The sequence below is a fragment of the Streptococcus sp. 596553 genome (genome assembly GCF_900411395.1).
GTDB classification, from domain to species: domain Bacteria; phylum Bacillota; class Bacilli; order Lactobacillales; family Streptococcaceae; genus Streptococcus; species Streptococcus mitis_BA.
Map to the genome: position 1 here is coordinate 57672 of NZ_OXCQ01000007.1, position 50765 is coordinate 108436.

Annotated in this window: 50 protein-coding genes and 1 pseudogene (1 of these 51 only partly in view); 5 read left to right on the plus strand and 46 right to left on the minus strand. The window is 40.9% G+C overall.

The genetic code is table 11. The features are described 5' to 3' along the window. Positions 1 to 753, minus strand: the beginning of a protein-coding gene (locus DSY56_RS07780; protein ID WP_112444884.1) for a hypothetical protein. It extends 1251 nt beyond the left edge of the window; the window shows 753 of its 2004 coding nt (coding positions 1-753); it begins with the start codon at positions 751 to 753; the stop codon falls past the left edge of the window. 254 nt (positions 754 to 1007) lie between these two features. Between DSY56_RS07780 and DSY56_RS12585 the strand changes: the two genes are divergently transcribed. Next, positions 1008 to 1133 carry a hypothetical protein gene (locus DSY56_RS12585; RefSeq protein WP_261805030.1) on the plus strand — a complete coding sequence of 42 codons (126 nt, stop codon included), beginning with the start codon at positions 1008 to 1010 and terminating at the stop codon, positions 1131 to 1133. A gap of 241 nt (positions 1134 to 1374) precedes the next feature. On the opposite strand, the gene DSY56_RS07785 is transcribed toward DSY56_RS12585, so the two are convergent. The 8 genes from DSY56_RS07785 to DSY56_RS07825 form a co-directional block, all read right to left on the minus strand. Next, positions 1375 to 2562, minus strand: a complete 1188-nt coding sequence (locus tag DSY56_RS07785; protein ID WP_112444886.1) for a CAP domain-containing protein — start codon at positions 2560 to 2562, stop codon at positions 1375 to 1377. 129 nt (positions 2563 to 2691) lie between these two features. Beyond that, on the minus strand, positions 2692 to 3729 hold the full coding sequence (locus DSY56_RS07790) for an aldose epimerase family protein (RefSeq protein ID WP_112444891.1): 1038 nt from the start codon (positions 3727 to 3729) through the stop codon (positions 2692 to 2694). Between the two features lie 116 nt (positions 3730 to 3845). Then, complete coding sequence (locus tag DSY56_RS07795) at positions 3846 to 5012, minus strand: SIS domain-containing protein (RefSeq protein ID WP_112444893.1); 1167 nt, start codon at positions 5010 to 5012, stop codon at positions 3846 to 3848. A 251-nt stretch (positions 5013 to 5263) separates the two neighbouring features. Further along, a complete protein-coding gene (locus DSY56_RS07805) occupies positions 5264 to 5668 on the minus strand; it encodes a PTS sugar transporter subunit IIA (protein WP_078706327.1) in 405 nt (134 codons plus the stop codon). 6 nt (positions 5669 to 5674) lie between these two features. Further along, positions 5675 to 6490 carry a PTS system mannose/fructose/sorbose family transporter subunit IID gene (locus DSY56_RS07810; protein WP_050235419.1) on the minus strand — a complete coding sequence of 272 codons (816 nt, stop codon included), beginning with the start codon at positions 6488 to 6490 and terminating at the stop codon, positions 5675 to 5677. Further along, on the minus strand, positions 6477 to 7382 hold the full coding sequence (locus DSY56_RS07815; RefSeq protein ID WP_000617004.1) for a PTS mannose/fructose/sorbose/N-acetylgalactosamine transporter subunit IIC: 906 nt from the start codon (positions 7380 to 7382) through the stop codon (positions 6477 to 6479). The genes DSY56_RS07810 and DSY56_RS07815 overlap by 14 nt, the downstream gene beginning before the upstream one ends. Before the next feature lie 27 nt (positions 7383 to 7409). Continuing rightward, positions 7410 to 7886, minus strand: coding sequence for a PTS sugar transporter subunit IIB (locus tag DSY56_RS07820; protein ID WP_112444897.1), 477 nt, complete (start codon positions 7884 to 7886; stop codon positions 7410 to 7412). Beyond that, positions 7883 to 9670 (minus strand): glycoside hydrolase family 35 protein, encoded by a 1788-nt coding sequence (locus DSY56_RS07825; RefSeq protein ID WP_112444899.1) that lies wholly within the window; start codon positions 9668 to 9670, stop codon positions 7883 to 7885. The genes DSY56_RS07820 and DSY56_RS07825 overlap by 4 nt, the downstream gene beginning before the upstream one ends. Positions 9671 to 10016: 346 nt before the next feature. Here DSY56_RS07825 and DSY56_RS07830 point away from each other — a divergent pair, with 346 nt between their 5' ends. After that, on the plus strand, positions 10017 to 10733 hold the full coding sequence (locus tag DSY56_RS07830) for a GntR family transcriptional regulator (RefSeq protein WP_049512623.1): 717 nt from the start codon (positions 10017 to 10019) through the stop codon (positions 10731 to 10733). A gap of 258 nt (positions 10734 to 10991) precedes the next feature. On the opposite strand, the gene purB is transcribed toward DSY56_RS07830, so the two are convergent. The 34 genes from purB to DSY56_RS08005 all read right to left on the minus strand — a co-directional run bounded on the left by purB (position 10992) and on the right by DSY56_RS08005 (position 43241). After that, entirely contained in the window at positions 10992 to 12287 is a 1296-nt protein-coding gene (purB, locus tag DSY56_RS07835) for an adenylosuccinate lyase (protein ID WP_112444901.1), read from the minus strand. A 124-nt stretch (positions 12288 to 12411) separates the two neighbouring features. Beyond that, positions 12412 to 13203: a hypothetical protein gene (locus DSY56_RS07840; RefSeq protein WP_112444903.1), complete on the minus strand. Its 792-nt coding sequence runs from the start codon at positions 13201 to 13203 to the stop codon at positions 12412 to 12414. Next, positions 13178 to 14113 (minus strand): hypothetical protein, encoded by a 936-nt coding sequence (locus DSY56_RS07845; protein ID WP_112444905.1) that lies wholly within the window; start codon positions 14111 to 14113, stop codon positions 13178 to 13180. The genes DSY56_RS07840 and DSY56_RS07845 overlap by 26 nt, the downstream gene beginning before the upstream one ends. A gap of 82 nt (positions 14114 to 14195) precedes the next feature. After that, a complete protein-coding gene (locus DSY56_RS07850; RefSeq protein ID WP_112444983.1) occupies positions 14196 to 14423 on the minus strand; it encodes a phosphoribosylaminoimidazole carboxylase in 228 nt (75 codons plus the stop codon). Between the two features lie 69 nt (positions 14424 to 14492). Further along, positions 14493 to 15371: an NYN domain-containing protein gene (locus DSY56_RS07855; RefSeq protein ID WP_112444907.1), complete on the minus strand. Its 879-nt coding sequence runs from the start codon at positions 15369 to 15371 to the stop codon at positions 14493 to 14495. A gap of 31 nt (positions 15372 to 15402) precedes the next feature. After that, a complete protein-coding gene (gene purK, locus DSY56_RS07860) occupies positions 15403 to 16494 on the minus strand; it encodes a 5-(carboxyamino)imidazole ribonucleotide synthase (RefSeq protein WP_112444909.1) in 1092 nt (363 codons plus the stop codon). Further along, the gene (purE, locus tag DSY56_RS07865) at positions 16481 to 16969 is read right to left on the minus strand and encodes a 5-(carboxyamino)imidazole ribonucleotide mutase (RefSeq protein ID WP_112444911.1); all 489 of its coding nucleotides are present in this window, start codon (positions 16967 to 16969) and stop codon (positions 16481 to 16483) included. Before purE ends, purK begins: the two co-directional genes overlap by 14 nt. 191 nt (positions 16970 to 17160) lie before the next feature. Further along, entirely contained in the window at positions 17161 to 18423 is a 1263-nt protein-coding gene (gene purD / locus DSY56_RS07870; RefSeq protein ID WP_112444913.1) for a phosphoribosylamine--glycine ligase, read from the minus strand. A 121-nt stretch (positions 18424 to 18544) separates the two neighbouring features. Further along, positions 18545 to 20092 carry a bifunctional phosphoribosylaminoimidazolecarboxamide formyltransferase/IMP cyclohydrolase gene (gene purH, locus DSY56_RS07875; protein WP_112444915.1) on the minus strand — a complete coding sequence of 516 codons (1548 nt, stop codon included), beginning with the start codon at positions 20090 to 20092 and terminating at the stop codon, positions 18545 to 18547. Positions 20093 to 20116: 24 nt separating this feature from the next. Beyond that, entirely contained in the window at positions 20117 to 20626 is a 510-nt protein-coding gene (locus DSY56_RS07880) for a VanZ family protein (RefSeq protein WP_112444917.1), read from the minus strand. Between the two features lie 83 nt (positions 20627 to 20709). Continuing rightward, complete coding sequence (gene purN / locus DSY56_RS07885) at positions 20710 to 21255, minus strand: phosphoribosylglycinamide formyltransferase (protein WP_112444919.1); 546 nt, start codon at positions 21253 to 21255, stop codon at positions 20710 to 20712. Next, positions 21252 to 22274, minus strand: coding sequence for a phosphoribosylformylglycinamidine cyclo-ligase (purM, locus tag DSY56_RS07890; RefSeq protein WP_112444921.1), 1023 nt, complete (start codon positions 22272 to 22274; stop codon positions 21252 to 21254). Before purM ends, purN begins: the two co-directional genes overlap by 4 nt. 220 nt (positions 22275 to 22494) lie before the next feature. Further along, positions 22495 to 23937, minus strand: a complete 1443-nt coding sequence (gene purF / locus DSY56_RS07895) for an amidophosphoribosyltransferase (RefSeq protein WP_057488099.1) — start codon at positions 23935 to 23937, stop codon at positions 22495 to 22497. Positions 23938 to 24030: 93 nt separating this feature from the next. Then, positions 24031 to 27756, minus strand: coding sequence for a phosphoribosylformylglycinamidine synthase (locus DSY56_RS07900; protein ID WP_112444923.1), 3726 nt, complete (start codon positions 27754 to 27756; stop codon positions 24031 to 24033). A 65-nt stretch (positions 27757 to 27821) separates the two neighbouring features. Continuing rightward, on the minus strand, positions 27822 to 28529 hold the full coding sequence (gene purC / locus DSY56_RS07905) for a phosphoribosylaminoimidazolesuccinocarboxamide synthase (RefSeq protein ID WP_200832401.1): 708 nt from the start codon (positions 28527 to 28529) through the stop codon (positions 27822 to 27824). Positions 28530 to 28804: 275 nt separating this feature from the next. Continuing rightward, complete coding sequence (gene comB, locus DSY56_RS07910) at positions 28805 to 30154, minus strand: competence pheromone export protein ComB (RefSeq protein WP_112444927.1); 1350 nt, start codon at positions 30152 to 30154, stop codon at positions 28805 to 28807. A 12-nt stretch (positions 30155 to 30166) separates the two neighbouring features. Continuing rightward, positions 30167 to 32320: a peptide cleavage/export ABC transporter ComA gene (gene comA / locus DSY56_RS07915; RefSeq protein WP_112444929.1), complete on the minus strand. Its 2154-nt coding sequence runs from the start codon at positions 32318 to 32320 to the stop codon at positions 30167 to 30169. A 309-nt stretch (positions 32321 to 32629) separates the two neighbouring features. Then, positions 32630 to 32818 carry a hypothetical protein gene (locus tag DSY56_RS12415; RefSeq protein WP_033680983.1) on the minus strand — a complete coding sequence of 63 codons (189 nt, stop codon included), beginning with the start codon at positions 32816 to 32818 and terminating at the stop codon, positions 32630 to 32632. A 494-nt stretch (positions 32819 to 33312) separates the two neighbouring features. Further along, positions 33313 to 33519, minus strand: coding sequence for a bacteriocin immunity protein (locus DSY56_RS07930; RefSeq protein WP_112444933.1), 207 nt, complete (start codon positions 33517 to 33519; stop codon positions 33313 to 33315). Between the two features lie 78 nt (positions 33520 to 33597). Next, positions 33598 to 33777: a hypothetical protein gene (locus DSY56_RS07935; RefSeq protein WP_112444935.1), complete on the minus strand. Its 180-nt coding sequence runs from the start codon at positions 33775 to 33777 to the stop codon at positions 33598 to 33600. Positions 33778 to 33816: 39 nt separating this feature from the next. Then, entirely contained in the window at positions 33817 to 33987 is a 171-nt protein-coding gene (locus DSY56_RS07940; RefSeq protein WP_000067699.1) for a H354_08695 family bacteriocin-like peptide, read from the minus strand. 27 nt (positions 33988 to 34014) lie between these two features. Then, the gene (locus DSY56_RS12420; protein ID WP_004236903.1) at positions 34015 to 34206 is read right to left on the minus strand and encodes a hypothetical protein; all 192 of its coding nucleotides are present in this window, start codon (positions 34204 to 34206) and stop codon (positions 34015 to 34017) included. Between the two features lie 12 nt (positions 34207 to 34218). Further along, the gene (locus DSY56_RS07950; RefSeq protein WP_112444937.1) at positions 34219 to 34395 is read right to left on the minus strand and encodes a class IIb bacteriocin, lactobin A/cerein 7B family; all 177 of its coding nucleotides are present in this window, start codon (positions 34393 to 34395) and stop codon (positions 34219 to 34221) included. Positions 34396 to 34428: 33 nt separating this feature from the next. Continuing rightward, on the minus strand, positions 34429 to 34584 hold the full coding sequence (locus tag DSY56_RS07955) for a hypothetical protein (protein WP_001004584.1): 156 nt from the start codon (positions 34582 to 34584) through the stop codon (positions 34429 to 34431). 11 nt (positions 34585 to 34595) lie between these two features. Then, positions 34596 to 34724: a smi_0059.1 family bacteriocin-like peptide gene (locus DSY56_RS07960; protein WP_000658224.1), complete on the minus strand. Its 129-nt coding sequence runs from the start codon at positions 34722 to 34724 to the stop codon at positions 34596 to 34598. A 618-nt stretch (positions 34725 to 35342) separates the two neighbouring features. Then, positions 35343 to 36074 (minus strand): response regulator transcription factor, encoded by a 732-nt coding sequence (locus DSY56_RS07965; RefSeq protein WP_112444939.1) that lies wholly within the window; start codon positions 36072 to 36074, stop codon positions 35343 to 35345. Continuing rightward, the gene (locus DSY56_RS07970; RefSeq protein ID WP_234990565.1) at positions 36071 to 37003 is read right to left on the minus strand and encodes a GHKL domain-containing protein; all 933 of its coding nucleotides are present in this window, start codon (positions 37001 to 37003) and stop codon (positions 36071 to 36073) included. Before DSY56_RS07970 ends, DSY56_RS07965 begins: the two co-directional genes overlap by 4 nt. A gap of 447 nt (positions 37004 to 37450) precedes the next feature. After that, complete coding sequence (locus tag DSY56_RS07975; RefSeq protein ID WP_000425304.1) at positions 37451 to 37597, minus strand: smi_0057.1 family bacteriocin-like peptide; 147 nt, start codon at positions 37595 to 37597, stop codon at positions 37451 to 37453. A 152-nt stretch (positions 37598 to 37749) separates the two neighbouring features. Then, on the minus strand, positions 37750 to 38943 hold the full coding sequence (locus DSY56_RS07980; protein ID WP_112444943.1) for an N-acetylmuramoyl-L-alanine amidase family protein: 1194 nt from the start codon (positions 38941 to 38943) through the stop codon (positions 37750 to 37752). Positions 38944 to 39055: 112 nt separating this feature from the next. Beyond that, positions 39056 to 39907 (minus strand): C40 family peptidase, encoded by an 852-nt coding sequence (locus tag DSY56_RS07985; protein WP_025169676.1) that lies wholly within the window; start codon positions 39905 to 39907, stop codon positions 39056 to 39058. Positions 39908 to 40076: 169 nt separating this feature from the next. Then, positions 40077 to 40310, minus strand: a complete 234-nt coding sequence (locus DSY56_RS07990) for an acyl carrier protein (protein ID WP_000136445.1) — start codon at positions 40308 to 40310, stop codon at positions 40077 to 40079. 5 nt (positions 40311 to 40315) lie between these two features. Next, a complete protein-coding gene (gene plsX, locus DSY56_RS07995; protein ID WP_112444945.1) occupies positions 40316 to 41308 on the minus strand; it encodes a phosphate acyltransferase PlsX in 993 nt (330 codons plus the stop codon). Beyond that, complete coding sequence (recO, locus tag DSY56_RS08000; RefSeq protein WP_112444947.1) at positions 41305 to 42075, minus strand: DNA repair protein RecO; 771 nt, start codon at positions 42073 to 42075, stop codon at positions 41305 to 41307. The genes plsX and recO overlap by 4 nt, the downstream gene beginning before the upstream one ends. Further along, positions 42072 to 43241, minus strand: coding sequence for a pyridoxal phosphate-dependent aminotransferase (locus DSY56_RS08005; protein WP_112444949.1), 1170 nt, complete (start codon positions 43239 to 43241; stop codon positions 42072 to 42074). Before DSY56_RS08005 ends, recO begins: the two co-directional genes overlap by 4 nt. A gap of 148 nt (positions 43242 to 43389) precedes the next feature. On the opposite strand from DSY56_RS08005, the gene DSY56_RS08010 reads away from it, so the two are divergent. Beyond that, on the plus strand, positions 43390 to 44400 hold the full coding sequence (locus DSY56_RS08010) for a YeiH family protein (protein ID WP_112444951.1): 1011 nt from the start codon (positions 43390 to 43392) through the stop codon (positions 44398 to 44400). 174 nt (positions 44401 to 44574) lie between these two features. Here DSY56_RS08010 and DSY56_RS08020 read toward each other — a convergent pair whose 3' ends face one another. Both DSY56_RS08020 and polA read right to left on the minus strand, forming a co-directional pair. After that, positions 44575 to 45012 carry a CoA-binding protein gene (locus tag DSY56_RS08020; protein WP_000076477.1) on the minus strand — a complete coding sequence of 146 codons (438 nt, stop codon included), beginning with the start codon at positions 45010 to 45012 and terminating at the stop codon, positions 44575 to 44577. A gap of 84 nt (positions 45013 to 45096) precedes the next feature. Continuing rightward, positions 45097 to 47730 (minus strand): DNA polymerase I, encoded by a 2634-nt coding sequence (polA, locus tag DSY56_RS08025; RefSeq protein ID WP_112444985.1) that lies wholly within the window; start codon positions 47728 to 47730, stop codon positions 45097 to 45099. A gap of 148 nt (positions 47731 to 47878) precedes the next feature. On the opposite strand from polA, the gene DSY56_RS08030 reads away from it, so the two are divergent. Continuing rightward, positions 47879 to 48817, plus strand: coding sequence for an Rpn family recombination-promoting nuclease/putative transposase (locus DSY56_RS08030; RefSeq protein WP_112444953.1), 939 nt, complete (start codon positions 47879 to 47881; stop codon positions 48815 to 48817). After that, positions 48818 to 49195, plus strand: a pseudogene (locus DSY56_RS08035) (Rpn family recombination-promoting nuclease/putative transposase); the annotation flags it as partial. 257 nt (positions 49196 to 49452) lie between these two features. Here the strand turns inward: DSY56_RS08035 and DSY56_RS08040 are convergent. Then, positions 49453 to 50765, minus strand: a 1313-nt coding sequence (locus DSY56_RS08040) for a choline-binding protein A (RefSeq protein ID WP_112444957.1), incomplete at its 5' end; no start/stop codon positions are given.

Genomic DNA, 50765 nt, shown 5'->3' on the forward strand with positions numbered 1-50765 from the left:
ATCTTCTTCTAATTTTGCAACCGTATCCTTTAATGCCTTGTCAAAATTAGCTAAAAATTCTTGTTGAGCAGCTTCTTCTTCCTTAGCTTCTTGTTCCTCTGCTACTTCCTCTTCTTTAGCTTTTTCTTCTACTTCTTTTTCAGCGTCTTCTGCAGTTAGACCTTTTTTGAAGCGTTCTTCATAGTCAGCTTTCTGAGCTTTAGTTCGTTTTTCAAATTCATCAATAAACCCTTGAATTTGATTTTCTAATTCTGAATCTCCTTTTGCATTGTCTAAATATTCTTTTAATTCTTTAACTGTAGCTTCTGCAGCTTTATCAAAATTAGATAAGAATTCTTTTTGAGCAGCTGCTTCTTCCTTAGCTTCTTGTTCTTCTGCTACTTCCTCTTCTTTAGCTTTTTCTTCTACTTCTTTTTCAGCGTCTTCTGCAGTTAGACCTTTTTTGAAGCGTTCTTCATAGTCAGCTTTCTGAGCTTCAGTTCGTTTTTTAAATTCATCAATAAACCCTTGAATTTGGTTTTCTAATTCTGAATCTCCTTTTGCATTGTCTAAATATTCTTTTAATTCTTTAACTATAGCTTCTGCAGCTTTATTAAAATTAGATAAGAATTCTTGTTGCTTCTCTGATAAAGATTGTTCAACAGCTTGTGGAGCGTCTTCTGCTTTTACAACAGTAGGCTGAGACGCAACAAAACCAGCCCCTAAGATAGCGACGCTGGCTAAACTTGTTAAAATCATTTTTTTCTTATTCATCATTTACCTCTTTTCTGATAATCATTTTCAGACTATACTATATTAAGTATACCCCCCCCCACAAATCTTTGTCAAGTGTTTTATATTAAATTTTTGTTACATTTTTGTTCGGAATTTTATTTGTTTTATCAAAGTTTTTGTGAAAATCGTTTTGAAAACTTTGATATTTCTTTACATTTTCTTTCCTAGAGTTTCTCTTTTATTCTGGTGTGTATTTGCTTCTCACACTGCTTTTCTATTACAGATGAGACTCAATGAAAATCAAAAAGCAAACTAGGAAGCGAATCGTAGGTTGCTCAAAACACTGTTTTGAGGTTGCAGATAGAACTGGCGAAGTCAGTAACATATACCTACACCAAGGCGAAGCTGACGTGGTTTGAAGAGATTTTCGAAGAGTATAAAGCTCACATTCCAGAAATAAACAGATACCAAAAGCAAATGTTCAAACTTGATTTTTGAATTAGGAATACTCCAGCGATGACTCGTCCTTATTTTCAGTGAATAGCAACTGACTCGAGACACTCCAAAAAAGAGGTCAATGTTCGCCATCAACCTCTTTCTTATCGTTCATTCTTGTTGCTAGTGAGACGGATAACTTACCTCTCAGTCGGCATGTTCAGCCTAGTTTACCCATTCACCATTACCATTTACACGGTAACCATCTGGTGTTGTTGTGCTCACAGCCAAAGCTCCAGAACCGTAGGCATAGTACCAGTGTGGTCCAACTTTAAACCAACCCGTCTTCATGATACCTGATTCATCAAGGTAATACCAGGTACCATTTTCCTTGTACCAGCCTGTTTTCATAGCTCCTGAGCCATCAAAGTAGAACCATCTGCTACCATCTGTTCCCCAGCCTGTAAACATAGCACCTGAATTGCTCAAATAATACCAGCTACCAGAAACTTTTACAAATCCAGTCTGCATAATACCTAAGTCATTCAAATAGTACCATTTACCATCTGTTTTCACCCAGCCTGTCTTCACATCACCAGACTCATAAAAATACCACTTGCCATTAGACTGCACCCAGCCAGACTGATCAGATGTGGATTTTCTGAAATCTTTCAGCGGTGTTTCTACAACTATAGCTTTACTTTTAACTGTTGAAAGGTTTGAGGCAGTCACTTCTGTGTACTGAACAGCAGAACCATATCCACCAGCCAATTCCTCTGAAGAAGCATCATCACCTAGAGTTTGAGCGATTGTAATAGCTTTGTATTGATTGTTAGGATTTTTAAAAGCTGCCATTCCCATGTGTGTAAATTTAGGGTTAATTAGCGACTCATAGTGACCAGATTTCCCGTTGTCTGAACCACTATTTTTTTTCTTCACATAATCTGCTTTTTCAGAACGCCATTGTTCAATAGCTTTTAGAAAACCGTCATGATTCCATGCCAAATTTTCTCCCATCATGCTGTTACCAGTTGGAAAGGCGCTCCAGATTTCTTTATTAGAAAGACGCTCATGTTTCATAGTCACAGATGCTTCTGTAGCTCTAACAAAAGCTGCCTTTTCTAGGTCAGTTGACCATTTGATAGGGACATACTTATCTACCAAACCTTCGTCAGCTGCTTCTTTACGAATAGCATTAATGGCATCCAAAATAGATTGTTGATGAGGAGCTACAAATTCTCCCTTGATTCCAACCAAAACATTGCCACTAGAAGGTTTTAGCACCTCTGAGGTCAATACATTACCATCAGCAGATTGCGTTGCCACCAATCTGTCATTGGCAAAAACATCATTTGTCAAAACTGCTCCTGCCAAGGTCAAAGCCAAGGCACTAGCAAATACAATTTTCTTCATTGTTTACTCCTTATATCTTTTGAATCGTATCTTGATAAATACTTTTTAACACCTAATTATATCATATTTTCCTACTATTTGTCTTTGCTTACCTATTCCTAAATCCCAAAAGTAGGCGCAATGATTCTTTTATTTCACAACAAGCTCATAACGTGTCTTACTTGTAAAGGTTTGACCGGCTTTGAGAATGACTTGGTCTTTAAGGTCACTGTGAATGGCATCTGGTAAAGACTGCGCTTCAAGGGCAATCCCATTGTGCTGTAGCATTGGCTGACCTCCTATGATGACACTTTCATCCACAAAGTTTGCTGTGTAGACCACAAAGCAAGGAGCCTCTGTCTTAAAGAGCAGGAAGCGACCTGAATTTTGGTCATAAAGGAAACCAGCATTATCATGACCCACAGGAAGAGCAAATGGGTGATCCAAACCTGATACCAGCTGGATTTGCTCATCTTCTTCTGCAAAGATGTCTTTCAATAAGGCACCATTGTAGATGTGTTTAACCACATCACGATTAGCATCTGGAGTTTTGGCCGGAACACCGTCCGGAGCGATTGGATAAATGCCCTCTGTGTTTAGTTGAAAGACATGGCGGTCAATGGTCTGCGTGAAATCACCAGACAAGTTGAAATAGCTATGGTTGGTTGGATTGACCAGCGTATCCTGATCTGTTGTTACCTTGTAGCTGATTTCGTAGGCACCAGTTTCTTCCAAGTAGTAACTGATCCAGATCTTGAGATTTCCTGGAAATCCCCCTGTCCCATCTGTCCGCTCTATGTAGAGGGTCAAGCCATGGTCGCTCACTTCAACCAATTCAAACAAGCTCGAATCCCAACCAGTTGAACCACTGTGGTTACAGTTGCTAGCATTATTAACCTCAAGATCATAGATCTTGCCATTGAGCTCAAAGGTCGCACCTGCAATACGGCCTGCCACAGGACCTACGCTCGCTCCATGCTTAGGACTATTGCCTACATAGCTATCAAAGTCATCAAATCCCAAGATAACATTGGCAAAATTTCCAGCCTTGTCAGGTGTGACATAGCGCAAGATGGTCGCACCATAAGTCATGACCTCAAGCTGGTAGCCACCGTCCGTCTCAAATCGATAGGCCAAAACATCTTGTCCCTCAACATTTCCAAATACACGCTCTGTGTATGCTTTCATTCTATTCTCCTTTTACTATTTCTCTCAAGCAAACAAACCATAGAAAGCGCCTTGACAATCTATGGTTTGCTTGTATGATTTACAAACTCCTTTATCAAGAATCTATAAACGCAGTATTACTTTTGATATTCGTGGATGATAACACCTTGTACCACACGGTTTACTGTACCTGTAGGAGACGGTGTATCTGGTTTATTTTCTACCTTGAGTGAAGTCAATAGGGCAAAGAGCTGGGCATAAACGATGTAAGGGAAGACACGGTAAATATCATTCAAGACACCGCCACAACCAAGCGTCACTTCTTTGACATTTTCAAGACCAAAGGATTGATCACTCAAAAGCACAACACGACGAGCAATCTGGTCACCAGCAACTTCACGAACCAAGTCCAAGTCGTACTTACGAGTGTAGTCTGTCATTGTACCAAAGACCAAAACAACTGTATCTTCGTTGATTAGTGATTTTGGACCGTGACGGAAGCCAACTGGACTTTCATACATGGTCGCAACTTGACCAGCAGTCAGTTCCAAAATCTTTAGCTGAGCTTCATGAGCAAGTCCAAAGAATGGACCAGCACCAAGGTAGATGACACGGTTAAAGTCTGAATCAACAAGCTCTTTGACATCTTCTGCCTTGTCTAAAACTTTACGGGCAAGACTAGTCACAACTTCAAAACGTTCAGCTTTCACAGCAAATTCTGTAGGATCAAAGACCAAGAGAGCTGTCAACATCATAGACGTAAAGCTAGAAGTCATGGCAAATCCAGCATCATTAGAAGCAGCTGGTTGCAAGAGCAAGAGATTGCGGTCATCGCCGTGGGCTTGAAGAGCCAATTTCCCATCCGCTGCGCAAGTAATCGTCACTTGGTAAAGCTCATCCACCAAGGCTTTGGCCAAATCAACAGTCGCCACACTTTCAGGCGAATTTCCACTACGAGCAAAAGACACAAGGACAGTTGCCACATCTTTTTTCAAATAAGTTTCTGGATTGGCAACAATATCTGTGGTCGCAATGGTATTGAAATTCCATTTGCGTTCGTCATAGACTTCCTTAAAGTAAGGCACCAAGGTCTCTCCCACATAAGCAGAAGTCCCAGCCCCTGTCAAGATAACCTTGATATAGTCATGTTTATCAGCAATCCCTTGCAGGAAGGATGCAATTTCTTCACGTTTTGCTTGATAAGATTCAAAAGCTTCTTTCCATACATCAGGCTGTTGGTAGATTTCACGTGTAGTGATTTCTGCACCCAATTCGAGCAAGTCTTCTTTTGTATAATGTAGCATTGAGTTCCTCTTTTTCTATTAAATATGGGAATGGGAGTAAGCCCCATTCCCATGTATATTCTATATAAAATGCTCTAACAATTTTCACGTTGTCACATCGTATACTCAATGAAAATCAAAGAGCAAACTAGGAAACTAGCCGCAGGCTGCTCAAAACACTGTTTTGAGGTTGTGGATAGAACTAACGAAGTCAGTAACCATACCTACGGCAAGGAGACACTAGTATGGTTTGAAGAGATTTTCGAAGAGTATTATTCATCTTCGTCATCATCGAAGCCCGCTAACAGGTCATTGACTTTCACAATGCTTTCTGCAGCACGGTTCTTATAGTCCGCATCTGCGCCTGTAAGGCTCGCATTGATAAATTCAATCACCATTGGAAGATTCATCCCTGCGTAAAGTTCGATGTCACGACCTTCCATAATCAAACGGCTTACCACGTTACATGGTGTTCCACCGAGAAGATCCGCAAAGACTAGAAAATCATCCAATCCTTCAATAGCAGCTTCAAATTTTGCAGTAAATTCTTCTGGCCCATCTTCTGGAAGAAGAGCTACTGTGTAAATGTTGTCTTGTGGGCCCATAATCATTTCTGTGCTACCTTTAAGCTCCTCACAGAAGCGACCATGGCTCACCAAAATTAATGATTTGGTCATAAGGAATTACATTCCAAATGCAAAGTGACCAAGGGCAGAAAGACCTACTGCAAGAGCGATAATGATACCGATAGCTTTAGTAGAAGTCATACCTTTCTTACCAAGCAACCAGAAGATAAAGGCAGTAAAGATTGCTGGAAGCAAACGTGGGAAGATTTGGTTCAAGATGTCTTGGAAATCAATCATCTTTTCACCGATTGGCAACTTGTAAGAAATTTCAAAGTTGATCATTGTTGCTACAAGAGCACCCATCATGAAGACACCAAGTACAGATGCAGCGTCAATCAAAGCTGTCAAGGTACTTTGCATGTTGTTGATAAGGTTAACCCCTTCTTTGTAGGCAAATTCCAACTGTTTCCAACGGAAGATGTCATACGCTACTGCAACTGCAATCCAAAGGAAGATACCCCAAGGTTGGCCAGCGATAGCCATAGTTGCTGCGACTGACCCCATGATAGCAGGTACAAGTGAACCAAAGATTGTATCTCCAAGAGGAGCAAATGGTCCCATCAAACCTGTCTTGATACCGTTAACGGCGTCTTTTGAACCCACACCATCTTTTTCTTCCATGGCAAGGTCAAAACCAGCGATAATGGTATGGAAGAATGGTGAAGTATTGAAGAATTGAGTATGAACTTTCATCATTTCTTTCAATTCAGGAGTTCCATCCCCATACATTTTACGCAATTGAGGCAAGATCATATAAAGGTAACCAGAAGCTTGCATACGTTCGTAGTTCCAACCTAATTGGAAAGTAAACAAGCTACGTTTGTTGATTTGATTAAAATCTTCTTTTGTTAGTTTGTAATTAGAATTCGTCATCTTCGATTTCCCCACTTTCTGATGGTGTAGAAGGTGCTGCTACAGCTACTTTTTGGCTATTTTTGAAGTGAAGCACTGCAAGGAAGATACCTACGATAGAAATACCAATCATAGACAAACCTTTGAAGTTGTTCACGAAACCAATTTTTTCAGCAACTTCAGCAGGAAGAGTACCTACGATACCAGCAACAGCGCCACCAAGACCTGTTACATATGAGTAAAGAACAGTCAACATAGCTGTCAAACCAAATCCCATAGCAAGGTAGTGAAGGTTACGTTTAACTGGAAGGTAACGAAGCAAGATTGCAAATCCAAGACCTGGAAGCATACGTCCTGCGAGTGTCAAACCATCTGCAATCCATTGGTATTCTGTCACTAAGTCTACTACATGTTGTACAAAGGCACCACCAAAAGCAAGCGCAAAGAAGACTGGAAGGGCACGAGATAGAGCCCAAGGAATCGCACCAAGCAGGTAGTTGCGTTCAATACCTTTATAGTCATAGCGTTCGATTGCAGCATCCACACGGTGAGCGAAGAAGGTAGTAGTCATACGACCAAGAACGTCGAAGTAAGTCAAGAGAGCTGCTACTGGTACAGCGATTGTAGTAATTGCAAGCGGTGCATCAATTCCTTGTGAAACAGAGAAGGCTGTCGCAAGAACCGCACCAGAAGTTGCGTCGATACGAGAAGCACCACCGAAGGTACCAACCCCAAGAACGAACAGTTGCAAGTTACCACCGATAAGCAAACCAGTAGTCACATCTCCCATGATTAAACCAGTAATGAAACCAGCAAATACAGGGGAACCTGCAGATGAAACGATCGTCAACTCATCACAGATTTGATAAGCTGAGTACAAAGTGAGAAGTAAAATTTGCCACCATTGTATCATAACAATGACCTCCTAAAAATTTTTTTCCTATTTTAATAAGCTCAAAAAGTCTGAAATTGGATCATTTGGAATCATTTGAGCAGTAAGTTTAACACCTTTTTCTGCTAGTTTGCGGAAGTCTTCCACATCCTTGTCTACTACGTTGATAGAACGTGTGATGGCGCGAGTTTCTGGTGTTTGAGACATATTCCCAACATTAAGGGTTTCAAGTGGTACACCTGCTTCTACCAAACCAAGGAAGCGGTCTGGTTTGCGAGCCACGATAAAGAGACGTTGGCTATCGTATTTTCCAGCAAGAATATTGGCTGCCGCTTTTTCAATTGGCAAGATACTGAGCTTCACACCTGGTGGTGTCGCAAGTTTCAAACCACTCTTTTCAATATCGTTGTTGACAACTTCGTCGTCTACAACCATAATGCGTGAAACATTTAGTTTTCCAGCCCAAAGATTGGCTACTTGTCCGTGGATCAAACGTCCATCGATACGGCATCCTACAATTGTCATAAGTTTTCCCCCTTTATATGTTTTAGTGTAGGTTTACGAGATAAATGAATCTCTTCTTTATATTGGCCCTCTGTTTCAAAGATGATGATACGGTTAGCACCTTCCTTGAGGTAGCTATGAGGAATATAAAGTGAGAGGGTTGGGCCGACGTTCCAAAAACGTCCTAGATTCTGCCCATTGACAAAGGCAACTCCCTTACCAAACTCAGATAAGTCTAGGTAAGTATCTTTTGGCTCTTGGACTGTAAAGTCATAAGCGTAAAAGGCTGGTTGTCCTTGAGTCCATCCTTTTGAAAAATCAATTTTCTCAGGATTGTCTAGTGGGAGTGGATAGTGTTTCCAGTTTAGTAAGAAGTGCAAATCCTTGCAAACTCCTGTCCGAATTCCCTTACGTTGCGTATCTGCTAAGAATTTATGTCCATAGTTGACACGCCCCATATTTTCTATCAATATATCAATCCTAGATAACGCTTTCTTTTCGCCTTGATAAAAAATATCTTCCCCAATCTCTGTCTGGTATTGGGTTTTGACCCACTGACCATCGACATAAAGCTGAGCCCTATCTCGACCGTCAATGATACGAAGTCTTTCTTCTTCTGCATCCCAGTTTGTTTCTGTTCGATAGAGTAGATAGCCATAGCTTTGTCCCAACTCCTCCATCTTTTTAGGATAGAGGCTTTCTACTGGACTTGACAAGCTATCCAAGGTTTCAAACAAGGAAACTTTTTCAACTAGTGGAATAGCATCCAACTCCATACTCTCTTTGTAGAGGGGTTCCAACTGCGGATACTCTGGAAAATGTGTTGCCATCATCTTCTTGACTGCCAAGTATTTGGCAGTTGGATTTCCTTCTTCATCCAGAAGCGCATCGTAATCATAAGATGTAACTTGTGGCAAGTCCAAAGTTCCTCGAGCCGAGCAACCATTCATGAAACCAAAGTTTGTACCACCATGGAACATGTAAAGATTGATGGAACCTTGCTCCAAAACCTCTCGAACTGCATCTGCCAATTCTTTTGGATCTCGTGTGATAATCGGTTCTTTCCAACGATTGAACCAGCCATCCCAGAACTCCATACACATGAGAGGCCATTTCTTACCATGTTCATCAAAGAATTCCTGCATCTGTGAAAAGTTGTAAGGTGCCTTAGAACCAAAGTTTCCTGTTACAAAGAGGTCATCTTCGATTAAGGTTCCAGCTTTCAGAGTTGCTCTCCAAGGACCATCTGATGTAAAGAGGGGACAGGTTACGCCACGCTCTTCCATCAGCTGTCGAATTGCTCTCAGATAAGCCTTATCTTCTCCATAAGAACCATACTCATTTTCAACCTGCATCATGAGGATATTGCCACCATTGTCCAACAAATGTGGAACCAATCGTGACAAGAGCTGGTCATAGTAGCGACCGACAGCCTCAATATAGGCTGGATCTGATGAACGAATCCTCATATCCTTGGTTAAGAGCCAGGCTGGTAAACCACCGAATTCCCACTCCGCACAGATAAAGGGAGACGGACGAACGATAGCGTAGAGACCCAAATCTTGTGCTGTCTGAAGAAATCGCTCCAAATCCAGAGCCCCTTCAAAATGAAACTCACCCTCACGAGGCTCGTGTAAATTCCAAGCAACATAAGTCTCTACCGTATTAAAACCAAGAGCCTTCAAGTTATAGAGCGAATGATACCAATCTTCTGGAGGAACCCTAAAATAATGAATGGCACCGGACAAAATCTTGAACGGTTTCCCATCTAAATAGAAATCGTCTCGTATCTCAAATCGTGTCATAAAACTACCTTTTGATTGCAAAGTTTGCGTTTTCACTCGTTGTTATAGTAATTATAAACCAATCTGTTTGAATTGTCAATAGAAATTGTCGGAATATTTACTGTAATTTTACCATTATACACACGTTCAATTAGTTTCAAACATTTTCAGACCTATTTCAAACGCTCTTTGCATTCAGAATATGGAACCTAAAATAATTTTGCATAAAATACATTTATAAAATATGAGTAATGCTTATGTACCTTAATTTTTCAAACTATTTTTCTAATTTTTTATTCAAAAGACTACTATTTTTTTCGCTTTTATGGTAAAATTTTCTGTGGAGAAGGAAAATAGAGGTAAAAATATGGCAATTCCCAAATATCAATACATAAAAGACGAATTAAAAAATAAAATCATCTCTGGGCAATTTAGCAGCGGAGATAAATTTTACACTGAAGCAGAGCTCATTTCAATGTACGATGTCAGTTCTATCACAGTTGTCCGCGCCTTAAACGACCTTGCTAAAGATGGCTATATTGTCCGCCAACAAGGAAAAGGAACCTTCGTTTCACGCGCACGCAAACACAAGCTTGTAGAGTTTTCGGATATTGAACTCTTTAATGCTAAAGATGATAAGGTAACTGTTCTTTCAATTGAACGCGGAAACAAGCTCGTTTACTTGGAAAAATTGGGTCTACGCGGCGATCAATTCTACTACAAGATTGAACGTATCCGCGAATCAAACGGTGTCGTTTATATCTACCATACATCCTACATCCCAGAACAATATATCAACGCAAATTATCCAAACCTTGAATACTATAGTTCTATCTATAACCGTTTCAAGTTAGACTACCACATTCACATGAATGATGAACACTTTGAAGAAATCAACGAAATAGTCTTTCCAACTCCAGAACATGCGGCTTCAGTCCTCGGAGTCGATGAACAATTCCCTACTGTCCTACAAACTAAAATCACCAAACTCGAATCAACTGGTCAAGTTTTAGGATACAGTGAAACTTACAAACGATCTGATTATTACAAGATTAAATTCATCTCATGTGATCGTGATCACTAAGAAGAAAGCCTGAGCCTAAGCGCTTGGGCTTTTTCTATGCTTATTATATGACATAGTAGATTGAAATAGAATATAGACAAATCGATTAGGAAATTCAAATCAATTTCTAGTAATATTTTAGAAGTCACAGTATACTATTCTATATTCAACATATTATAAAATATTGGTTATTTTTTTCAAAAGCACTTTAATAAAAAAGAAAAATCGAAGTTCTGCTACTCCTATAAATGGAGTAATAGAAATTCGATTTTATTTTAATTATCCTAAACCAAGACGTTCAAAAATATCATCCACTCGTTTGGTGTAGTAAAGAGGGTTAAAGATCTCATCGATTTCTTCTTGTGTGAGGCGTGATGTTATTTCTGGGTCTGCTTCCAACAGTGGTTTAAAGTCTACTTGATTATCCCAAGAGTAGGCTGTTTTTGGTTGTACCAAGTCATAGGCTTGCTCACGTGTCATCCCTTTTTCAATCAAAGTCAACATAGCCCGTTGGCTAAAGATAAGACCAAACGTAGAATTCATGTTGCGAATCATGTTTTCTGGGAAGACCGTCAAGTTCTTGACAATATTTCCAAAACGGTTAAGCATGTAATCAATCAAGATGGTCGTATCTGGTGTGATGATACGCTCAGCTGATGAGTGGGAAATGTCGCGTTCGTGCCAGAGAGCGACGTTCTCATAGGCTGTAAGCATGTGACCACGGATAACACGCGCCAGACCAGTCATATTTTCAGAACCGATTGGGTTGCGTTTGTGAGGCATTGCTGAAGACCCTTTTTGCCCTTTAGCAAAAAATTCTTCTACTTCGCGTTGTTCTGATTTTTGCAAGCCACGAATCTCAGTCGCCATACGCTCGATAGAAGTCGCGATGCTGGCAAGAACCGCAAAGTACTCAGCGTGAAGGTCACGAGGAAGGACCTGTGTTGAGATTTCTTGGGCACGGATACCCAATTTGTCGCAGACGTATTGCTCAACGAATGGTGGGATGTTGGCAAAGTTACCAACCGCACCAGAAATCTTACCAGCTTCCACTCCAGCAGCCGCATGCTCGAAACGCTCGATGTTGCGCTTCATTTCGCTGTACCACGTCGCCAATTTCAGACCAAAAGTTGTCGGCTCAGCGTGCACACCGTGGGTACGACCCATCATGATGGTAAACTTGTGCTCCTTAGCCTTATCAGCGATGATGTTGGTGAAGTTTTCGAGGTCACGACGGATGATGTCGTTGGCCTGCTTGTAAAGATAACCGTAGGCCGTATCCACCACGTCGGTAGACGTCAAACCATAGTGGACCCACTTGCGCTCTTCACCAAGAGTCTCAGAGACCGCACGCGTGAAAGCCACCACATCGTGACGAGTTTCCTGCTCAATCTCCAAAATACGGTCGATGTCAAAGTCCGCCTTCTCGCGGATCAAAGCCACATCTTCCTTAGGGATTTCCCCCAACTCAGCCCATGCCTCATCAGCCAAGATTTCCACCTCAAGCCAAGCACGGTATTTATTTTCTTCACTCCAAATGTTCGCCATCTCAGGGCGAGAGTAACGGTTGATCATGTTGTTTCTCCTTTTTATCATCTATTTTCTTCTTTTATCGAAATCGCAACTTCAAATAAAAAATTATTGGCCAAAGTAATCAAAGATCTCACCAACTATTAAAAAGGTATTCTAATATGTAAGGCTACTCTCCTTGCTTAGACATATTTTCATAAGATAAACCTTTTACAATAAAATTCTTTTGGTCAAACATTTCTTCAATTATACACTCATACGCTTCCTTATCTACGGTATGTTGTTCAAAATATCGATTTAGTGCTTCCTTAGCAGAGTTCTTATCAAAAAGCACAGGTTCCCCATCTTTGGTAAACGCCACTTTAATAGTATCACTATATTTTGTATCAAAGAAATCTTTATAGTGTACGACCAATTTTATTTTTTTAATTTCATCTTTAGATATATTTTTTATCTCCACATAAAAGACACTATCATCATCTTTTTTTATAATTTTCATTCTCTTCGATTTACTAGGTCCCTTTTCATCGATTCTTATATCTTCAATAAAAGCATGCCCCAATCCTATATTTTCTACATATAAGGGAAAAATAAGAGATTTATCTGGACTTTGCGAAAATTCTATTTTATAGTCTAAAATATCTGTTCTTTTAGATTGATCAATCTTTCTATACGGATAAATTCCAATTGAAATAAAATATCTTAAATAGGGCTTATGACTATTTATTAAATCCGCTTTATGTTTTTTATTTTCTACGCTGATAGTCCAATAAATACCGTATATAGTTACAATAGCCCCAATTATAGCACTAATCAAACTTGACCAAAATTCATTATTTAATCTACAGGTTTTCAAAATACAATCTTTGGTATCAATATGGAATAAACCTAATAACACCAATATTAGGATTAAGATTATAATCCAAAAAATTTTTTTACTCATTTTCACCCATAATCTCATCAATCAACCTTCTTCGTTCTTCCTGAAATATATACTTTTGATATAAACTACTTTCTTTCAGTTTTCGATAGAAAGCTATTTGATTAATTTCTACACCACTTTTTTTTAATGTCTTTATTAAGTCATCAAAAGAATCTGCCTTATCTATCATTTTCAATAAATTAGGATTTACAATAAATACTTCTTTGCCAGAACGACTTTTTTCTATCAATCCTAAAATATTATGTGGAAAAATACAATCTAAAAATATTACCTCATTATACTTATCTTTAAAGCCTTTCATTCCAATTTCATTACAAAATTGTTTAATCTTTTTTGTTTCAAGATACATACATTCTGGTGAGTTATTCGTAAAAGCAACTATTGTATATGAAACATCATCTTTTTCAGAAAATATTTTCTGTGCAATATCTTTATTTCTAGATGTTGATACACAAGGAATTTTCGATTGAAAAGGAGCTTTATCTTGTACAATATGTAAAATACTTAGTACTTTTAAATACATATCATAATAAGAATAATTGTATGTATCTTTATAATTTTTTATCTTCTCAATTATAGCATTAATATCACCAGATATACCATAAGTTGCAAAATTTTCAAAATTTTCTTTTAAATGTTTTAATACCAGCTTAAAATTCTCGTATTCCTTTTCATTCCACTCTTCCAGAGTATTATAACCCAAATCATTTTCTAAATCCTTAAATAAATTAAATCTTGCTTTTTCACCACCAATAAAAATAAAGTCCTTAAAGTTCTTATATATTTTTTTATCTATCCCTCGAAATACCAACCTTTTCCTTAATGAATAATAGATCGCTTCAACCAGCTTCTTTTTATTTCCAGTAATTTTTCTTTTTTTATTGTTATAACTTCCATCACTAGATAATTTGTATGTTACATACTTCATTTAACTATTAACACCCTTTCAAAAGTAATAGGTTTCCTAACAAAGATAAAACAGCAAATCTTATAATTTATGTCCTATTTTACTACTCAAATTCTTCTTTCCCAATCCAAACAGATGGGTAGTGATCGAGTGTATTCAAATCCGTATCCAACGGGATATCATAGATAGCTAGATAGTTTTCAGGATATTGGGCAACTAGCTCTTCATACTTAGCTTTCACCTTTTCGTGATTGCTACTAGCATACAAGACTTCGATGACTGCTCCAGTCTTATCTTTTTCAACAAAAGCGTTGACAATGAGTTGAATCATAGTCATACTCCCTTTCTATATAATATAATTGTGTCTACTGATACAATTATATTTGTTGATAAAAGTATATTATTTTTTTATTTTTTTAATAGTGTAAACAATAAATCCAGCAAATGTAACCGATCCATTCGCAATCAAGCTCCAATTTCGTCTCAACATTTCTTTTCGTGCTTGTCTTTTAGCTTCTTTAGCAAGTTTTTTATGTTCATTCTCTTTTTCTATTGCTTCGTTTTTCAGATTTAAATCTTCCGATTTGGCAGCGGAAACTATACTATCAATTTCTGAAATTTGTTCAAAATTAACTAATTCGTCAATTCGCTCCAAATAGATATTTTTATCTATATAACATAACCTAGAGATTTTATTTTTAGCACACTGCTTAGCCTGATTGAATTCTCGCTCCTGTTTTTCTCTTGCAAGACGTATTTCTCTTTCTCTAAAATATTCTTTTTCATAATATCCATCAATATCACGATTAAAATAAATTAAATCTTCTGCTACATCATCAAGATATTTAATTGTAATTTCCTTAACATCTAAGTATTCGTTACTTAAACTATCTTTCCAGGACCATAAAATAACTATCCAGTTCTTCTCCAAAGCTTCTTCAATAAGAGGAAACATGTCAAAATCTCCGCTTAAAAGGTTCAATGTTGCAGGATGGTCTTGTTGAACAATAAACGATACACCTTTAGCAATTATTTTTGAATCAACTGCTTTTTCTCCTTTTTGTTTACGCTCATAAGTATATACATCAAAACCTTTACTCTTCATAGTCGACCAAAACCCATCACTTTTCGGAGGAGTAGATCCTACTAATATATTTTTCTGATTTTTAAATTTTGTATAATTTTTTACAAATTTATCATAATCAAATCTTCCATCTTGACCTACAAGATTTTTTACTTCAATAAAAATATTCGAATTATCAATCAATAATAAATCCATAAACTTCCCCATTGTTCATTATTTTAACAACCTAAAAATCAATCCCTTTCCCAAATTCCTCAACATTATCTGGTACATCACTAAACAAAGTCACATGTCCCATTTTGCGGTTGTGCTTCGCTTCTATTTTACCATACATGTGGAGGTGGGCGCTTGGATTTTCTGTGACATATTTTTCAGCGGCCTCGACATGCTGGCCGAGGACATTAAGCATGACAGCTGGCGCATGGAGTTTGATGGCTGGTAATGGTGCTCCGAGAACACCTAAAATATGGGTGTCAAACTGCGAGAAATCACAGGCTTCAATAGAATAGTGCCCAGAGTTATGTGGGCGTGGGGCAATCTCATTGACAATGATGTCATCAGCAGTCGCAAACATTTCCACACAGAGAGTTCCAGACAACTTGAGCTGTTCTGCGATTCGCACTGCCATTGCTTTAGCCTTGTCTGCTAGACTTTCTGAAATGCGGGCTGGCACGATGGTTTTAGATAAGATGTTGTTTCGGTGTATATTTTCCTGAACTGGGAAGACTGTCACGTCCTTGCCATTTCCTGACACAATGACAGAAATTTCAAGGTCAAAATTGACGAATTCTTCTAAAGCGCAGGCTGCTGAGTCAGCTAACGCATAGGCTTCTTCCAAGTCTGCTTCCGAGCGAATGACCTTTTGTCCATGCCCATCATAGCCACCTGTCGCAGTCTTAAGGACATAGTTTTTGGACAAGTCAATCTCCGCCAAATCTTGGCTTGAAGTCACAACCTTGTAGGGTGCCACAGTGACTTGGGCCTTATTTGAGAGGAAGTCCTTTTCAAAGATACGGTTTTGAGAAATGCGGAGCAGGTCTGTCCCTTGTGGAAGCTGTCCTTCTTTGATAACAGCATCCAAACCATCGGCATCGACATTCTCAAACTCATAGGTCAGAACATCGCAACGCTCAGCCAACTGGCGAAGCGCATCCACATCGTTATAAGGAGCCACGATAATTTCCGCCACGCGAGAGGCCGGGCAATCCGCCGCAGGATCCAGAGCGATAACCTTATGCCCCATGTAGATAGCAGAAATGGCCATCATCTGACCCAGCTGACCGCCACCGATAATTCCAATTGTTTTAGATGAGCTCATTGGTAGACTCCTCTGCAATTTTTCCTTGTTCTTCTGCAAAATCTGCCAAAGCAGTCGCGATAGCCTGATCTTCTACTGAAAGGAGACGGAGGGCAAAGAGGGCTGCATTGGTCGCACCTGCTTCACCAATCGCCATGGTTGCAACTGGTACTCCACCCGGCATCTGAACGATAGAATAGAGCGAGTCCACGCCACTAAGAGCACGTGATTTGACTGGTACACCAATGACTGGAAGGGTTGTTTTGGCAGCTACCATACCTGGCAAATGGGCTGCGCCTCCAGCACCTGCGATGATAACCTTGATGCCACGGCTACGTGCTTCTTCTGCATGCTTGAACATAATGTCTGGCGTACGGTGGGCAGAAACAACTTTCTTTTCGTAGGCTACACCGAAGCGGTCTAGGACTTCTGCTGTTTTTTGCATGGTTGCCCAGTCTGATTTTGAGCCCATGATGATGGAAATTACGGGTTTCATTTCTTCTCCTTTTTACTGTTTTTCAACAATCACCTTAGGTTGTGAGGGACGGAAGCAAATCTTCGGTTTCATTCCTAAACTTCGAGCCTAAGGTCTCAAAGTTTCCTCCGACCAGAACAGAAATTGTTCTGATCTTTTCACCACGGCGACCATTATCGTATTTGGCGACTGCGTCGCTTTTTCTTATATCTTTATCTAATTGCCTTGCTTCCGATATCTGTTCGGTAAAAGAAACCTTCTGTTTGTTGTTGGGCAAGCTCTTGGTAAATGGTATCTTGGGTTTCTTTGACGGTGTCTGCTGTGGTAACGAGCATATAGACACGTCCACCGTTTGATAGCAGTGCTCTGCTATTTTCCGCAAACTTAGCCCCTGCATAATAGGTGATAATGTCGCCTTCTGTCTTGGCAGGCAACTTGACACCTTTTTCATAGTCTAGCGGGTAACCCTTGGATGCGACAACCACACCCAGAGTCACACCCTTGTCCAGCCACGTGATCTTCGGCTCCTTGCCATCGATGATATCCGTAATATTTTGTGCAAAGTCAGATGTTAAACGAGGCAAGATGATTTGCGTTTCAGGATCTCCAAAACGAGCGTTGAACTCGATGACCTTAGGTCCATCAGCTGTCAGAATAAGCCCTGCGTAAAGGACACCAAGATACGGACGACCTTCTTTGATCATCCCTTCAAGAACTGGCTTGACAATAGTCTTGACCGCTGTGTCAACCACGCTCTGTGGCAAGTGAGGAACTGGCGCATAGGCACCCATACCGCCTGTGTTAGGCCCCTTATCGCCATTATAGGCACGTTTGTGGTCCTGAGCTGTTGGCATGATGTAGAACTTATCACCATTGACAAAGGCAAAGAGTGAAAATTCCTCCCCTTCAAGGAATTCCTCAATAACCACACGCGCACCTGAGTCACCAAATTTATTGTCCAAAAGCATCTCGTGAGCTGCTTCGACTGCTTGCTCGACTGTCTCAGCAACGACAACACCCTTCCCAAGAGCCAATCCATCCGCCTTGACTACGATAGGCGCACCCTGCTTTTCGATATAGGCTTTGGCTTCCTCGAAATCTGAAAATGTGCCATAAGCTGCTGTCGGAACGCCGTATTTGACCATGATTTCCTTGGCAAAATCCTTGGACCACTCCAGCTCAGCTGCCAATCTTGTCGGACCAAAGGCTTTGAGACCAGCTACATGGAAATCATCCACGATACCAGCCGCAAGGGCGTCATCTGGCCCGATAAATGACCAAGCAACATCATTGGCTTTTACAAACTCAATCAATTCAGAATGTTCGGAAATAGAGATATTTACCAATTCCAAACCATCCAGAGTCATCCCATCATTCCCAGGAGCAACAAAAACCTTTTCTACCTCTTTTGACTCAAGCAACTTCTTAGCAATCGCATGTTCACGACCACCCGAACCGACAACAAGTAGTTTCATCTCACAACCTCTTTTGCGAATTATTTAATAACATTATACCACAAACGTTCGTTTTAATCTTGTTTTATTAAGCATTTTTACGCAAAAAAGGAAAGAAACTGTTCTCTTCCCTTTAACGTTCTTAATGTCTAAAATGTCTCACGCCTGTGAAGACCATAGCCAAGCCGTACTTGTCAGCGGCTTCGATAGATTCTTGGTCACGGACGGACCCACCTGGCTGGATGATGGCCTTGATACCTGCTTTGGCGATTTCTTCCACATTATCCGCAAATGGGAAGAAGGCATCCGAAGCAAGAACAGCGCCGTCAAGACGGTCTTTAGCTTGATCAATAGCGATGCGAACAGAAGCCACACGGTTAGTTTGACCCGGACCGACACCAAGTGTCATGTGGTCATTGGTTACGATGATACCGTTTGATTTGACGTACTTGATAGCTTTCCAAGCAAACTCAAGAGCAGTCGCTTCTGTCTCAGTTGGCTGGCGTTTGGTCACCACTTGCCAGTCAGCTGGGCTTTCTTTGACCACGTCTTGGTTTTGTACCAGAAGTCCACCGACAACACCTGTGTATTCTGCTTCCACTTCGCTAGCCTCTTGAGCATCAAATGGCAAGGCAAGGATACGCAAGTTTTTCTTTTTATTAGTCAAAATAGCTAGCGCTTCATCCGTATAACTTGGTGCGATGATGATTTCAAGGAAAACACCATGCATCTTCTCAGCTGTCGCAACATCCAACTCACGGTTGAGAACGACGATTCCACCGAAAATTGAGACTGGGTCAGACTCATAAGCATAGTCCCAAGCAGTCTCGATGTCGTCAGCTTGACCAATTCCACATGGATTCATATGTTTGAGAGCCACAACGGTTGGACGATCTTTGAAATCACGAATGATACGAATGGCAGCATCCGCATCACGGATATTGTTAAAGGATAATTCCTTACCGTTGAGCTGTTTGGCTGATGCAATTGAGTAGTCTGTTGGCAAAGCTTTTTGGTAGAAATCCGCGTCTTGTTGAGGGTTCTCACCGTAACGCATAGCTTGTTTGAGAACATAGGTCAAAGTCAACTTTTCAGGCTTACTTTCACCCACTTGAGTTGTAAAATACTCTGCAATCAAGGCATCATAAGCTGCTGTGTGACGGAAAACCTTGGCTGCCAAACGTTGACGCGTTTCGTAAGTCGTTTCACCATTGGCTGACAACTCGTCCAAAACCACTGCATAGTCAGAAGGGTCTACCACAACCGTTACGCTAGCGTGGTTCTTCGCTGCTGAACGAAGCATAGATGGCCCACCGATATCGATGTTTTCAACTGCATCAGCGTACGTCACGTCTGGTTTGAGAATGGTTTCCTTGAATGGATAGAGATTGACCACCACAAGGTCAATGAGCTCAATCTTGTTGTCCTTAGCCGCTTCCAAGTGGCTATCCAAGTCACGACGAGCGAGGAGCCCACCGTGGATATTTGGATGAAGGGTCTTCACACGACCATCCATCATTTCTGGAAAACCAGTCACATCATCGATGGCAATGGTCTTCACCCCAGCATTATCAAGGGCAACCTTGGTACCACCTGTTGAGATGATATCCCAACCAAGTTTTTTTAGTTCTTGGGCAAATTCAACAATGCCCGCTTTGTCTGAGACGCTGATTAAAGCGCGTTTAGTCATTATATTCTCCTTTTTAATCATTAGTTAAACACCAATTAAATGCAGTAACAGTAAAACAAGATAAGCAAAACCAAGGCTAAGCATACCTAAGATATTGACCCATTTTCTAATCTGTGATTTGAATACTCTTATAAAAATTTGGTAAATCAGCAAGCCTACACAGACACCTAGCGTATTTAAAATCAAATCCGTTATATCTGTTATACCTATTGCTAAAATATACTGTAAGCACTCAAACAATAGACTAATCAAGAAACCTGTCCCGACTATTTTTAAACTAGATAAATTAGTTTTTATCAGAGGGAAACAAACACCTAATGGAATGAAGGAAATCAGATTAAATAACATTTCAGCAAAAACAATTTTTCCATCTACTATTAGTGGTTCTGAAAATGGAATCCAATTGATGTACCTTGGAGCTAAGAAAAATGCTATAAATTCAGGATTAGTTTCAAACTTAAATAAGATTCCCCAAGTTAATAACATCAGATAGACATAAAATACATATCGAGTTGTTTTTTTAGATTCTAACATTACAAATACCTCCGTTTGAAGTCGTCTTCGACAATCACTGACTCCAATTTAAAATCAAAGATATCATATGAATCATCAAAAAGTCAATCTGTAAATAGAGCCTTCACTACTTCTGGATAGAGCTTGTACTCCGCTTCATGAATACGTTCTTCAAAACTGTCAATGGTATCATCAGCTAGCCGTGGTACACGGACTTGTTTGATGACCTTTCCTGTATCAACACCATAATCCACCCAATGAATGGTCACGCCGCTCTCAGCAACGTCAGCATTCCAAGCATCCTCAATCCCATGAGCTCCTGGAAATTCTGGCAGGTAGGCTGGATGAATGTTGATAATCCGACCTTCATAAGCAGCCAATAAGTTTGGCCCAACGATTTTCATGTAGCCTGCTAGACAAACCAAGTCAATCTGGTGTTCTTCCAAGAGTTCGACAAGGGCCGCTTCGTAGTCTACCTTGCTCTCAAACTCCTTGAGTTCAAAAGCATAGGACAGAACGCCGAGCTTGTCTGCACGTTCGAGTACATAGGCGTCACGATGGTCTGAAAAGACAAACTCTACTGGAAATTGTTCCGCTATCACCTGAAAATTTGAGCCATTACCAGAGGCAAAAACCGCTATTTTTTTCATTTGATGATGACACTTTCGTTTTCTTTCTTGACGATACGACCAATTTCATAGACTGGTTCATCCAACAATTCCTTGACACGACTTACATTTTCAGGGCTAACTGCAAACATAAGTCCCACACCCATATTGAAGATTTCAAACATTTCTTCATGTTTGATCTGACCGTATTTTTCAAGGGCTTTGAAAATCGGTAAAACTGGAACCTTGTCTTCCTCAATCTCAGCAGCCAAATCAGCTGCAAACATACGAGGGACATTTTCGATAAAGCCACCACCAGTGATGTGGGCAATACCGTTGACCAACTCTTCCTTGATGAGTGGTAAGACAGCCTTGACATAGATACGAGTCGGCTCAAGAAGTACTTCCTTGAGTTTCTTGCCTTCCAATTCTGGCAAGATTTCCTCACCTGTGTAATCCGCAAAGACACGACGGACGAGAGAGTAACCATTGGAATGAATCCCACTTGAAGCAAGTCCGAGAAGAACATCTCCTTCTGCCACCTTTGAACCGTCAATGATTTGAGATTTTTCAGCCACACCGACCGCAAAACCAGCCAAGTCATAGTCATCTTCGCCGTACATGCCAGGCATTTCAGCCGTTTCCCCACCAATGAGGGCAGCGCCTGCCTGCACACAACCTTCTGCCACACCAGCAACGACTTGCTCTAGCTTAGCTGGTTCATTCTTGCCTGTCGCCACATAGTCGAGGAAATAGAGGGGCTCCGCACCCGCAGCGATGATATCATTGACACACATGGCCACACAGTCCTGACCAATGGTATCGTGCTTGTCGTACTTGATAGCCAGCATGAGCTTGGTTCCGACACCATCAGTTCCTGAAATCAAGACGGGTTCTTTAACCCCAGTCTTTGAAGGGTCAAACATACCACCAAAGCCACCCAGAGCTCCCATGACACCTGCACGCTCCGTACGAGCCACGTGCTTTTTAATCCGTTCAACAACTTCATAACCCGCTTCAACATCCACACCAGATTGAGCGTACGCATTTTTATTTGCCATTTTTATATTCCTTTTCTTTTTTTGGGAAAGATTGCGACGTATTTCTAGATAAACAATTATTTTATCTAAAAATGCTAGTCAGAGCTCTAGCTTTGATCCTATAGGACAAAGCGTCTACTGACAAATGCTTTAGCTTTTAGTCAGTAGTAAGACGTGGAGCATAAGCATTTTTATTTGCCATTTTATTTTTCCTTTTCTTTAATGGAGAATCTTCAGTAACTCACTTGTAAAAACTAGTCTTTTCTTCCAAACTTCGACGATAGTCTTCTTCATAGTCGTAGAGAGGTGTTGGGTAGTCACCGTCAAAGTAAGCGACACAGAGACCACCATTTGGAGCATCTGTTTCAATACCAATCGAATCAATCAATCCCTCAACAGAAAGATAAGTCAGACTGTCCGCACCAATGATTTGGCGCGTTTCTTCGACCGTATGATTGGCCGCAATTAGCTCCTGACGGGTCTGGATATCAATCCCGTAGAAGCATGGATAAGCTAGCGCTGGACTACCAATAGCAACGTGAACCTCAGTTGCACCCGCTTCTTTCAAAAGCTGAACGATACGACGAGAGGTTGTTCCACGTACAATAGAGTCATCAATCATAACCACACGCTTGCCTTTTACAACACCAGAAACAGCAGAGAGTTTCATCCGCACTCCTTGCTCCCGCAATTCTTGAGTCGGTTGGATAAAGGTACGTTGGGTGTATTGGTTCTTGATGAGGCCCATTTCATTTGGTAGCCCGGACTCTTCCGCAAATCCCATAGCCGCGCTGAGGGAAGAATTGGGCACACCGACCACGATATCCGCCTCATGCTTGAATTCACGCGCCAATTGAGCACCCATACGTTTGCGAGCCGTATGGACATTGACACCGTGGATATTAGAATCAGGGCGGGCAAAATAGATATACTCCATAGAACAAATCGCCAACTGAGTATCATCTGTATAGTTGTCATACTGGATACCCTTGTCATCAATAATCACAATCTCACCTGGCTTCAAATCACGAATCCATTCAGCACCAATGACCTCAAAAGCACAAGTTTCAGAGGAAACAACCACCGCTCCGTTGGCCATTTTCCCGATAGAAAGCGGACGGAAACCATTGGGATCAAGAGCCGCAATCAACTTGTCTTCAAACAGCAAGATATAGGCAAAACCACCTTTAACTAGACTGAGCGCCTCCTTGATTTTGCCCATCAGACTAGGATTGTGGCTGCGACGAATGAGGTGAGCTAAGATTTCCGAGTCCGAAGTCGCACTGAAAATCGCTCCTCTATCTTCCAATTCTTTCTTGAGAGAGGCCGCATTGGTCAGATTCCCATTATGAGCCAAGCCAAACTGCATATCGTGAAACCGGAAGAGGAAGGGCTGGATGTTATCTACAGAAGCTTCGCCAGCAGTCGCATAACGCACATGCCCAATCGCACCAGTCCCCGTCAATTTATCCAAATTAGCAGGATTTCTGAAGACTTCTGATAAAAGCCCCATGTCACGATGGCGCTTCAATTGCCCCTGATCATTGGAGAGGATTCCTGCCCCCTCCTGACCACGGTGTTGAAGACTGTGGAGACCAAAATAGGTCAATTTAGCAGCATCTGGATGTCCCCAGATACCGAAAACACCACATTCTTCATTAAGAGATTTTACTTCGTATGTCATTTTATATACCTAATTTTTATTTGTGTAGCACCAAGAGCTAAATCTACATGACTTTTACATTACTGATACTATCTATTAGAAAATCTGCAAGTCTTATTTTCTAGTGAAATATTTAACCGCTGACGCGAACAGGTGCTGGTCTTTATTTCCTGGGATATTTTGGAAAAGACCTTCCTCATAACGTTCTGAGTGGCCCATCTTACCAATGATTTGGCCGTTCTTGCTGGTAATTCCTTCGATGGCATGGACAGAACCATTCGGATTGTACTTAGAATCCATACTTGGTTTGCCGTCAAAGTCAACATATTGGCTGAAAATTTGTCCATTGTCACGGAGCTCAGCGAATTCCTCAGCTGTCACGACAAACTTCCCTTCACCATGCGAAACAGGAATAGCGTGGATATCGCCTACTTGCACACCAGCTAACCATGGTGAGTTGGTATTGGCAATACGGGTTTCCACCATCTTGGCCACGTGTTGATTGGCATCATTGTAGAAGAGGGTTGGACTAGTACTATTAGCATCCTCGAAATTTCCGTATGGAAGAAGACCTGATTTGACCAAGGCCTGGAATCCATTACAGATACCGATAATCAAGCCACCACGGACGATAAAGCTATCAATAGCCACACGGACTTTTTCATTGAGCAGGATGTTGACGATAAACTTGGCTGAACCATCTGGCTCATCCGCAGCTGAGAATCCACCTGCAAAGAAGAGAATGTTAGCCTTGCCGATGTTGTCAACCATGGTTTCGACTGAATTGACAATGGCTTCTTCATTAAGTGTCACGAATGGCACCAAGTTAACCTCTGCACCTTCTTTTTCAAAGGCCTTGGCTGAATCATATTCTGAGTTGGTTCCTGGAAAGACTGGGATGTAAACCACAGGTTTTTCAACCTTTTCTTTGGCTTGGATGACTGTGTTAGTAGCGACATCTGGAACTTCTGCTAGTTCTTTGGCTTGGGCAAATTCTGTTGGGTAAACTTCTTCCAGTTTTCCTTGGAAGGCACTGTCAAGCTTGTGTCCATCTAGCTTCACACCGTTGACAAGGAGTGTAAAGTCTGCACTTGTTTGTCCAATCTTCTCTACTCCAGCAATTTCTTCAGGAGATGTGAAGACAAATCCACCTAATTGAGCTGTCAAAGCTGTTTCAAGTTCAGACAAGATCACCTCTGCACCAATATGATTTCCAAAGGTAGCAAGGGCCAAACTTTCAAGCACACCACCGTATTTAACGGCTGAAGCCGCTGTTACTTTGTGAGCCTTTTGAAGGGCTTCAAACTGAGCAAAGTTAGACTTAATCAAGTCAAAATCAATTTCTGCAGAGAGGGCTTGACCTGGGATGTAATAGATATTTTCACCCGCAGTTTTGAACTCTGGAGAGAGGACCTTACGGCTATCTGCCGTCGTCACCCCAAAGGCTACCAAGGTTGGCGGAACGGTCAATTCTTCAAAGGTACCAGACATGGAGTCCTTACCACCGATAGATGGCAAACCAAGTTGAATTTGTGCTTCGATAGAGCCTAGAAGAGCTGCTACTGGCTGACCAAAACGCTCAGCTTGTTTATCCATGCGCTCGAAATACTCTTGGTAAGAGAAACGAGTCTGAGACCAGTTTGCACCAGCAGCCACCAAACGAGCAGTTGCTTCAATAACCGCATAAGCAGCACCGTGGTATGGAGACCATTCAGCTACATATGGGTTGAATCCTTGAGCCATGACTGACGCAGTATGAGTCACACCGTGTTGAACTGGTAATTTCTGCACAGATGCCTCAGTTGGTGTGAGTTGGTAACGACCACCAAGTGGGTGATTAACCGTTGAGCGTCCAACAGAGCAGTCAAAGATAGTCTGTAATCCTTTTTGACTTGCATGATTCAAATCAGATAGAACCGCAAGGGTATCAACTTCAAGTGTGTTAGCAGATGTTTGACGTTCTTCTGGGAGTTTGACATCCTTGTCCACAACCTTGGCATCAACAACGACGCGCACACCGTTTGTATCAAGGAAACGACGTTCCAAGTCTACAATCGTTTCGCCATTCCAGTGCATAACTAGATTTGGTTTTTCCGTCACTGTCGCCACCACAACAGCATCAATATTTTCTTTGTTACATTCCGCAACGAAGGCATCTACATCCTCAGGACGAACCACCACAGCCATCCGTTCTTGAGATTCAGAGATGGCAATTTCGGTACCATTCAAACCTTGATATTTAAGAGGCACCTTGTTAAGGTCGATTTCAAGGCCGTCTGCTAATTCACCGATAGCCACACAGACACCACCAGCACCAAAGTCATTAGATTTCTTGATAAGACGAGTGACATTGCCATTACGGAAAAGGCGTTGAATCTTGCGTTCTTCGATAGCATTCCCTTTTTGAACCTCAGCACCAGCAGTCTCCACAGACTCAACCGTTTGAACCTTAGAAGAACCTGTCGCACCACCGACACCATCACGTCCAGTCTTACCTCCAAGGAGAATAATCACATCTCCCGCTCCCGGTTTTTCACGGACTACATTGCCCTTAGGAGCAGCACCGACAACAGCACCTAGCTCCATACGCTTAGCAACGAAACCTGGGTGGAAGTACTCGCGAACATAGGTTGTCGCAAGCCCAATCTGGTTACCATATGAAGAATAACCATGAGCCGCTGTTTTAGAAATAACCTGTTGTGGCAATTTCCCAGCACGCGTTTCCGAAATCGGTGCTGTAATATCTCCAGCCCCTGAGATACGCATAGCTTGGTAAACATATGAGCGACCTGATAATGGGTCACGAATGGCTCCACCAATACAGGTAGCAGCCCCACCAAATGGCTCAATCTCAGTTGGGTGATTGTGAGTTTCATTCTTGAACATTAGGAGCCATGGCTCTTTCACACCATCAACATCCACTTCGATTTCTACTGAGCAAGCATTGATTTCGTCAGACACTTCCATATCATCCAAACGTCCATTAGCACGCTCATAACGACCGAAAATAGTTGCCATATCCATCAAGGTTTGCGGTTTTTCAGAACGCCCCAACTCATCACGCATAGCAATATACTTGTCATAAGTCGCCTGTAATTGTTTTTGAAATTTAGAAGCTGAGAAGTCGATGTGCTTCAACTCAGTCTCAAACGTCGTGTGACGGCAGTGGTCAGACCAGTAAGTATCCAAAACTTTGAGTTCCGTCTCAGTTGGCACGCGCCCGATTGACTTGAAATAGTCTTGGATAAAGAGCAAATCATCCACTTCCATGGCCATCCCTTGCTCAGCCTTGTAGCGAGCAAAGTCTTCTGCTGTATAGCTTTCAAAGAAAGTCAATTTAGGAATGGTTTTGTCTGACTCTGAAAATTCCTGCTTGCCAATCCCTGTCGTGATGTCCTTGAAACGAGAATCAACTGGGTTGAGCAAGTAGTTCTTGACCGCTTCCAACTCAGTCGCATCAATATCTTTATTGACCAAATAAAGTTGAGCAGTATTAACCGTTACATCACTCGAACTTCCCAGCAAAAGCAAGGCTTCTTGCGAAGAAGTCGCACGCTGGTCAAACTGCCCTGGTAGGCTTTCAATGGCAAAGAAAGCATAGTTAGCAAGATCCGCCTGCACAGCTGCTTCATCCAAGACATGGTCTGTCACCTGCTCAGAGAAAATATGTTTCTCTGCAGGCGCAAACAAGTTCTCTGCCAAATCAAAGACATCATACACTTGCACAATACGAATACTTTTCAAGCTTGAAAGTCCCAAGTTGTGCTTGAGCTCTCTTACTAAACTCTCTGACTTGACCTGAAAATCAGCCTTTTTCTCTACAAAAATACGTTTATCCATCAATCCTTATTCCTTTATTTCAGCTCTTGCAATGTTCCAACGACCTTGAGAGTCTTGCAAATAGATTATTTCAATTCCTGCAACTTCTCCCAAACAACTTCATAAACATCTGTTAATTCGCCGAGACCTCTACGGAAAACATCCTTATCCATGTGGTTACCATCCGCATCCCACAAGCGGCAGTTATCTGGTGAAAATTCATCTGCTAAGATAATCTTGCCATCTTTGTCAAAACCAAATTCCAGTTTAAAATCAATCAACTTGAGGCCAATCTCAGCAAACCAAGCCTTCAAGAGCTCATTGATACGACGCGTTTCTTCCTTCAAGTAGGCGATTTGCTGGTCATCCGCAATCTGTAGGAATTTCACATGCTCGTCATTGATAAATGGGTCATCCAAATCATCATTTTTATAGTAAAATTCAACAATCGGAGTCTCCAAGGCGATTCCCTCATCCACACCAAAACGTTTTGAAAAGGAACCAGCAGTATAGTTGCGGAGCACGACTTCCAAAGGAATAATCTCAACCTTTTTATTGAGTTGTTCCGTGTCTGAAAGTTTCTCCACAAAGTGAGTCGCCACACCAGCCGCATTTAATTTCTCAAAAATAAAAGATGAAATCTGATTATTCAACACTCCCTTGCCCGCAATCTGCTCCTTCTTGACACCATTGAAAGCAGTCGCCTGGTCCTTGTAAGCTGAAATAATAAGATTTTCATCCTCTGTTGTATAGATATCTTTAGCTTTTCCCGAATAGATCAATTGTTTTGACATTTTAAAGTTCGCCTTTCGTATTACTTGAGCACATTCTACCATAAAAAACCTAAAATTACAAGAATTTAACCGAATAAATAACGTAGCGACTTCAAAAATCATAAAGAAAAAACCGCAAGAAGAATTTTTCTCACAGTTTTAAAATCATTTAATACTCTTCGAAAATCAAATTCAAACCGCGTCAACGTCGCCTTGCCGTACTCAAGTACAGCCTGCGGCTAGTTTTCTAGTTTGCTCTTTGATTTTCATTGAGTGTAACTCTGAAAACACGAACATTACTCTTTGTTCAAAAATTGATCCAAATAATAACGTAGGTAACTTTTCTTACCCGTAATCATCTGCAGACGACCTTCCACCCCGTACCGAAGTTTTTCAGCCTGCTCGGAAGTCAGATTAGTCTCCGCCTCGATTTTAAAGAAATTCCCTTTCTCAGTCTTGGTAGCTGTCGCATCAATACTTGTAATAGTAGAATCTAGGAAAAGTTGATTCTTGGCATCATGAGTCGTCGTATAGCGAACAGAATCACCGACCTTGATTCTTGCTACATCTTTTGAACTAAGATAAGCTGTTAGTTTGGCTTTTCCTTCTTTTTCCAAGGACGGATAGAGTTGGGCTAGTAAGGCGCCTTCTGCTACCATGGTAGAGTCACTGGTCTCAGGATTAAGATGAAGCACCCCATCCTCACTCGCCGTAATTTTCCCCTTATCTAGAAGATTCCCCTGAACCTTCTTACCCGACTCTGCCTCCAATATTTTCTGGTCTAGAAGGGTCAATTCCTGACCAACCTTTGCTAAGTGTTGGGATTTAAGGGACTCCAATTGACTGCTTAAGCCTGACGCATAGGCTTGCTGGGTACCTGAACCCGCATACTGAACACGGTAAGTAGCAAGACTGGATTCTAACTGAGAAAGCTGTGCTTCAACCTGCGCAACTGCCTGGGATTTAGCTTGCGGATTTTCCTCACCCTGAGACTTATAAGACTGGTAGAGAGAGTAGGCTAGATTCTGACTGGCCAAGGAAGCACCTGTTTCCATAGCTGACTTAGCTGTCTGGTAATCGCGAATTTTAGCCTCTGTTTGGCTGATGAGGTTGCCGATTTCGGCTTGGGTTTGGCTAGCTGCTGCATTCTGGGACGCGATGGTCTCATTTTGTTGCGATGTACTAGCCCTAAGACTACCTGCTTGGCTGAGGTAGTCGCGAAAGGTGGCTTGGTAGCCAAATTTATCCTCCTCTGGAAAGTGGTTTTCCCCTTCTTGCAGGCTCTTTTGCAAATGCTCCAATTGCTTTTTTTGATCCTTGAGCATGTCCAACTGACTAGCATAGGCTTCCGCTTGGACACCCTCTGCCCCTTCTTGATATTGAACCAACAGTTCTCCCTTTTTAACCAGCTTATTTTCTTCCAAATGATTGACAAGAATACGATTGTTGCTAGTTGACTGGATATTTGCAAGGATACGACTAGGCTCGACAGTAGCTCTAGTAGACAAACTCATCTCCTTCTCTGCAACAGTTGCAAAGCCAAGTAAAAACACAAGCAGAAGGGACATGGGTACAATCACCCGACTGGAAAAATTATGGTAACGACGATTATAAAACTCCGCACTTTCTAAAAATTCTGGTTTCATCCTCTCCTCTTTCTAGCTATTGACCAAATGGGCGTAAAATCCACCCTGTACAAGCAAATCAGCATGCTTTCCTTCTTCAACAATCTTGCCCTGATCCAAGACAACAACCTTCTCTGTCCGCTCTGCAATGGTCAAGCGGTGGGCAATGAAAATCAAGGTCTTGTCTAAAGCCATCAGATTATCGACAATTCGCTTCTCTGTCAGAATATCCAAACTGCTGGTCGCCTCATCCAAAATCAAGACCGGCGCATCTGTCAAGAGAGCACGCGCCAGAGCTATTCTCTGACGTTGACCACCTGAAATCCCTGCCCCATCCGAAGTCAATTCTGTCTGGTAATTCAGTGGCATACGCTCAATGTCCTCCCGAATCTCTGCCAATTCGACCGCCCGTAAGATATCCTCTTGAGTCGTCCCCTCCTTGGCTCCCAAAAGAAGATTCTCCAAAATCGTCCCGTTAAAGACATAGGGCTGTTGAGGCAGATAATTGATATACTGACGCAGAGCCTTTTTATCAATCTGATTGAGATTGACACCACCCAGACTAATCTCCCCTTGACTTGGGTCGTAAAAATTAACCATCATCTTGGCCAAGGTCGTCTTACCTGACCCTGAAATCCCCACAAAAGCCACCTTAGAACCTTGGGGAATGGCCAAATTGATATCCGACAAGACGTCTCGACCATAGCCATACTTGTAGGAAACCTGCTTGAAAGTCATCTCTCCCTTCATCAAGCTCAAATCCTCAACTGTTTTCTTCTCCTCAAACTCAGAAGCTACCAGATAAACCTCATTCAGACGGTTATTGGCAACCTGCGCTGTCTGAAGCTTAGTTTGCAGATTGATGATATTTTCCAAAGGATTGGTAAAGTAAACCAGCAAGGTATTATAGGTAATCAACTGCCCCAAACTCATCTTACCATCCATGACCAGAACAGCCCCCATCCAGAGAATGCCGACATTGAGCAAGAGATGGGCAACTTTTTTCAGAGCCTTTTGCTGACTCTCTGCCCGACTATAGGTAAAGGATTTTTTCAGATAATCTACAAATTCCTTGTCAATCTTTTGATAGCGTTGACTTTCACTGGTCAAAGACTTGATAGTCTCAATACCGTTGATGTCCTCAATGATAGAAGAAGACAGAACCGCATTGGCTTCCATGGTATCCCGATTCATCTTTTCAAACGGCTTCATAAAAGCAAAGATAATCACTGTATAGATAGGAAGTGCCAATAAGGTCATGAAAAAGAGATTGGTATTTTGTGAAAATAAAACAAGGGAAATAATGACAACCGTTGACACATCTAGGAAAATCGAAAGAATGGTCGAAGCCAGCGCATCGATGATACTATTAGCATCCGTGAAACGAGACACGATTTCCCCTGTCCGACGTGTTGCAAAAAAGGACATAGGCAGGTGAAAAACATGCTTAATATAGGACAAAATCACATCAATAGACAAGCGTTGCCCCAAAACAAGTAAGAGATACTCCTGAGCGTAAGACAAAATCTGCTGAAGAATATAGACGATGACCAGCCCAATAGAAATAATCCCCAGCGTCGAACGCATCTGATCTGGCACATAGGTATCAATGATAGACTGCAGATAATAAGAACCCACAATGTTAATCAAGGTTACCAAGAGTGTTGCCAAAACGATATTGGCAATCAAGCCACGCTGCTTCACTAATATAGGGATAAAAGAGAGCAGACCATTCTTTTGATCCTTATGAGGCTTGTAGTCTGGACTAGGTGCCATAAAAAGAGTCACTCCTGTCCATTCTTCCGCAAAACGCTCACGTGGCAGTTTGGCCAATTTCACCCCAGGATCTGGATCGGCAATATGAATGCTATCCTTATCCTGCCCAGTCACCACATAGTAGTGGAGCAATTTTCCTTCCTTAAGCACATGGGCAACAAAAGGAAAAGTCAAATCTGGCAAGTCAAAAAGCGTCATATCCGCCTTAATTGCTCGCGTCTCAAAACCAATCTCCTCTGCCACCTTGACCAAGCCCAAAGCCGTAGTCCCATCCATGGTCGTCTTGGCCAATTCTCGCAAGTGAGCCAAAGAATAATAGCTACCGTAGTAGCCAAAAACCATGGCTAATGAAGCTACACCGCAGTCCATCTGATCCACCTGCGGACGATAGTGACGTTTCCCAAATTTCATATTCATCTCCTTTTCCTAATACTCAATGAAAATCAAAGAGCAAACTAGGAAACTAGCCGCAGGCTGCTCAAAACACTGTTTTGAGGTTGTAGATAGGACTGACGAAGTCAGTCACATATATACGGCAAGGCGACGTTGACGTGGTTTGAATTTGATTTTCGAAGAGTATAAACTCATCTGATAACAACTATCTTACCCCAATCCTCAAACAAAAACTGGACTTCCTTCCCAAATGCGCCTATCTCCCTCCCAAATGCACTTTTGGGATAAAAAAATAGGCAGAACAAACGTCCTACCTAAAATATATATTTATTTCTTTTTCTTCCTAATTCTTTTGTCAATCATATATAAAACGATAATCGAAAACAGCGGTGGAACAATATAACTCTTTTCACTCATTGTCAGCTGAAATCCCAGAGTTGCTAGTATCTTAAAGATGAAAATATTCATCAAAAATAGAAAAACAAATACTAAAAAATATTTTAAAATCTTATTCATTTTTTCTTCAACTCTCCTAATTTCTATAACTATTTTATCAAAAATACATGTAATACTCAAGGAAAATCAAAAAGCAAACTAGGAAGCTAGCCGCAAGCTGTACTTGAGTACGGTAAGGCGACGCTGACGTGGTTTGAATTTGATTTTCGAAGAGTATAAAACTCCAAATAAACACCTCAACTACACTTTTTTTGGCAAAAATAGGCAGAACAAATGTCCTACCTACTAAAAATATGCTATTGAAAGGAAAATGATTTTTTTCGGACACCCTAGGCAAGCTTGGAACAAATAAATCATTGATAGTAACCTTTACGACATCCTATTTAAAGTTACTTCAATTTCTAATGTCTCTGCTATTTCTAAGCCACCTCTGGTATGATCTATTACTAGTCAGAATAGATAACACCGTTCTAAATTACGATTCATAGTTACTCCTTTTTTTGATTCGTTACCACAAGATGCCTATTCCCTATAGAGCGTCTACAGCTTCAAATCTATCCATTCTTTTTGTCTTTACTTCTGTATAAAAGAATGAAGACCATCATAAATAATGCAATCGTTGGTATATTGAAACTATTAAACCAAGTAGGTAAAGATACTTTATTTATGTCAGCTACTAATCTGATGATGATATAAGACATTGAACTAAGTAATACCATGATTTCAGGCCAAACTTTCAGTATTGATTTAACAAATTTCATATTAAACTCCAATGTGATGCATTCTGAGATCCTAGCCTAGCTATTTTCAGCGCAGACTAACAAGTCATTCTTAACTGTTTACTCTACTCGCTTTTTATTGACCTTATATCCTAGATAAAAGAGCCCAAATAAAACGGGATAAATTTCTGGATAAAATAGGGTATTGATTGGATTTCTCAAAATCAAATACGTTGCGATGTAGATTATGAGCGATACGGTAAAATAACCCTCAGCAAATCCTAATAAGAATTGTTTCATGGTAGACTCCTATTTACTAAAAAACAATCTACCATCCTTTTATCCACCTCGTGATGCCGACTGATAACCATTATACGCACCCCAAGCTAATAGTCCGACAGCCAAAATACCACCACCAACCAAAAGTAACACTCCTCCACCATCAACTTCTTGCAATTCAATATCACTTAACGTAGTATAATTTTGTTCAATAGTTTGTAAATTTGACATATTTATCCTCCATTTTAATAATAAAAATTAGTTTTCTTTTAATACACCAATAATAATCATCAATACACTCATAACAAATGCAGATAACAGTCCTTTAGTAGTACTATTGAAAAAAGGTCTATCAAAAACATAATAATTATATGCAGACAATCCTAAACCAACGGCAGTCACCACAATTGTAATAACGAGTAGTATAATCCAAAATGTTTTCTTGCTCATATTTATCAAATACTATGGATGAGTAATATAGTAGAATGTTTTACCAGCAGCTTCACCAGCTTGGTAAATCCCCCAGCCAATCGCAATACCCAAAGAGACTACCTCCCAAGCAATTCCCCCATCTACATTCATCAACTCTTCTTCTGTAAGAGCTACAAAGTTCTGTTCCATTTTGTCAAAATTTGTCATCTTTTTCTCCTCTTGTTCTATTTTTTCTAAATCTTATCTTCTAAAAAATGGGGTTCCAATAAATATACCGCGTAACAATAGACCTGTAATTAAACCCCGTTGATAACTTTCCTTGCTACCACCCACCAGCAAAGCTAAGTCGCTCTCCTTTAATACTTCAATAGTATACTTATCATTCATTTCATTCATCTCTTATCCTCCTAAAAACCAAAACCTCTACGAAATCCAATGTACCAATCTGCAAGGGTCTTCACCCAACTTTCTCCACCTTGAATATCGGTCAATTCTTCCGAAGTTAGCTCAACAAATCCATAGTAATGTTCTTTCATTATTTTATTCCTTTCTTTTTCCTCTTACTTATTTATTCGAAAAATAATTCGAAAATGTACAACTAAATTAAATTTTATTTCAAAAATAATTTAATGTACCATGAATAGAAAATCGGTAGATACATAAACCAGACTCCTTTCTGTTTCCTCTTACTTATCTATTCGAAAAAAATTTCAAAAACGTACAACTAAATTAAATTTATTTAAAAAATAATTTAGTAAACCACGGATAAAAAATTGGTAGATACATGAATTAGACTCCTTCCTTTTCCTTCTCACTTATCTATTCGAAAAACAGTTCGAAAATGTACAACTAAATTAAATTTATTTGAAAAATAATTTAGTAAACCACGGATACAAGATTGGTAGATACATAAACCAGACTCCTTTCTTTTTCCTCTTACTTATCTATTCGAAAAAGAAGTCGAAAATGTACAACTAAATTAAATTTTATTTAAAAAATAATTTAATGAACCACGGATACAAGATTGGTAGATACATAAAGCAAACTCCTTCCTTTTCCTCTTACTTATCTATTCGAAAAAGAAGTCAAAAAATAAGAATATCAGAAAATTTTCCGATATTCTTATTGATAAACTCATTCAAATCTAACAGATACTAGACATTGAGATGTTTTTTAAGGGTTCTTCTGGCTGTCCGTGATACGGGGAAATGCAAGCCTTCTAACAAGGTCACTTCTGTGGCAGTCATCTCTTCAATGGCCTGTAAACTGACCAACGTATTGCGATTGGCATAGACAAAGTAATCTTTTTCAGCCTTGGTAGCGATGTCCTTGAGACTACCATAAATGGTTTTGATAGAATGATTGGCATAGTAGACCTTGATACGATGGGATTCCACTGAGGTTTCAAAGGCTAAAATCTCATGGTAGGGCAGAGTAAAGCCCCGTCTCCCCTCAAAACTATAAGTGAAGAGACGCATATTTTCCCTCTTGTCCACTGCCAGTACATAGTCCAGACAGCGCTCCATCTGATGACAGTAGTCCGCCTCTGGCTGATCCTTGGAAATAAAATCCAAGGCAGACAAGTGGTAGCGAAAAGCTAGAGGCAAGGCCTCCGAGTGTGTGGACACAAAGACAATACTTGTAAAGGGATCCCGCTCCCGAACCTGTTGAGCAACCTGAAAACCCCGTTCACGCTCTCCATCAATCTCTAAATCCAATAAATAGAGCTGGTAATGGTCAAAATACTGAGAATACTTTTCAACATCTCCATAGTTTTTAGCAATATCAATTTCCAATCTCAAATTGCGAGAGCGACCAATATCTAGTAAAGTCTGCTCTATCCGTCCTTGCTGGACTCTATCGTCTTCCAAAACTAAAATTCTCATTCCTCTCCCCCTCGTTTCTCATCCTTAAATGGCAATTCTAAATCTTGTCTAAAAGTCGTCTCTCCTAGCTGGGTATCTAAGTTTAAATCATAATGAAAAACCATATCCTCCAAGGTCGCTAAACCCAGTCCACTGTGGTTTCCCTTGGTAGAGTAACCCTTTTGACTGAGAATGATGGGATTCAGTTCTTCTTTCTTACGAGTGTTTTCAATAATAAAACGGACACTCCTATCACCTGCCAACAAAGCAACCCGAATCTGCGGATTTTCAGCCTCACTGGCTGCTTCTAAAGCATTTGTCGTGAGGATAGAGAGAATACGGATAGCCTCCAACATCGGCAATGCCAGCTCTTCGACAACCCCCACCGTCTCCAAACTAAAATGAATTCCCTGATTATCTGCCACAATCATAGCTTTTGCCAAAGTATTACGAATGGCTATGTCATGGATATTGTGAAGATTAAAGGCCGTGTAGTCCGCCTTTCTCAGCTTTTCATTGGTCTTCAGAAAGATATCTTGATAAATGGTAGACACCTCAGCCATATCTTGATTCGCTATGGCAGGCTCCATGCTAGCGACAATCCCTGCAAAATCATGACGGAAACCTCGAACCTCATCATAGAGATGACCCAACTTATCCACCATCCCTTGCAAGGAACGATTTTCTTCTTCCTGTCTCTGAATGGTCTGCTCATCACGATAAACCTGCTCTAAGTGTCTGATATAAAAGAGCCAGGAGAAAAAGAGAATGAAAATCAGGAGAGAAATGGTCGTGTCAAAGCGAACGTAAAAAGAACTATTTCTATTGGTCATGAACGAAGAGAATATCCTAAATCCAGTCAGAGGTAGGATAATGAAAAAGCTCTTACGATAGTGGGTTTTAAAAGTATCTGAAAAGAATAAATCCAAATCCAAAGACCAACGCTTCATAATTTTACAACATAGAAAGATTGATAATAAATCAAATATAGATATATATAAAGTAGAAAACGAATCTACGAAACAACAATGCTCACCAGATAATACACGAATCCAAATTGTCAAAAATAAATAACGAATACTTTGAAAGAAGAGAAAAAGATACAGAGAAAGAAAAAGAGATTCCCCTTTTCCCTTGTGCAATACTAATAAAAAAATACAGTAAAAGTAGATAAGAACTCCTATATGAAATAATTCTCCAAATGTTTGACGAGCAGATAAACTAATTAAAAATATAAGTATCCAATAACGTTTTTTATAAAATTCTGGGGAAATTTGAGCGCCCAAATAAATAGTAGGCACTATGGTTGAAACGACTACCAACAGTAGATATATCACAGAAAATAAGAATTCTAAAATAAGCATAAATAAATCTAATCTCTAACTAATACTGTGAATTTAAGCAACGTGTCTACCCGTACCAAATAATTTATTGCACCATTTTACAGTATCTTCAAAAATCCCTCCACCATTCACTTCCTCCAAAACCTCTGGGGTTAACTCTTCAAATTGTTCCAATTCTACAAATGTGTTTTTCATTTCCATGACAGACTCCTTTTCATTATTTTATAGATAACTCTATCCCCTGCTCCATCTACAAAAGGCTTTAGTTTCCTTTTAAAATACAAGAAATCTAAAGCCTCCTGAAAATGGTATATTGGTTAGAGCGTTAACGATTAGTTGTGAAGATGTTATTTTTATTTAACCACAACCACTTTATAATATTCGTTTGAGTGTGGAGATTCAATCTTAATTTTTTCACCATATAAACCATCGATTTCTTTATCCAGATAATCTGAAACTCCTGATGGCAAGCGTTTCATCTTAAGAATTTCACCAGATTGATCCGCATAGGCTAGGATGTGATAGTGGGTTGTAGCCATACCATCATCAATCAATACAAAGTAACCTGTTTTGAGCTTACCTTGCTCATTTTCTAAATAGTATAGTTTATTGTTATTGATTGTAAAGTGGGTAGCTCCAAGACGAAGTCGTGCACCTGGATTTTCTAAATAGACATCATTGCCAACTTTTTTGATTTCTGATCTAGTTGTCATCTCTGGAAGTGGTAATACTCTACGACCATCTGCTCCAAAGTAATATCGACCTGGTAGATTTTGGAAATTATGAATAACAGCTTTAGGATCAATTTCTTGTCCTTCTTCTTTATTATCCACTAGAGCTAAGGTTGTATTTGAAACCACATCCCCATATTTATTAGAAAACTTCTTAAACTCAGGTTTTATATACCAGGCATTCTTTTCAACAACGACCCCATTTTTTCTATAAATAAGATGATAATCATACCCATCAGACAAAGTAACAATATTTGTGATAATTGTATCATCCGCTTGAGATTGTTCAACCTGACTAGGGAGTTTGGTCAACATATAACCATCCTTACCAATAACATAACTTTCCCCATCACTGGCTGGGACAGCTCTATCTGCGACCATAGCACCTGATTTTTCAAAGTAAGACCATTGACCATTTGCAGTTGCCCATCCTGTTGCCATAGCGCCACTATCTTTGAGGTAATACCATGTAGACCCTTCTTTGTACCAACCTGTACGCATGGCGCCACTATCTGCTAGTGAATACCAGGTATTGCCTTCCTTGTACCAGCCAGTACGCATAGCACCACTATCTGCTAGAGAATACCAAGTATTGCCGTCTTTGAGCCAGCCTGTCTGCATTTTACCAGTGCTGTCGAAGTGATACCATGAGCCAGCATTTTGTACCCATTTATCCTTAGCTAGACTGCCATCTTGTGAAAGATTCCAGTCAGCACCATTTTTAACCCAAGTATCTGCAGCCTGTGCTTGGTTGATAGACAAAAGCAGACCAGCACCTGCAAGCAAACCAAGTGTAAGTAGTTTAGATTTTTTCATAGCCATTTCCTCCTTTATTGAATAGCTATAAGAGGGCTTCCCCTCTTTATTTAGCTATATTCTAATACTTTTCATTGTCAAAGTCAATAATATTGTGAAAAATTAGACAATATTACCAATATCTACGAATTGTATTTTGAGTAATACCGTATTGATTCATATAAGAAACATATTGACCTGGATATGGAGCATGAACTACCTTTCCACCACCAACATAAATACCTACATGGTCATTTGTCTCTTCACTATTATACAAAATCAAATCTCCAGCTTGTTGAGAACCATTACTTACATAACTTCCTCCTGTTGCTTGACCATAGGTTACTCTAGGAATACTAATATCAAACTTAGCATGAATAGCCATCGTAAATCCTGAGCAATCTACGCCACTATTCAAATCTGCCCCACCCCAAACATATGGGATTTTTCCTACAAATGTCTTTGCGTATTCACCAAGTGCTTGCCCACGATTTTCTACCCATACACCACTTTCTCTAAAGAAATATGGTGTACCATTCACACGTTGATAACCAGTGACCATAGCACCACTAGCAGATAAGTAGTAATAATTGCCATCAGGTTGAATCCAAGTATTTTCTTTCATCCATCCTTGGTCATCAAAATAGTACCACTTACCATCTAATTGTTCCCAATTTTTAGCATACCCACCTGAACCGTATTTAAACCACCATTTACCATTGGTTTGCATCCATGTTCCTTTCGGATCACGATATTGATTGAAAGCTTTCTTCTCTTGATTGCCCTCTGCTTGAGTTTCTTTATCTTCAAAACCAATCAATTTTACTTGATCAGCTTCTTCAGCTTTTATCTTGCCTTGATTAACTAATTGAGCAATCGCTTCTTTCTCACTTGCTGATGGGGAATCAGCATAGGCTACCGTAGTATTTGCTAGGAGAACGCCTCCTGCAAGAACTAACAAACTAGAATAAAGATATTTTTTCATCATAAAAATCCTTTCTTTTTCTCCTTTTTGGAGATTGATTTTTCTAATTTCATTATATCCCTTATTTCTCCTCAGATTTCTACTGTCCCTAGAAAGACTAAATCTGTTCCTAAACGGTCATTTGAACCAAATCAAAAATTCCAAAGCAAATGCCTTGGAACTCCGATTTCTATTTTGCTTGAATGATTTTAACAACATCTCCTACACTTTGGAGTTGGTCAATTTCTTCGTCGCTGATTTCGATATTAAATTCATCTTCCAGTGTCAAGATAAACTCCATCAAGTCAACTGAGTCAGCATCCAAATCGTCTTTCAGACTCAAGGATTCTGTCACGACAAAGTCCTCTCCCTGTCGCTCTTGGATAATGGTCACAATACGGTCAAAAATTTCTTTTTCTGTCATCTCTTTTATTCTCCTGAAAATTCACGCGCAGTCTGAGCAACTACGTCTGTTTCTAGCATGGTACGAATCTGGCGGATTGTACTATAAACAGCCTTGGCATCGCTTGAGCCATGAGTCTTGACAACCGGTGCCTTGACACCAAACAAGACTGCTCCACCAACATCTGAGTAGTTGAGCTGTTTTTTCAAACCTCTGAGGCTGTCCTTGAGAAGGAGGGCGCCTAGTTTCGCTCGAAGACCACCACCTGTAATAGCGGTCTTGAGCAAGCCCATGATTCCCATAGCTGTCCCTTCAATGGATTTGAGCACAGCGTTTCCCGTGAAACCATCTGCCACAACAACATCCGCAACGCCATTCATCAAATCACGTGCTTCCACGTTTCCGATAAAGTTCAAACTTTCATCAGCCGCCAGTAATTCATAAGTTTCCTTACGAAGCGGGTCGCCCTTACTACTCTCTGTTCCGTTATTGAGCAAGCCAACGCGTGGTTGCGCAATTCCACGAACATTTTTAGCATAGAAAGAACCTAGAACCGCGTATTGATGGAGGTGCTGGGCTGTATTTTCCGCATTAGCACCGAGGTCTAGCATGTCAAACCCCTTCCCATCTACAGTCGGCAAAGTCGACATAAGCCCAGGACGGTCAATATTCTTGATACGACCCACGATGAAAAATCCTGCTGCTAGTAAAGCACCTGTATTTCCAGCCGATAGGACAGCATCTGCTTCACCCTCTTTGACAGCCTTGGCCGCCAATACCATACTGGCATTTTTCTTCTTCCGAATTGCTCTCGTAGGTTCATCGTCTGAATCAATCTTCTCATCCGTATGGATAATGTTGACGCGCTCTGTCGCTGTCAGATATTGCTTGATTTTGCTTTCATCTCCATAGAGTTGAACATCGATATCTGAAAAGTCTGCTAGGGCTTGATTGACACCCTCAACGATGGCCTGAGGTGCGTAATCGCCTCCCATGGCATCTACTGCAATTTTTTTCATTTCTTTTCCTCTTTTAGTAATTGTCCCCAGTCGGATAGGGAATCAATAAATTTCTTTGATTTTAGGTGAATCCCAACGTACTCTTCGTAGAGTTGATCCATAAACTGGCGTAGCTCTTGCTTGATTTCAGGCTTGAGCGAAATGGTCTCCAAGGTTTCAAAGTCAATGGCTTGAAATTGATTGAGCAGATAAGGGATATTGGGATTGAGATGGCAACGTCTCTCATCCTCATGATAATGCTCTGGGCAGAGGCAGGATCCATATTTAAACGAAAAGTCAAAAGCCTGACCTACCCGATGGCAAAAGACACACTCATTAAAATTGAGGCTGATCCCAAATCGAGTCAAGATTTGAATTTCAAAAATATTGGTCAAAACTTGATAATCCAAACCCTCTTCCATCAACTCCAAAGTCTTTTGCAAAAAAGCAAACAAGGGAGCATCTTGCTGATTGTCCTGCAAACTAGCATCTGCAAGAGCTGCCACATAGGTCGCATAAGCCATGGCAAAGAGATCGCTATTAACCTTGGGAAAAGTCATCACCTCATGATAGTCCTCAATGTAGCTAAGCCCGTCATCATTGATTCGCAAGAGAAATCGTGCCAGCACCAAGGGCTGAATAACAGGCGCCAGCTTAGACTGACCAGCGTGTTTGACAAAAAACATGCGTTTGCCAACCTGCTCTGTAAAAATTTTGACGAGCTTGTCATCCTCACGAAAATTGCGATTGTAGAGCACCAAGCCTTGACTCGTGATAGACTGAATCATGCTTCTCTCATATACTCCTCAAGTCGTTTCATGGCTTCTTTGATAGTCTCCATGCTGGCTGCATAAGACAGGCGAACATAACCTTCTCCATAACACCCAAAGGCAGCACCAGGAATAAAGGCAACAGCCTTCTTCTGAGCAAAATCCTTTAGAAAGGCAAAGGAGTCTTGGTTGTAACCAGCTGGAATCTTAGCAAAGATATAGAAGGCACCGTCTGGTTTGATAATCTCAAAACCAAGAGCAGTCATTTTCTCGATAATATAATCACGACGCTGGATATATTCCTTCTTCATAGGCTCCGCATCGTTTTTACCAGCCGTCAAGGCCTCCACCGCAGCGTGTTGCGCCATGGTATTTGCGGCAGTCACCAAGTACTGGTGACTCTTGATTAACTGGGCTGTGAAGGCCGCAGGAGCGAAAATTAGTCCCAAACGCCAACCGGTCATAGCATGCGATTTAGATAGACCATTGATAATGATAGCCTGGTCTCTCAACATCGTTCCTAGAGATACATGGGCTTCGCCTGTATAGGTCAATTCTGAGTAAACCTCATCACAGACAACGAAAATTTCGTACTTGCGTAAAACGTCTGCCAAGGCCTCCAACTGCTCCCGACTATAGGTAATTCCTGTCGGATTAGCTGGATAGTTGAGAATAACCGCCTTGAGCTTGTCTCCCTGCTCCAAAATGGCCTTTTCCAACATCTCAGGAGTCAAGACAAAACCATTTTCAGTTGTGTCAATCTCGACAATCTCTGCCCCAACTAGATTGACAATCGGTTCATAACCTGGATAGGCAGGAGCTGGCAAGAGCACCTTGTCTCCCTCTTCCAAAATAGCTGTCAAAGTCGCAGATAAAGCCTCTGTCGCCCCAATTGTAACCAGGATTTCATTTTCAGGAGCATAGTCCAGTTGGTACTTTTCCTTAACAAAGTCACTGGCTGCCTGACGTAGAGTCAGCAGACCACTCATCCCTGTATAGTAGGATTGGTTCTGATCAATCGCTCGCTTGGCCGCCTCCTTGATATGATCTGGCGTTGTAAAATCAGGTTCCCCCAAGGTCAAACGCAAGACCCCAGGAATCTCAGAAATAGCCTGATCAAACTGACGAATCAACGAAACTTGAATCTTATCTAACTGTTTATTAAAGCGCTTAGTTAAGTCCATAGATACCTCCTACTGTAAAAACGTATCTCTATTATACTACAAAAGCCCCCCGACCGCAAAAATACATGATAGAATAGCTTTCCACTTTCTATTTTACTTTTCCTGTTGACAGGTCTATAATGATAATAGATTCTATTTGGAGGTTTTTATGTCATTTCTATCAAAAAATGGAGCAGGCATCTTGGCCTGCCTTCTCATTTCCATCCTATCTTGGTACTTAGGTGGATTCTTCCCTGTCATTGGCGCGCCTGTTTTTGCGATTTTCATGGGAATGCTCCTACATCCCTTTCTATCGCCTTATAAACAACTGGATGCGGGATTGACCTTTAGTTCCAAGAAATTGCTCCAGTATGCCGTTATCTTGCTTGGTTTTGGTCTCAATATCTCTCAAGTCTTCGCAGTCGGGCAATCTTCACTCCCTGTTATCCTTTCCACCATCTCAATAGCCTTGATTGTTGCCTATCTCTTCCAGCGCTTCTTTGCACTGGATACAAAACTGGCTACCTTGGTTGGAGTAGGTTCTTCCATCTGTGGGGGTTCTGCCATTGCGGCGACAGCGCCTGTTATTGATGCTAAGGAAAAGGAAGTAGCCCAAGCCATTTCCGTTATCTTTTTCTTCAATGTCTTGGCTGCGCTCATCTTTCCAACCCTCGGCACCTGGCTTCATCTATCCAATGAAGGCTTCGCCCTCTTTGCAGGGACTGCGGTCAACGACACTTCCTCTGTAACGGCTGCCGCCAGCGCTTGGGACAGTCTTTACCAAAGCAATACCCTCGAGTCTGCAACCATTGTTAAACTCACACGTACTTTGGCCATTATCCCTATCACGCTCTTTCTATCCTACTGGCAAAGTCGCCAACAAGAAAACAAGCAAAGCCTACAACTGAAAAAAGTCTTCCCACTTTTTATCCTTTACTTTATCCTTGCCTCTCTCCTCACTACACTACTCACCTCTCTAGGTGTATCCAGTAGTTTCTTTACCCCTCTCAAAGAACTCTCTAAATTCCTTATTGTCATGGCCATGAGTGCTATCGGGCTCAAAACCAATCTGGTCGCTATGGTCAAATCCAGCGGAAAATCCATTGTTCTCGGAGCCATTTGCTGGATAGCCATCATCCTCACTAGTCTTGGTATGCAGACCCTTATCGGCATTTTCTAATACTCTTTGAAAATCTCTTCAAACCACGTCAACGTCGCCTTTCTGTATATATGTGACTGACTTCGTCAGTTCTATCTGCAACCTCAAAACTGTGTTTTGAGTAGCCTGCGGCTAGTTTCCTCTTTGATTTTCATTGAGTATAACACAAAAGGTAGCCCACCAGCTACCTTTTTCTTATGCTTCCTCAATCAAGCGTGTATGTTCTCTCTTGATACAGCGATTCATCACGATGTCATCACATCCACCAGCACGCAAGATTTCTTCCGCCTCTAGACTTTCAAGTCCCAGCTGTGCCCAAAAAATCTTGGCATCAGCTTTGAGAAAATCACGCGCCACATCAGGCAAAAACTCGCTGCGACGGTAAACATTGACAATATCTACAGGAAAAGGAATCTCTGCTAGGCTAGCATAGGCCTTTTCACCCAAGATTTCGCCGCCTGCCGCCTTGGGATTGACTGGGATGATTTTATAACCCCGAGCCTGCATTTCCTTGGTCACTCGATTGCTAGTTGTTTCTTCACGGTCAGACAAGCCCACCACAGCAAGGGTTTTACTCGTTGCGAGATACTGACGAATCACGCCATCACTTGGATTGATAAATTCTTGACTCATAGAAATCCTCCTTTTTCATCAGTATAGCACAATTTGAAAAGGCTTGCAGAATTCTACTACAAAAAAGGAGGACTAGCCCCCTTTTTATTTAGCCTCGTACCAGGTTGCCCCTTCATTTTCATCTGCGATGAGGGGAACACTGAGTTGAATGGCTTCTTCCATAGTTTGTTTGACCAATTTTTTCATCTCTGCCAATTCAGATTTAGGAACTTCAAGGACGATTTCATCGTGCACTTGCAGAAGCATCTTAGTCTGATAACCACCTTCAACTAGAGCTTTGTCTAGCTGAATCATGGCAATCTTGAGAATATCTGCCGCCGATCCCTGGATAGGAGAGTTGATAGCCGTCCTCTCTGCGAAACCACGAATATTAAAGTTGCGCGAATTAATATCTGGCAACTCACGACGACGCTTGAAGAGGGTCTCTACATAGCCCTTATCACGCGCCTCCCGCACCACTTCATCCATATAGTTTTTAATACCTGGAAAGCGTTCAAAGTAGGTATCAATGTAGGCTTTGGCCTCCTTACGGCTGATACCCAGATTATTAGACAAACCAAAGTCTGAAATCCCGTAAACCACTCCAAAGTTAACCGCCTTGGCATTGCGACGGTCGTTTGGAGTCACATCCTCAGGACGCTCAATGCCAAAGACCCGCATGGCTGTCGAAGTATGGATATCTGCCCCCTCTTGGAAAGCCTTAATCAAGTGCTCATCCTTAGAAATATGCGCCAAAACGCGCAATTCAATCTGTGAATAGTCCGAGCTGAGCAGCACACTATCCCCCCACTCAGGCACAAAAGCCTTCCGAATCAAGCGCCCTTGTTCCAAACGCACAGGAATGTTTTGCAAGTTTGGATCCACACTAGACAAACGCCCGGTCTGGGTCAAATCCTGCACATAACGAGTATGAATCTTGCCATCAGCCAAAATCCAGTCCTGCAAGCCAATCACATAAGTCGATTGAATCTTGGCAATCTGACGGTAGTCTAAGATTTTCTTAACAATTGGCGCAATAGGAGCGAGACGCTCCAACACATCCACTGCTGTCGAATAACCTGTTTTGGTTTTCTTAGTGTATTCTAGAGGAAGAGCCAATTTTTCAAAGAGAAGCACGCCCAACTGCTTAGGCGAGTTGATATTAAACTCCTCACCAGCCAGTTCGTAAATCTCCTGAGTCAGTTTTTCAATAACAAGCTCATTTTCAGCCTGCATCTCAAGTAAGGTCTCTTTCTTGACCGTAATCCCAGCAATTTCCATCTTGGCAAGGACAAAGGCAAGAGGTTGCTCTATATCATAAAGAAGCTCTAATTGCCCATTTTCACTGAGTTTTTCAAGCAAAATTGGCTCTGTTTCGACCAAAACGGCAAGCTTACGAGCCAAATGCTCCAAGAATTTCTCGCGTTCAGGAATGGCCTTTTTAACACCTTTACCGTAGAAAGTCTCATCATCAACCAAATAAGTCTGACCATAAAGACTAGCGATGGTCGCAATTTCATTGTCCTCCACAGTCGAAAGGAGGTATTTAGCCAAACGGCTATCAAAAGCAGGCGCTTGCAAATCCACACCAAAACGATGCAAGAGAACTTTAGCCTTCTTAAAGTCATAAACTCTCAGAGGTGTTTTTTCTAGAAAATCCTTGAAAATCGGCTCTTGCAACAGCTCAAGTTTATCTGTAGCATAGAGCTTTTCCCCACAAGACCAGACAAATCCAACCAAATCATCCGTATGGTAATTCTCACCAAAGAGTTCAAAGTGGAAGATAGACTCTTCACTCAGCATATCTTGACTGACTTGGTCAACAATAGTAAAATTCAAACTCTCAGCCACATCAGCTGACGATACATTTAAAGCCTGCTTGAGCTGTTTGAAGCCCATCTCATCGTAGAACTTCCCAAGATTTTCCACATCTGGACCACTATAGACCAAGTCCTCCAAACCAATCTCAATCGGTGCCTTGGTATCAATGGTCGCTAGTGTTTTAGACAAAAAAGCCTGTTCCTTATCATTGATGAGATTGTCCTTCATCTTAGAAGCCTTCATCCCATCAATATTTTCATAAATTCCCTCAAGCGAACCATGTTCCAGCAAGAGCTTGATACCCGTCTTTTCACCGATTTTGGTCACCCCAGGGATATTATCCGACTTATCTCCCATGAGCGCCTTGAGATCGATAAACTGAGTCGGTGTAATGCCCATTTTTTCCATGAGGTAATCTGGCGTAAAGGCCTCAAACTCAGCCACACCTTTCTTGGAAATCTCAACCACCGTATGCTCATCCGTTAGCTGAATCAAGTCCTTGTCCCCACTGACAATGGTAATATCAAAACCATCCTGCTCAGCTAGTTTATCTAGTGTCCCAATAATGTCATCCGCCTCATACTGAGCCAACTCATAGTGACGAATCCCCATATGATCTAGCAACTCACGAATAAAGGGAAATTGCTCACGAAACTCATCCGGAGTCTTAGCCCGACCACCCTTATAGTCCGCATACATCTCTGTACGGAAGGTTGTCTTTCCCGCATCAAAAGCCACCAAAATATGACTAGGCTCAACCCGCTCCAACAAATGGCTCAACATCAACTGAAAGCCATAAATCGCATTGGTATGCAAACCAGCCGCATTCTTAAAACGGTCCAACTGCTGATACAGCGCAAAAAACGCCCGAAAAGCAACAGAAGACCCATCAATCAATAATAATTTTTTCTTATCCATACACCCATTATAAAGGAAAGCACCAAAAAATACCATTAGTAAGAGCCAGAGCAAGTATTTTTCAAACTTTTTCCCGAATATATAGATAGAAGCATCAAATCTAGTAAATCTAGATTTAAAAATGTGCTATAATGAAAGGAGAGAAAGTATGACATTACGTCATCCGGGCATCAGCCCAACCAATGATTTGGTAGCTAAAAAAATCTTTAGCAATCCAGAAATCACTTGTCAATTTATTCGCGATATGCTGGATTTACCAGCCAAAAATGTAACGATTTTGGAGGGAAGCAACATTCATGTCTTGCCTTCCCTACCGTACTCAGCCCAGGATTTCTATACCAGTATAGATGTTTTAGCTGAACTAGATAATGGCACTCAAGTTATCATCGAAATTCAGGTGCATCATCAGAATTTTTTCATCAATCGCCTGTGGGCTTATCTGTGCAGTCAGGTCAATCAAAATCTAGAAAAAATTCGCCAACGTGAAGGTGACACCCACCAGAGTTACAAGCATATCGCTCCTGTTTACGCTATCGCAATTGTGGATAGCAACTACTTCTCAGATGATTTGGCTTTTCATAGCTTTAGCATGCGAGAGGACACTACAGGTGAGGTTTTAACCATTACCAATAACGGACAAGAAAACCATCTGGTTAAGATGGCTTTCTTGGAACTAAAAAAATATAGAGAAACCAGCAAAGACGAGGTTCGCAAGCCGTGGTTGGAGTTTTTCGGGAATAAACCCTTTACCCAAGAACCTGAGCGAGCTATCAGCCAAGCAGACCAACTGCTGGACTACAAGAGCTGGTCCGAGGAGGACAGGAAAATGTTTAGTCAACTACGTATGCGTGAAGAACAGGCATTATTAGCACACGACTATGCCTTGGAACAAGCGGAGGAAAAAGGCTTAGAGCGTGGGCTAGCAGAAGGTATTGAACAGGGACTAGAGCGAGGAAAAATTGAAGGACAAATTTTTACCTTTCTTGATTTAGTTCACCAACATGTTTTAAGCTCTGAATTTGCCAGCCATCAGCTGGGTATGACTGTCTCTGAGTTTGAAGAATTATTGAAAGATCATCATAAATAAGAATTAAAAAAATACAGAGAAACCAGCAAGGACGAGGTTCGCAAGCCATGGTTGGAGTTTTTCGGCAACAAACCCTTTACTCAACAACCCGAGCGAGCCATTAGCCAGGCAGACCAACTGCTGGACTACAAGAGCTGGTCCGAGGAGGACAGGAAAATGTTTAGTCAACTACGTATGCGTGAAGAACAGGCATTGTTAGCGCAGGACTATGCCTTGGAGCAAGCTGAGGAAAAGGGATTAGAGCGTGGGAAAGTTGAAGGAAGGGAAGAAGGGAAACTTTTTGCCTTCTTAGACATGGTTCGCCAAGGTCTCCTGACTTCCGAGGTTGCCAGCCAGCAGTTGGGCATGACCGTCGCTGAGTTTGAAGCATTGTTATAAGATTATACAATCACTAATAACATAAAAGCGAACAGGACTAAAATATCGTCTTGTTCACTTTTTATTTTCTATAGTAGATTGAAATAAGATATGAACAAATTGATTAGGAAAGTCAAATTAATTTCTAGAAATATTTTAGAATCCGTAGCGTACTATTCTAAATTCAATCCACTATACTATCCAACAAAGTCCTCACTCGATTATATACCACAAAAAAACAGGAGATTTCTCTCCTGTCATGATTCAACTATCTAAAATTAAACCCATTCACCGTTTCCGTTTACAGTGTAACCATTTACAGTAGTATTTACTGCAAGGGCACCTGAACCGTCAACATAGTACCATTTGTCTGAAACTTTAAACCATTGACTTACTTTCATAGCCCCTGATGCTTCAAGATAGTACCATGTATCACCATCTTTAAGCCAACCTGTTACCATTGCACCATTTGCATTTAGATAGTACCATGTACCATTATCTTTAAGCCAACCTGTTGCCATTGCTCCGTTTGCATTTAGATAGTACCATGTACCATTATCTTTAAGCCAACCTGTTGCCATCGCGCCATTGCTGTTTAGATAGTACCATGAACCATTATTTTGTAACCAGCCTGTCGCCATTGAACCATTTGCATTTAGATAATACCATGTGCCATTATCTTTAAGCCAACCTGTTGCCATTGAACCATCAGTATTGTAGAAATACCACACACCGTTTTCTTGCTTCCAACCTGTTTTTGGAGAAGCTGGTTTAGCTGGTTCTACTACAGAATATGAGTTGTATGATGGAACATATGAAGGGACATATGTAGGATTAGCTGGTCTTGCAGGAACAGAAGGTTTGACTGGAGTTTCAGCTGGTTTTTCTGCCGGTTTCTCTGCTGGTTTCTCCGCTGGTTTTTCTTTAGCTTTATCTTCTTCTGCTGCTTTCTTATTTAATTCATCGATAAATTTTTCAGCTTGTTTTGCAGTTAAGCCTTTTTTGAAGCCTTCTACAATTTGTTTTCTTGTTTCATCTGATGCTGCTTTTAATGCTGCAATTGTATCAGATTTTGCTTTTGCTTCTTCTGGACTATTCGTTTCAGCTTTTTCTAACTCTGCAATTGCTGCTTTTAATGCTGCATCATAATTAGCTAAGAATTCTTTTTGCGCTGCTTCTTCTTTAGCTGCCGCTTCTTTATCTTCTTCTGCTGCTTTCTTATTTAATTCATCGATAAATTTTTCTGCTTGTTTTGCAGTTAATCCTTTTTTGAAGCCTTCTACAATTTGTTTTCTTGTTTCATCTGATGCTACTTTTAATGCGGCAATTGTATCAGCTTTTGCTTTTGCTTCTTCTGGACTATTAGTTTCTGCTTTTTCTAATTCTGCGATTGCTGCTTTCAATGCTGCATCATAGTTCGCTAAAAATTCTTCTTGAGCTGCTTTTTCTTTTACTGCAGCCTCTTTATCTTCTTCTGCTGCTTTCTTATTTAATTCATCGATAAATTTTTCAGCTTGTTTTGCAGTTAAGCCTTTTTTGAAGCCTTCTACAATTTGTTTTCTTGTTTCATCTGATGCTGCTTTTAATGCTG

Excerpts from the sequence above, each read along its gene's own strand:
- DSY56_RS12585 (WP_261805030.1), top strand. The coding sequence starts at position 1,008 with ATGAAAATCAAAAAGCAAACTAGGAAGCGAATCGTAGGTTGCTCAAAA.
- DSY56_RS07785 (WP_112444886.1), bottom strand. The coding sequence starts at position 2,562 with ATGAAGAAAATTGTATTTGCTAGTGCCTTGGCTTTGACCTTGGCAGGA.
- DSY56_RS07790 (WP_112444891.1), bottom strand. The coding sequence starts at position 3,729 with ATGAAAGCATACACAGAGCGTGTATTTGGAAATGTTGAGGGACAAGAT.
- DSY56_RS07795 (WP_112444893.1), bottom strand. The coding sequence starts at position 5,012 with ATGCTACATTATACAAAAGAAGACTTGCTCGAATTGGGTGCAGAAATC.
- DSY56_RS07805 (WP_078706327.1), bottom strand. The coding sequence starts at position 5,668 with ATGACCAAATCATTAATTTTGGTGAGCCATGGTCGCTTCTGTGAGGAG.
- DSY56_RS07810 (WP_050235419.1), bottom strand. The coding sequence starts at position 6,490 with ATGACGAATTCTAATTACAAACTAACAAAAGAAGATTTTAATCAAATC.
- DSY56_RS07815 (WP_000617004.1), bottom strand. The coding sequence starts at position 7,382 with ATGATACAATGGTGGCAAATTTTACTTCTCACTTTGTACTCAGCTTAT.
- DSY56_RS07820 (WP_112444897.1), bottom strand. The coding sequence starts at position 7,886 with ATGACAATTGTAGGATGCCGTATCGATGGACGTTTGATCCACGGACAA.
- DSY56_RS07825 (WP_112444899.1), bottom strand. The coding sequence starts at position 9,670 with ATGACACGATTTGAGATACGAGACGATTTCTATTTAGATGGGAAACCG.
- DSY56_RS07830 (WP_049512623.1), top strand. The coding sequence starts at position 10,017 with ATGGCAATTCCCAAATATCAATACATAAAAGACGAATTAAAAAATAAA.
- purB (WP_112444901.1), bottom strand. The coding sequence starts at position 12,287 with ATGATCAACCGTTACTCTCGCCCTGAGATGGCGAACATTTGGAGTGAA.
- DSY56_RS07840 (WP_112444903.1), bottom strand. The coding sequence starts at position 13,203 with ATGAGATTATGGGTGAAAATGAGTAAAAAAATTTTTTGGATTATAATC.
- DSY56_RS07845 (WP_112444905.1), bottom strand. The coding sequence starts at position 14,113 with ATGAAGTATGTAACATACAAATTATCTAGTGATGGAAGTTATAACAAT.
- DSY56_RS07850 (WP_112444983.1), bottom strand. The coding sequence starts at position 14,423 with ATGATTCAACTCATTGTCAACGCTTTTGTTGAAAAAGATAAGACTGGA.
- DSY56_RS07855 (WP_112444907.1), bottom strand. The coding sequence starts at position 15,371 with ATGGATTTATTATTGATTGATAATTCGAATATTTTTATTGAAGTAAAA.
- purK (WP_112444909.1), bottom strand. The coding sequence starts at position 16,494 with ATGAGCTCATCTAAAACAATTGGAATTATCGGTGGCGGTCAGCTGGGT.
- purE (WP_112444911.1), bottom strand. The coding sequence starts at position 16,969 with ATGAAACCCGTAATTTCCATCATCATGGGCTCAAAATCAGACTGGGCA.
- purD (WP_112444913.1), bottom strand. The coding sequence starts at position 18,423 with ATGAAACTACTTGTTGTCGGTTCGGGTGGTCGTGAACATGCGATTGCT.
- purH (WP_112444915.1), bottom strand. The coding sequence starts at position 20,092 with ATGACTAAACGCGCTTTAATCAGCGTCTCAGACAAAGCGGGCATTGTT.
- DSY56_RS07880 (WP_112444917.1), bottom strand. The coding sequence starts at position 20,626 with ATGTTAGAATCTAAAAAAACAACTCGATATGTATTTTATGTCTATCTG.
- purN (WP_112444919.1), bottom strand. The coding sequence starts at position 21,255 with ATGAAAAAAATAGCGGTTTTTGCCTCTGGTAATGGCTCAAATTTTCAG.
- purM (WP_112444921.1), bottom strand. The coding sequence starts at position 22,274 with ATGGCAAATAAAAATGCGTACGCTCAATCTGGTGTGGATGTTGAAGCG.
- purF (WP_057488099.1), bottom strand. The coding sequence starts at position 23,937 with ATGACATACGAAGTAAAATCTCTTAATGAAGAATGTGGTGTTTTCGGT.
- DSY56_RS07900 (WP_112444923.1), bottom strand. The coding sequence starts at position 27,756 with ATGGATAAACGTATTTTTGTAGAGAAAAAGGCTGATTTTCAGGTCAAG.
- purC (WP_200832401.1), bottom strand. The coding sequence starts at position 28,529 with ATGTCAAAACAATTGATCTATTCGGGAAAAGCTAAAGATATCTATACA.
- comB (WP_112444927.1), bottom strand. The coding sequence starts at position 30,154 with ATGAAACCAGAATTTTTAGAAAGTGCGGAGTTTTATAATCGTCGTTAC.
- comA (WP_112444929.1), bottom strand. The coding sequence starts at position 32,320 with ATGAAATTTGGGAAACGTCACTATCGTCCGCAGGTGGATCAGATGGAC.
- DSY56_RS12415 (WP_033680983.1), bottom strand. The coding sequence starts at position 32,818 with ATGAATAAGATTTTAAAATATTTTTTAGTATTTGTTTTTCTATTTTTG.
- DSY56_RS07930 (WP_112444933.1), bottom strand. The coding sequence starts at position 33,519 with ATGAAATTTGTTAAATCAATACTGAAAGTTTGGCCTGAAATCATGGTA.
- DSY56_RS07935 (WP_112444935.1), bottom strand. The coding sequence starts at position 33,777 with ATGAAACAATTCTTATTAGGATTTGCTGAGGGTTATTTTACCGTATCG.
- DSY56_RS07940 (WP_000067699.1), bottom strand. The coding sequence starts at position 33,987 with ATGTCAAATTTACAAACTATTGAACAAAATTATACTACGTTAAGTGAT.
- DSY56_RS12420 (WP_004236903.1), bottom strand. The coding sequence starts at position 34,206 with ATGAGCAAGAAAACATTTTGGATTATACTACTCGTTATTACAATTGTG.
- DSY56_RS07950 (WP_112444937.1), bottom strand. The coding sequence starts at position 34,395 with ATGACAAATTTTGACAAAATGGAACAGAACTTTGTAGCTCTTACAGAA.
- DSY56_RS07955 (WP_001004584.1), bottom strand. The coding sequence starts at position 34,584 with ATGAATGAAATGAATGATAAGTATACTATTGAAGTATTAAAGGAGAGC.
- DSY56_RS07960 (WP_000658224.1), bottom strand. The coding sequence starts at position 34,724 with ATGAAAGAACATTACTATGGATTTGTTGAGCTAACTTCGGAAGAATTG.
- DSY56_RS07965 (WP_112444939.1), bottom strand. The coding sequence starts at position 36,074 with ATGAGAATTTTAGTTTTGGAAGACGATAGAGTCCAGCAAGGACGGATA.
- DSY56_RS07970 (WP_234990565.1), bottom strand. The coding sequence starts at position 37,003 with ATGAAGCGTTGGTCTTTGGATTTGGATTTATTCTTTTCAGATACTTTT.
- DSY56_RS07975 (WP_000425304.1), bottom strand. The coding sequence starts at position 37,597 with ATGGAAATGAAAAACACATTTGTAGAATTGGAACAATTTGAAGAGTTA.
- DSY56_RS07980 (WP_112444943.1), bottom strand. The coding sequence starts at position 38,943 with ATGAAAAAATCTAAACTACTTACACTTGGTTTGCTTGCAGGTGCTGGT.
- DSY56_RS07985 (WP_025169676.1), bottom strand. The coding sequence starts at position 39,907 with ATGAAAAAATATCTTTATTCTAGTTTGTTAGTTCTTGCAGGAGGCGTT.
- DSY56_RS07990 (WP_000136445.1), bottom strand. The coding sequence starts at position 40,310 with ATGACAGAAAAAGAAATTTTTGACCGTATTGTGACCATTATCCAAGAG.
- plsX (WP_112444945.1), bottom strand. The coding sequence starts at position 41,308 with ATGAAAAAAATTGCAGTAGATGCCATGGGAGGCGATTACGCACCTCAG.
- recO (WP_112444947.1), bottom strand. The coding sequence starts at position 42,075 with ATGATTCAGTCTATCACGAGTCAAGGCTTGGTGCTCTACAATCGCAAT.
- DSY56_RS08005 (WP_112444949.1), bottom strand. The coding sequence starts at position 43,241 with ATGGACTTAACTAAGCGCTTTAATAAACAGTTAGATAAGATTCAAGTT.
- DSY56_RS08010 (WP_112444951.1), top strand. The coding sequence starts at position 43,390 with ATGTCATTTCTATCAAAAAATGGAGCAGGCATCTTGGCCTGCCTTCTC.
- DSY56_RS08020 (WP_000076477.1), bottom strand. The coding sequence starts at position 45,012 with ATGAGTCAAGAATTTATCAATCCAAGTGATGGCGTGATTCGTCAGTAT.
- polA (WP_112444985.1), bottom strand. The coding sequence starts at position 47,730 with ATGGATAAGAAAAAATTATTATTGATTGATGGGTCTTCTGTTGCTTTT.
- DSY56_RS08030 (WP_112444953.1), top strand. The coding sequence starts at position 47,879 with ATGACATTACGTCATCCGGGCATCAGCCCAACCAATGATTTGGTAGCT.